Genomic DNA, 57,671 nt, shown 5'->3' with positions numbered 1-57,671 from the left:
GACCAGTAACTTTGGTCATCATAGGATGACCATTTTTTACGAGTAGGGTTTGATTTTTCTGATCCACAATAATATCGGTTTCTCCGGAGATACAAACGACCGAGCCGTATTGATTCACAAGATTACGGGCGGCCTGAACAGCATCCATGCTCGAAGCGGTACTGTCCACTCCTTTGGTTGCAGAGGCGTTAGATTTCGCAATGGCCAAAATTTCGGAAGCATTTCCCCGTATTACCGTGGGACGGTACTGCAATAATTTTTGGAGAATTTGATTTCGGTAAGGAGTTGCTCCCGCACCTACAGGGTCAAGTACCCAAGGTTTACGCAATGCATTGGCTGTTTTGGCAGCAATCAGCATAGCTTCGGACCAATATTCGTCCAATGTACCAATATTGATCAGTAAAACATCTGCGATAGTTGTCATGTCCTTGACTTCGGCTTTAGCGTGGGCCATTACAGGTGATGCGCCTATTGCCAATAAAGCGTTGGCTGTATTGTTCATCACGACATAATTGGTGATGTTATGTACCAAGGGGGACTGTTCTCTTACTGTCTGGATGTGTTTCCAGCATGTTTTTTCCATCAGACTTTATTTTAAGATAAAAAATAGCTTCAGGAAAAACCGAAAACAAAAAAGAGGCGACTTATACTAAAGAAGTCTTTATTGCTTTTCCCTACGTCGGTGTGAGCCGTATCAGGTTCAAAGGGACTCTCTCAACTCTTTTTCAGAATACCCCTAAAGCGTATACAAAGGTACAATATATTATTATATTATTAAAGATAACGTTCATACCTCGATCTGACCATCACGAGCCTCCCTTCCTCAAATACGAGATCCAAGCGTACAACCTGCTTTTCGTCTATAGAGAAATTAAATTGCCAAAGGTCGGATTTCTCCTGTAAGGGATCGTAATCTGTCTCTAGGTTTTTTTCGAACATCCCTATATAATCAAATAGTGAACGGAAACGTTTGTCATTATTTATTTTTATCAGCTTCGCATAAATGTCGGTTATGCGGTCGCCTACCTGCAAGGCGGATGGAGATCCTTGAGGCCACTTCGTCAGCTTTTTACCCTCGCGCTTGTAAATCGATTTAATGTTGTTGCCCTCGAAATAAATCTGTCCACCATTCTTAGAGCTAGGTCGCTGGTCGAAAATCAAAGAGCCATATAATGGGATGCGACCTTCTAAGTTCTCTATATGGTCATTAAGGAATCCTGTGATAGCTAAATATGGCTTTTGCTGTACCCCTTTAGCAAAAAAACGTAAATCAGCATAAACCTTTTCCGTTGGGTCACCTATTTTCACATTGTACATTTCCCCTTCTTGTATACTGTCTAATTTCACTTCGATAGGTTCCGGCGGTTCCACAATTATTTCGGGCTCGGTATTCATTTTACGGCAGGCACCTAGCAAGTAGAGGCATACAAAGAGAATGGTGATGTACTTCATGTTAATTTATAGTATAGTTAAAACTGTACTATAAACGAATTATAGAACCCGAATGCTACACGGTATAGCGGCTATCAAATTTATTGTGGAACTGACAAAGGTTATAAAAATGATTTGTAATCACGTTTACAACGCAGGCTTCAGAAAGCCAGCATACCAGTGTCCGGATGCTTTTACAATCCGCTGTTGTGTAGGAAAGTCGACATATACAAGGCCAAAGCGGGGGATATATCCTTCTGCCCACTCAAAATTATCAAGAAATGTCCATACAAAATAACCTTTAACATTCACGCCCTCTTGTTTAGCGCGTAATACCTGTTGAATTGCATCCTGTAAATATTGCTTTCTTTTCAGGTCATTTATTTGTCCGTTCACCATATCGTCTGGAAAAGCTGCTCCATTTTCGGTTATGATCAGCGGAGGAATGTTGGGGTATGTACTGAATTTTTTTAAGATATGATAAACCGATTCGGGATAAACTTCCCAATTCATTGATGTTGTTTCTACTGCACGTTTTTTAGCGCTGACGATTTCAGCCCGTAAATAGGGTACAAAGTAAGAATGCTTGATGATTTCTCTGGTATAGTTCTGCAAGCCTATAAAATCCATGTTAAATCTAAGATCCTGTTCGTCGTTCTGTTGCATGTATTTTTCAATCCCATTCAGTACTTTGATACCGTCTGTAGGATAGCCTAAGCCCAGCAATGGCTCGATAAACAGTCTGTTGAGCAGCAGATCTGCTTTTTTGGCAGCACGGATGTCTTTTTCTTTGGAAGAAAAAGGCTGTACATGCGAGCATGAAAACGTAGTGCCAACGTTGCTGTCTGTTTGTAACGATTTGATTATCCTTGCTCCATGTGCTTGGGCAAGTGCCGTGTGATGAGCGGCGGCAAGGAATGTATCCAGTCCCTTTTTTCCCGGAGCATGAATTCCGAAAAAATAACCAGCCGCACAAAAGACAGTAGGTTCATTCAGGACGATCCAGTCTTTTACGCGGTCACCAAAATGTTTTACGCAGGTTGCTACATATTCCCCAAACCACTCCTTTACATCCCGGTTTGTCCAGCCACCTTTTCTATCCAGCGCATACGGCATATCCCAGTGATATAGCGTGATCCAGGATTTTATTCCTAGTTCTAGTGAGCGATCGATCAGTTTATTATAGAAATCGACCCCTTGTTGGTTGATCTGGCCGTTTCCTTCAGGAAAGATTCGACTCCAGGCAATGGAAAACCGATGGTTATATATGTTCAGACTTTGCATTAATTCCAGATCCTCTGGATATCGGTGGTAAAAGTCGCAGGCTATATTACCATGTTGCCCTTGTAATATGCGTTTTTTCTTCTGTACGAAAACATCCCAGATAGAAGGACCTTTACCGTCTTTGTTGTGTGCTCCCTCAATTTGATAAGCAGCTGTAGAAACGCCCCAGATAAAATCATCGTCAAAGGCTTCTTTGTTTAGTAGAGCCATCTACTCCTAACCTTTATGAGATCTGAGGGGAGAATAGAAGGATCTAAACTGAGGAATCAGCATTTGGAACATAAAACGTTGAAAGAAGTTGAAGATAGCTCTCATAATATAATCGTTTTGCGTTAAAAACTAACTTAATATGTATAAAGCTACGGTAATGTTATGATTTAGAGGTTAATGTTATATTAAATTTTTACTAATCCCTAGTGATATTTTTGATCATACTAAAATCTGGATTTCTTGCGAAACAATAACCTTGACAGCTATAAAATTGAAGTTACTGTAACGAGATTTTATGAAGTGTTTTTACGATATGTTTTTTTTGATACCAATCGTTATATACAAGTTCGATCTCTTTTGCTTTAAAAGAACCAAAATCAGCATCTCTGTAGTTTTCCAGCCGTTCTACAAACATCTCGGGTGTCTTTATTTGCTCCCGGAATCGAACGGCCGTAATATGCGCGGTCGTTAACCTGTACCTTTGGTCGATCGTCTGCTGTAATGCTGAAACTTTAAAGTTCTCTCTTAACTGATCTCTTAATTGCTCAAGGCCTTCGTTTAAAGGGAATCCTTGGATCATCACTGCCTCGGGAGACGCAGACACACCTTGAAACTGCAGATCCATATCCGTTATATTGCTAGCACTTTCCTCCAAAAGACGGATATATTTTGAGGGATCTATCTGCCCAAGATCAAAATCGTCGTAACACGAAATAATGGATAGTACGGTTACGTGCATATCTGGGAGCGGTTGATAATACTGCTCTTGGTCGATAAGCATCAACTTGTGCTGAAAGCGAGCAATCGCTTCCTGAATGTTATCGTTAGGTCTGATCAAGACCGTTAAACCTCGTCTTTTATCATTTTTATCGTCTATCAGCCGATCAATTGTATTGTTCCCATTTCGGATGTCGTCAATCGATCTTTTATATAGATTATTGTAAAGTTCTGTCAAGTTCATGCAAATCAGTATTCCGTTAGCTAATATACTAAGCCAAAACAAAAAATCTCATGGTGTTTTCAAAAAGATGGGAATGTTGAAGAAGTTTTAATCGACCAACCCCTAAAACCGAAGACGTTTCACCTCAATTTGATACCGTTCACTATAGCCGATCCCAGATAAGTGTTAAGAACTTGGAGAAATGTTTACCACAACTTTATCGTTTAGGCGTCCGGCAGTTTTAGCTAAGTGACCATCCACCCAGATACATAATGCACTTTGATTTCCTTCTTTCTGCACATCCCAATCTTTATTCCAGATGATATCGATTGTTCTGCCGTGGTACGCAATATTCCCCAAGTAAAAATACGACCAAGTGTTTTCAGGCAGTAGCGGCTGCAAAATAAACTGGTCTTGGTGCAAAGCTTGAAATCCTAGTAGATCCGCTATGATAATATCAGGAAATGTTGAGTGGAAATAATCTTTCTCACCACCGAATGTCCCCTGTTCACTTGGAATGTACCATTCCCCTATATTGGGTTGTTCCCCATGCGTAGCAACTAATTTTTGTACGTAATCGAAAAGCAATTGCCTATCACGCTCTGTAACCTGCGTTTTATAATTTCTCAGATAGTTGGCATACGCCTTATACACGACCGAATTTTGAAACGGCCAACCACGCCCGTTCCAGGCATAAGCCTGCTCGTTATAATAGGGATGCTGCTGTTCGGCAGTTGTCATACCTCCTGTATTGTAAAAGCCTTTTTCGGAGGCGAACATCTGCCAAGCTCCTTCGTATTTTCCATTATCCGAAAATGGGATCATATTGAAATACCAAGGCGTATAACCCACTGATTCGCGAACGCGTGATTCAAAGTCCCGTGCACCAAATTTATTGTCCCCGGCGGTATAACTATAGAAAAACTGATCTTCTTCATTCCACAGCACGTCAAGAACTTTTCTTTGAATTTCCTCTGCTTTTATTTTATATTTCATTGCCTGTTTTTTGGTATCCAAGTCAGCAAAACTACTATTCGCTAAAGTGTATAGGTTAGATAACGAACGTAGATTGGCATAGGCATAAGCGTTTAGGGTAGGCCTTACCATGTAGAAATCAGGATACCCCCTCCGATAAGCCTTAGGATACTGTTTGGCATGCGTAGATTGAGTGGCATTATCGGTCGTTTCCCAGCCTAAATAATAGTTACGCCAATTGTCATCGGTATAAAGACTATAAGCACCATCACTTTCTATAAGTCCAAGTACCGTAGATAGACTAAATTCCATACCGTCGTTAAGATCAAGAAATTTATACATACCGGCTGTTTTTGCCTGTGGGTGTCTTACCGTAAACAGGGTATCCCAGACCTGTTGGTGCGTAGCCAAGTGAGGCAGGATGCCATGCAGCCAGTCATTGTCGGGATGGACTTTGAGAAAAGCCTCTATACCATCGACCATCCAACTAGAGAAATGGTGACTTTCTGGACGCGACGTATAGGTCAGGAAGTTCGCATTTTCCCGCTGATTTAGGCGCGAGGCTGATCCGCACATATAATAATCTGTGTAAGATTTTAAAAATTCCGGATTCCGAAGCCAGCGCACGTCGTAAAACTGATGCCCGGCGGGGCAGGGGATGGCACCACTGAGCGTAGCCCAAGGTTTATCGCCGAAGAACTCTGTAAATACCCAGTACGTCTGTTTATCATGGGGATCAGCATATGCTTTGAGATGTTTGGAAATCATCCACCAGCGGTAATTGTATACTTTTGTGATACTGCTGTCCGAACACAAAAACAGTGGGATATTATCGCGGAGAAACACTTTGTTATTCTGCTTGTTGATATGTCCATCAGAAGCAGGCCGATCAACATAACTATTAAACTCATCCACCTGCAAATCCAGCGTGCTGATTGCTAAAGTTTTATAACCTGTTAAGTCTGCATATGTTGATTTTCTAGCTGTCGAACAGGCAGACAGGTATAATACGAAGAGTAGTACAAAATAAGTTTTTATCCGTCTTGGTGCCTTAAAGGTTTTGCTCATGATGTATTCTTATAATTATAATCATAAGTTCCTTATTTTTTCGGTTGCCTTACTTGCGATTGCTCCCAGTAAGGCAATATACTGCGACGATGTTTCCGATACTCGTCCGGCATGTTTTCAAAAGATTCCATCACAATTGTAACGGGCTTATCTGCTGTCCAGATCCAATAATTTCCCTTCAAAACAGCATCGGATGAGCGAATGTTCCAGTCTGGAATATTTATCATTGAAAATTCGCCGGTAGCCGAAGCTTCAAAAGAAATTCCAGCATCAGCAAGTACCTTAGGGTCGGTGTAACGTCCTTTTAAAGTAGCATTCAATTGCTGGTCATTCTTGCTTAAAACAATATCTTCAATGATCAAATTCTCGGCGGTTTTCTTTCCGACATTCGTATGAAATTCGACTATTTGCTGTAATTCATGAGCTACTGTAAGGCTGTCGTCTGTTGTCATGATAATCGAAAAAAGGTCTTCCAGATGGACTTCCAAGGTTTTCTCGACCGGATTAATTGTAATGTTTGTTTTCTGTGCGACAATGCTCGTGTTATCCATGCCGATAATTGAAGCAAGTGCAAAAAAGTATATACTTATAGGATCCATATGAATGAAATGATTTAGGATACGGACTATCCAATAGAATGTAAGGATATCGATTTTTTTCCTTCATTCCAAGTTTTTTTGAAAAGAACAGGCTCTTTATATAGCGTTTACAGCTTCTTTTTGAGCTTGAATGATTTTCAAAACTTCTTCAATTCCGGATCGTTCTCTTTAAGTTTCCGTTTTTAAGTCATATAAAAAATCAAAGCCTGCAGATGCAGACTCCCGGATTTCGCGGTAACTGTGGTGAAAAAATCGGTAAACAAAAAATCCTGAAGCGGGGAGCCTCAGGACTTTTAACTAACTAACCAATTATAAACCTAAATTATGAAAAGTACTATTACATAGTCAACCTCCAGATCACAGTATGTTTTTTGACAGACCAGTTGCGAGCGAGCTTATCTATGAAGACATGAAATGCGTCTTTTTGCCAACAAGAAGAATCTTCCTGCCTTTTTGGGTGGTTTTTCCCTATCTATCTTTGTCGTCGTCAACAATTAATATACATATGAATTTAAAAAGATGTTTTAATGCCCTTTTAGGCTTAGGCGTTGTAGTGAGCTTTATTTCATGCCAGAGCAAGGGTACGCCCAACGAAAACATGACTACACGGGAGGTGTCTGTCCATCAAGTAGACATCGGCGAAGGAATTTCGACAAATACCTATTCGGCATCTATTGAGGGAACGACCAATGTGGAGATCCGCCCGCAGATATCAGGTTATCTGAGTAAGATTTTTGTAGATGAGGGTGCATATGTCAAAGCTGGGCAATCACTTTTTAAAATCGATGATAGCCCCTTTTTAGAACAATATAATACCGCGAAGGCAGCTGTAGAAGTGGCCGTGGCGAACTTGAAAAATATAAAAATAGATCTAGACAGAAAAGTAGAGCTCGTAGAAAATAAAATAGTGTCCGACCTTCAAGTGACACAGGCAACCGCTTCCTATGATGCGGCTCACGCCAGCCTTGCGCAAGCGCAAGCGGCTATGAATGCCGCAAAAATCAATCTTGATTTTTGTTTGATAAAGGCACCGGTATCTGGCTTTATAGGCCGTTTGCCGTATCGCTTAGGCAGTCTGGTGAGTCCGTCTACTGCAGAGCCATTGACTTTATTAACCGATATCAATGAGGTCTATGCTTATTTTAGTATGAGTGAGAGTGCCTTTGTAAACTTTCAGGAGCAGAGAAGTGCTAATACAGCTATGGACTCCGTTACCTTAATTCTATCCAACGGGAAAACCTATTATCATAAAGGTGTTATTGATGCCATTGCTGGGCAGTTTGATAAAAATACAGGTTCTATTGCTATCCGTGCAAAATTTAGCAACCCAGAAAGAAAATTACGAGCGGGTAATACAGGGCGAATAGAAATCGCCCAGAAAATAGAAGATGTACTGCTTGTACCTATAAAATCCACACTTGCTATACAAGACAAAATATATGTCTACAAGCTGAGTAACGAGAGCAAAGTAGAACAAGTAGAAGTTGAAGTAGTAGGTAAGACTACCGAAGATTACTATGTCCGCAGTGGCGTCCAAAAAGGAGAAACTGTCCTGAACGGTGGTCTGGGTTTCTTTAGGCCGGGCATGGTAGTAAATGCCAAACAACAGTAATCTCTCGTATTGCTGAAATAAAAAGTCATATTTTATTAGATAATTATGCTGAAAAAAATAATAAAACGGCCGGTATTGGCGACCGTTATATCTATCTTATTGGTTATTCTGGGCGTTGTTTCGATGACGTCACTACCAATTACAAAGTTTCCGGAAATTGCTCCGCCTACGGTAACCGTTATGGCTACCTACCCCGGTGCGAGCGCTGAAGTTATTGCAAAAGCGGTGGCTCCACCATTAGAAAACGCCATAAATGGTGTAGAAAACATGGATTACCTAACATCCACGTCTAGCAACGATGGTAGTCTGATGATCAATGTTATTTTCAAATTAGGGACCGATCCGGATCAGGCAGCCGTTAACGTACAGAACAGGGTATCACAAGCGACGAGCATGTTGCCTCCAGAGGTAAACCAAATAGGTGTCTCGACCATGAAGCGGCAAAACAGTATAGTCGCCATGGTGACATTATATGCGGAAGACTCCACAACGGATGAATTGTTTTTGGAAAATTATGCCAAGATTAATATCGTTCCCGAGTTGAAACGTATAACAGGTGTTGGGGACGCACAGGTATTTGGTAACAAAGACTATTCGATGCGTGTTTGGTTAGATCCCCAAAAAATGAGCGCTTATGATATAACGCCCTTAGAAATAACAGCAGCTATACAGTCGCAGAACAAAGATGCTGCTCCAGGGAAGTTTGGAGAGAGCTCTAAAGAAGCGATTGAGTATACAATTCGCTACGAAGGTAAATACACAGAACCCGAACAATATGAGAATATTATTTTAAGAGCAAATAGTGGAGGGTCTTCGCTGTTGTTAAAAGATGTTGCCCGGATCGAGTTTGGTTCTTATACAAATACCGTGACCACGAGTTACGACGACAAACCTGCTGTGATGGTTGCGTTGTTTCAAACAGCAGGCTCTAACGCGAATGCTGTAGAAATAGCAATGAACCAACGACTGGAAGAATTAGCGGCTTCTTTTCCTCCGGGTATGAAGTACACCGTTCCGTATAGTTCAAAAGAATCGTTAGATCAATCCATCGAGCAGGTAATAATGACGTTATTGGAGGCATTCGTACTCGTATTTATTGTGGTGTTCATCTTCCTGCAGGATTTTCGATCTACATTGATTCCGGCCATTGCTGTACCGGTCTCTATCATCGGAACTTTCTTTTTTATGCAGTTATTTGGTTTCTCTATTAACTTGCTAACATTATTTGCACTCGTTCTGGCCATTGGTATCGTAGTGGATGATGCTATTGTCGTCGTAGAGGCGGTACACGCGAAGATGGAGAAAAAGAAATTGAATGCCCGGGCGGCGACTATGTCTGCCATGAGTGAAATTACGGGGGCCATTATATCCATCACGTTGGTGATGTCTGCTGTGTTCCTTCCGGTGGCTTTTATGGACGGGCCTACGGGGGTTTTCTATCAGCAATTTGCACTCACGCTGGCGATGGCGATCTTGATTTCTGCTGTCAATGCCTTAACACTAAGTCCCGCACTTTGTGCGATTTTGTTAAAACAACATGATCATCATGAAGAAAAGAAAACAACATTCAAAGAACGCTTTTTTGCCGGGTTTAACGCAGGGTTTGATAAACTAACGAATCGTTATGCTAAATCCATTATCTTCCTGGTCAAGCGTAAAACAGTTGCTTTTGCCGGACTAGCACTATTCATCGGTTTATTTGTGTACGCCTTTAGTTCGACGCCTACCGGCTTTATCCCCGATGAAGATCAGAGTTTTTTAATGGTCATTGCAAACGATCCTCCAGGATCTTCATTAAACCGCACTAGTCAAAATCTGAAAAAAGCAGAAGATATGTTGGAAGTTCATCCGGCAATTGAAAGTATCATCAATATCTCGGGTTTAAATATGATGAGTTTCAGTACTTCGTCATCTGCCGGAGCATTGATGCTGCGTTTGAAGCCCCTCCATGAACGCGGAGAGGTACAGGATATCAATCAGTTGATCGGGCAGTTTCAGGGTATGCTGGCCTCCCGAGATGAAACAAGCTTTTTAGTCGCCGGAATGCCCACTGTTCCCGGTTTTGGTAATACCTCTGGTTTAGAGGTGGTTATACAAGATAGAGGAGCGGGTACGTTGGAAGCTTTTAGTAACGTCTCCAACAATTTTATCGGAAGTTTGATGGGACGCCCCGAGATTGCCTTTGCATTTACGACATTCAATGCGTCTTTCCCGCAATATGAACTAAAAGTAGATGAATCATTGGCCAAACAGCTTAACTTGGATGTTAGTGATGTATTAGATGCTATGCAGGCCTATTATGGTAGTATGCAGGCTTCTGATTTCAACCGTTTCGGCAAATACTACCGGGTAGTATTGCAGTCGGAACCCGTATTCCGTGCTGATCCGAAGTCTATTGAGACGATTAGTCTGAAAAATAAACTGGGGCAGATGGTTCCTATAAAAAGCGTGGTAACCTTAAAACCTGTTTCCGGTCCGGAAAATGTGGAACACTTTAACCTGTTCAATGCTATAAATCTGACGGTTATGCCGGCGCCGGGTTTCAGTTCCGGGCAAGCCATGGAGGCTATAGAGGAGATGAGTAAATCTTCTTTGCCCCAAGGCTATTCCATCGATTGGAAAGGTATGAGTAGAGAAGAGCGGGCGGCATCCGGTCAGACCATCATGATATTTGGACTGTGTATCATCTTTGTATATTTTCTGCTGGCTGCACAGTACGAGAGCTATATCCTTCCATTTGCAGTGCTACTAGCTGTTCCTGTAGGGCTTCTAGGTGTATTTTGGGGTATATCCATCGCAGACCTTTCCAGCAATATTTATGTACAGGTAGCATTGGTGATGTTAATTGGTCTGTTGGCAAAAAATGCGATCCTGATTGTCGAGTTTGCTTTGCAGCGACGCAGGAGTGGCAAGCCTTTGGCGGCAGCAGCTATTGAAGGTGCCAAAGCCCGACTTCGTCCGATTTTGATGACATCATTAGCTTTTATTGCGGGGCTGCTTCCTTTGCTTTTCGCCGTCGGTCCATCAGCTATCGGTAATCATTCGATTGGCTATGCAGCCGTTTTCGGTATGCTGCTGGGTACCGTACTTGGTGTATTCTTTACGCCTGTTTTATTTGTCGCCTGTCAATATATACAGGAACGTCTACGCGGAAAAACTATTGATCCAAAAGAATGGGAGTATGAAGAGTCGCAATATGTACATGAATAATAGATTGGTGTTATACAAAAAATCGAGAAGGAATAAACATATGATAAATTTAAGAAATATAGTTTCTTTGGGTTTCCTGTTTGGGCTATGCTTCATGACGGGGTGCCGATCATCTCAACAGCTTGCGAAGCAACAACCTGCAGAGGTGCCGGAAGAGTTTGTTTATAGTCATGGTCAGCTAGACATTGACACCACAGAGGCGCTGGCGACACTTTCATACCACGAGTTTTTTGCTGACGAACAGCTGATCGCATTGATTGATAGTGGGTTAGTTAGAAATAACAATATGCTTGTTGCTATTAAGCAAATCGAGTCGGCACAAGAAACAATGAAGCAGGCTAAATGGGGTAACCTCCCTTTCGTTGATCTTTCTGCTGGAGTAGCGTCTATTACGCGACCATCGGACAACAGTATGAATGGTATTATGGCAAGCCAATTTATGGGGCAGTCCTATATGGAGGATTATTCTTCCAAATTGACCATCTCCTGGGAAGCAGATATATGGGGCAAAATCAAAAGCCAGAAGGCAGCAACACTGGCAGGGTATTTAGAAACTCAGGAAGCGACCAATGCTGTTCGTACGAGCTTGATTGCGGGTATTGCGCAAAGTTACTATAACTTACTCTTGCTAGATCAGCAGAAAGTTATCAGTGAACAAAATTTAGCGATTGTTGACAGCACACTGGAGATAACAAAAGTACAGTTACGTCTGGGAATGACGACGTCGCTGGCGGTACAACAACTTGAAAACAGCCGTGATAACCTATTGAAAGCAATTAGGGTAATCGACGAGAACAGAGGCGTTCAGGAAAATGCGTTAAACGCGTTGGTAGGTGAAATGCCGCAACATTTAACTAAACGTGGGAATATTCGTGATTTACAGCTAAGGGATAATCTGGCAACCGGAGTGCCTGCGGCCTTGTTAAGCCGTCGTCCAGACGTCAAACAGGCGGAATATGCGTTTTTACGTTCGTCATCGGGTGTCAAAGTAGCCCGTGCAAATATGTATCCGGCCTTACGCATAACGGCGGAAGGTGGTTTGAACGCTTTCACTGCAAGTAACTGGTTCAATGTTCCAGGGTCTTTGTTTGGGGTGCTATCGGGTTCGCTTACGCAACCTTTACTCCAAGGACGGCGATTGAAAACAGCATATAACCAGGCTAATATCCAGGCAGAACAAGCAGAATTGCAATTTAAGGAAAGTGTCTTGCAAGCCGTTACGGAGGTCTCTACCATTCTCGAACAGATTTCATCTTTGCAGGACCAGCAGGTCTATAACAATCAACTGGTAAAGCGTAATCAAGAACTGATCGAGCAGGCAAAAATCTTATTTAAGAACGATATGGCTACTTATTTGGAGATTTTAACTGCACAGCAAACAAAATTACAAGCAGAGCTCGATCAGATGCAGGTGAAGAGTCAATTGTTATATGCAGAAGTGGCACTATATAAAGCCTTGGGCGGCGGAGTAATGTAATTGTTTGAATGATGGTTAAGGATACTACTTTTATTCCTATTACGTTGATAGCCGTTAAGGAGTTACTGGGAGAGGTCGGGTTTCACAAAATAAAACTCACCGACATCGTGCAAAGAGCGGGTATCAGTAAAAGTAGACTTTTTGAATATTTCGGCGGAATGTATGGCCTGTTGTCCCTGGTAATTTATAGTGAGCTTTCTTTATGTTATGCTTATATTTATCATAAAACAACAGGAGTACCGATACTGCAGCAGAAAATGGAAATGCTTGTGCATTATCGGGCCGTATTCATAGCATTTAATCCTGTTCTGCGTGCCTATTACCAGTACGAAGATAAACTATCGAAACGTTGCAACGCTTTAAAATCAGCGGTCGGTGAAATGGAAAAGAAGTTTGTCGAAGAGTATATAAATAAAAGTAAATGAGTTCGGAATCATTATCATAGCAAAAATATGGTAGAAGAGATAGCAAAAGTTTATTTTCAGGATGTGTTTCATCCTCAAGTCAAGAAACAAATTTTTGACGGATTATTGGTTTTTCAGTTAGGAAAAGATGACCTGGAGTCAAAGGTGAAAAAAAAGCCGATCCGCACGGATTATTTTGGATTATGTTTAATACGGAAAGGATCCGCCAGATTAATGATGAACTTCAAGGAATACCAAGTGCAGGATAACACTTTACTTTTTTTGTCGCCGATGTTAGCTTTGCAGCTTTTGGACTATAGTGATGATATAGAGATTCTCACTTTATTTACGGGTGGCGACTTTTTCCAGGAAATAGGATTACCACTCTACAAAACATATGCAACAGAAACATTAAGAAATGATTTTTGCAATTTCACTGTGTTGGAAGAGCAGGATGCAATGCGGTTTGAGGCCTATATCAAAAATATAGATCAGAAGAACACGCTTGAAAAATCATCTCTCTTCCAACGCGATATCATAAAAATGACGTTAATGTTGCTGTTTTATGAAATTTCAGATCTTATACATGGAGGTTCGGACTATTCATTCTCTGATAGTGAAGTGAAGAGCAAAATCGTAATGGATTTTTTTGGACTAGCTTCCAGGCAGTTTAAGAAAGAGCGATCCGTTCAATTTTATGCTGATCACCTGTATATTTCCCGAAAGCATCTCAGCAGGGTCGTTAAAGAAATAACCGGTTTTGGACCGAAGGCCATCTTGGATGAGTTTGTTGTCGCTGAAGCAGTGATGTTACTGCATATATCGAACAAGACTATAAAAGACGTCATGTACGAACTAAACTTCTTTGATTCCGGGACATTTAGCAAATTTTTTAAAAGCCGATTTGGTAAATCTCCACAAATTTATCGCTTGGAAATGCGGGCACATGGACAGTAGCATTTGCTGGTCATGGATACTTAATTCCAGATAAGGATTAAATGTGAGTATTAGGTGTTTATAATATAATATGCTGTGTATGGTTAGCAATGAATTATTTGATTTTCTGAAAATACAGGAAGATCGCGGTAGCGATTATAGGCATTCGCAGATTGAAAAACATCCCGAAGTTCATCAGCCATTAAAAGAAACTGCTTATAATTTTGGCAACGTCATTTCACAGTTCGATAAGGATATAGATCAAGATTTTTTAGATCCTTTTTTGCGCATTCAATCTTGCTTAGCGCCAAGGAATGATAGTAGACAGAGATTATCACAACCTTATTTTCTAATTACGGTCTGTAAAGACTCGATATGGGAAGAATCGGCAGGATATTATGTTCAAATATATGCCGATAGGTGCTATTTGGGAGGAGGAATCCACCTGCCCGGAAAAAACGCCCTTCGAAAAATAAGGTCGGAAATTTTAGCATCAGCCGGTCAGTGGCTACAGATTGTCAGCGGTTCAGACTTCGAACAATTATTTACAAAAGGGTTATGTACATCAAGGAGATTAAAAAAAATGCCATTAGGTTATAGTCAACGAGGGAAGGTAGCTTCCTATATAAAAATGAGCGATTTTTTTACGAACGAAGAATTTCCCAAAGAGGTGTTTCTGAACGCTCTGAATAATAATAAAATAGCAGGATTTCTTCAGGCAACTAAACCCTTGGTAGATTTTTTAAATAGAGGTTTGGAGCAAACGATATCCCAAAGAGCAAAATTGGATCTGTTGAGCATTATCGGATTTTAGGTATGATTTGGCGTCAGACAGAAATTTCCATTATTTCCTTCAGAACAACGATCTTTTGTTTTTCCTTAAATTTAAAATAGGAAGCGATCATAGCTTTTGCCAGTCGGTTTGTTGATATCGGTTCATAGCCCTTGAACAAACCGATGGCATTAAGTGCTTTTAAGAACTTGATCATGGCTTTTTCTCCCCTTCGGTTAGAATCAGGTCTTTCGATACCCCCCGGATGCAGAATCACCAATTGGATGAAATCCAGTTTTTTGATATTTTCTTCCAAGGTGCCCTTCATTTTGTTATAAAAGAAAGAAGACTTGGCATTGGCTCCGAAAGCCGATAGCAGCATAAAACTTTCCACGCCATTCGCTTTGGCAATAGATGCAAATTCCAATTGATAATCGTGATCTACCCGCCACTGTGCATTTTTACCACCTGCATCTTTCAAGGTGGTACCAAGGCAAGAGAAGGCAACATCTCCTTGAATGTGCGCTTTGTAATCGCTGAGTTTTTCAAAATCGAGAATGATCTCGGTCAATTTAGCGTGCTGACTAAAAAAAGGCCTGCGAACTAACACGGTTACGGTATCAAACCGATGGTCTTCCAAAAGTTGTGCTATCAGTTCCTTTCCCGTGGCTCCGGTACCTCCAATTACGATTGCTTTCATGTTCTTCTTCTATTAATCCTTTAAACTAAAGACTTCAGCCAATAATTCCAAACATCTTAACCGGTTTTCCAAATTATTACTGATGCATTGTACCATAATCTCCTTTGTATCAAAGGTATTTGCTATTTTCAATACGTCTTTTTGCATTGTTTCGGGTGTGCCGATCAGGTATTGCGGCGGCATAGTCGCGTCATATAACGCAGGTTGGGTTGGGATTTCACCCAATAATTCCACCGCAGCTTCTTCACTGACAACCGGACTGTTAATATTGCCCTGTCGCATCCGGTGCATCATCACAATCATCGGCGCCACCAGTTTTCCAGCATCTTCCACTGTATCGGCACAATAGATACTCAACGACAAGATCAACTTTGGTTTTTCTGCCCCTAAAGTATGTTTTCCCGGAGTAAAATTATCCCGATATTTTTGCGTAATGTCGTAGGCTTGCCCAGGGTTTATAAATCCCGCAAACACATAGTTTAGCCCCAAGCTCCCTGCCGTATAGGCACTCCATTGGCTGGAACCCAACAACCAGAATTCGGGCAAATTACGTGGGCCGAAGTGCGCTTTGATCTCACTAAAAACGCTTCTTTCTTCAAATCCATCCGTTAGCCAATTTACTAATTCTTTCAATTGCTCCTCCGAATCGTCGCTCCGTTGCTGTATGCTACGATTGCGTTGCAAAGCAAAGTCGGATACCGGTCCGGTAGTGGCCCGGCCAATCCCCATATCGATACGCCCCGGAAACATATCTGCCAACAAAGTAAACACCTCCGCCACTTTGAACGGGCTGTAGTGGTTGAGCAATACCGAACCGGAACCAACACGGATACGTGACGTATTCGCCGCTACCAATGGGATGGTCACTTCTGGGGCACGGCTGATGAAGTTTGCCGTATTATGGTGTTCGGCCAGCCAAATCCGGTGATAGCCCCATTCCTCCGCCTGCTGCGCGGTTGTGATAATATTTTTTACGGCATCAGCCCCGCTTTGTCCGCTTGCAGCGGCACCCAATTCGATCAATGATAATTTTATGGACATTATTCTATTTTTATTCGTTGTTATATTCTTCTAAATTCTTTCTAACATTCATCGCTGCTACACATCTGTATTTGCAAAGATACCCAAAAATGCTTTCTTTTGTATAGTACTTTCCCAAAGGATAGTGTAATAGATATACATAACAACAATGGATACAAAAAAATATGCCTCATGTATCGAAACAGTTAGACCGGTCAGGGATGCCCTTGATATACTCAGTGGAAAATGGAAATTGCCCATTATTATCTCTGTTTCTGTAGGCAATGAGCGATTTACCGATATTCAGGGCAGTATCCCGGGGATTACCCCCAAAGTACTCGCCAAAGAATTGAAGGAACTGGAGCAAAATAAATTGATAAGTAGAATGGTAACGGCAGACTATCCGGTTAAGATTACTTATAAGCCGGAACCATATGCAGATACGCTAACACCTATTATTTATGCTTTGAAAGAATGGGGTGAAAATCACCGGAAGAAAGTATTTGGAAATTCTTGATATACGCTATTTCAAAAGCTATGTTATCGGGTACAGCCTAATCGATACGTAGGCTACGTAGTTTGGCAAGGATCAAGAAGCTGATACCGATCAGGAAGAAGATCCACGAGAGGATAGGAATCCCCAAGATGCGGTACTGCTCGACGGATATGACCAGACATCCACTGACGAAGAATAGGCAGCCCAATGCAAGCGAACGGTTGGTAGATTGGTTTTTTCGGTATTGCCGTTGCAGGTGCTGCAGATCGGTATTGTCTACCTTGACGGTCAGATCACCCTGTTCGAGTCGTTGGGCAATGTTTTTGAGGGTGTATGGCGCTTGGCTCAGCAACTGGTAGCTATCCACCAGTTTCCGTTTGCTCTCTTTTTTTAGGTTTTCATAAGAGAGCCGTTTACGGATGATCTGTTCAATGTAAGGCTCAATCTTCTCCACAATATTCAGTCCGGGCATCAGTTCACGCCCTATGCCCTCCATCAGGACGACCCCCCGCACCAGCAGGTAAATATGTTCGGGCATGATGATGTTGTTCTGGTAGAGGATATTTGAAAACTTAGAGAAAAAAGCCTTGATGTCAATGTTTTCCAATGTGTTGGTACTAGCCATATCAAACAGCTCGAGGATTTCCCGTTTGATATTCTTCTCGTTTTCGATCTGTATATAGACAGCCATTTTCTTGATGATGTACAACAGGCTATCCGCATCTTTGTTGATAAAAGCACTGATAAAATCCTCGAGGACTATCTGGTCGGATAGCAGCATACGTCCCATAGCACCGAAGTCCAGAAAACTGAGTTTGCCCTCTGGCGTGACCAAGATATTGCCAGGATGGGGATCGGCGTGGAAAAAACCATGTTCCAATACTTGCGTGAGGAACAGTTCCAGCCCGTTGTCTACAATGTGCTCGAAGTTTAGGCCGTAGGTCAGTAGCCCATCCTTATCGGTGATCTTCACGCCATCGATCCACGACACGCAAAGCACCTCGTCGTTGCATAGCTCCTCATACGTATGTATGCAGTGGATCTTGTCCACTCCCCGAAAATTCTGTTCAAACTGGACGATGTTCTGTGCTTCATGGACGAAGGAAAGCTCTTCTACCAAGGTTTTTTGAAAGGTTGCTAAGATATACTTCAGGTTGATCTGCCGGATGGTGAGGGAATAGTCCGATAGAAAGTGGACGATATCCCGCAGGATCAGCAGGTCGGAGTTAATGGTCGTACGGATGTTTGGTCGCTTGATCTTTAGGATAACGGGTGTTCCGTCGGCCAGTACCGCCTTGTACACCTGTGCAATGGAAGCCGAAGCAATCGGCTCGGTCTTGATTTCCCGGAAAGATTCCGACGCGTTTATGCCCAACTGTTCCTCGATATAGGGTATGATATCGATTTCCTGAGGTGGCACGCGGTCCTGCAGTTTTTTGAGTTCGACGATCAGCAGAGCAGGCAACAGGTCCTCACGGGAAGAAAGCGTCTGTCCAAATTTTACAAACGTAGGCCCCAGCTCCTCGATAGCCAAACGGATACGTTCATATACTGTAGGGTCAGTGGGAGGGAGGGATACGCCCTCCATTGAAGGGCGTTTGGACTGTGATCCCAACAAATCCTGAAAACCATACTTTACCAATATCTGGGTCAGCTTGGCGGTTCTTCTAAGCTTTAGTACTTGGTTCTTAAAAGGGTTTTCCATGATACATCCATTTTATGGACTATCGCTGTGATTGTAATCCGCGCAATAGTTTCTCCAAGATACGAATTTATCAATTATTCCGCTATTCCTCTCCGAGGATCTCAGCAAGCTTCTTATCGAGTTCTTCGCCACGAAGATTACGCGCCACGATTTTGCCCTGTGGGTCGATCAAAAAGTTGCTGGGAATCGCGGATACACCATATTGAACGGCAGCTTCACTTTTAAACCCCTTTAATTCGGACACTTGTGTCCAAGGCAGGCCGTCGACCTTGATGGCATTCAACCATGCACGTCTGGTCGCTTGATCATCTAGCGATACACCTAGGATAGTAAAGTCTTTATCTTTGAATTTGTTATAAGCTTTTAACATCACTGGATTTTCAGCGCGGCAAGGTACGCACCAAGAGGCCCAAAAGTCCAACAGCACATAATGTCCACGAAAGTCAGACAGTTTCACCGAATTCCCTAAGGTGTCTTGCTGCACAAAATCGATCGCTGTGGCACCGATATTGGTGTTCTGGCCGATCTTGATTTTAGATTGCAACTTCTTGCCCATGGCCGAAGAACGCAACGATTCTGGAAAATGTGCAAATCGCGCAGCAGCTGTATCAGGGTTGAAATTGTAACCTAGTTCAATTTCGCTGAATGCCGCTAAAGCAATCTGTGAATAGGCATTCTGCGCGATAAATACGCGACTCACACTATCGTACCCTGCCTGTGTACGCTGCATCACGGCAGAAGCGCTTTTAATAAAAGAGCTGTCCTTACGTTCTTCAGGTGTCAGGCTGTGGTACACACGTACCAAAGAATCCGCAGATTGTTTGTAGGGTTTACGCATCGCTGTCAGGCGTTGATTGTCATCGTGGCTGGTCGAACCTTTAACAATAGCGCGCTTTAAAGAGTCTTTGGAATTAACCGTTATGTCCGAATTTTCTAGATAAAAATATAGGTATTCAGTGCTGGCCCTATCTTCACTTGCCGGCCCCTCATGACGTAACTGCAAGTTGGCAGCGACTGGTGTTTCCAGCTGCCCTTTGAACATAAACTTGCCCTTCTTCACCTGTACTGAATCCGTAACCTGCTGCCCATTTTCATAGTAGCTTAAGTAAATCATTGCTGGTGCATCTACCTTACCAACTTTTCCCTTGATGCTGTAGCTATCCTGAGCAAATAATCCCACCGTGGAGAGACAGCATACAGCTGCCAAAATTATACTTCTGATCATGTCGTTATTTTTTGTCGATTAGTGTCGTTAATGTTTCCGTCAATTTCTCTCCCCGTACGTTCGTCCCGATAATAATACCTTCTGGATTGATTAAGAAGTTTTGTGGCACGGAGGCGATACCATACAAGGTAGATACTTCATTCTTCCAACCTTGAAGATCGCTGACGTGGATCCAAGGAAGGTTATCCGTCTTCACCGCATTTTCCCATGCAGATTTATTCTGATCCAACGATACCCCGACGATCTCAAAATTTTTATCTTTTAGTGCTTCGTAAGCCTTGACAAGATTGGGATTTTCCTGACGGCAAGGCACGCACCAGCTTGCCCAGAAATCCACCAATACATATTTGCCGCGTAAAGACGATAACGTAAAGGGTTGGTCATTCAGGTCGTTTTGGGTGAAATCTACCGCTACTGAACCAGTTGTCATGCGTTTGCCGGTTTGTATTTTATCCCATGTTTTCTTGCCCAGCTCGGAATTGCGGAGATGTTCCGGAAAGCGCAGGAATAGGGGTTCTATCTCCTCTGGATCAAACTTGTTACCCAACACATTAAAATAATAAACATTTAGTGCGTAATAGGAATCTACATTGTCTTCAACAAAATTCCGATTGATAGTCTTGATCTCTCCAACCAAGCGTTGCATGGTTTCTCTTGCTTTAACAAGCTCTTCTGTCGGTTCGCCGTCCACGAAGAGTTCTTCTTTTGGACGATTGGCGTATTCGTCCTGGAGCTGTGTGATTTGCTTCGTTAACGGCCTAATCTCAGCGTCCAATTGACGCATTTGCTGGTCGGAAACCGAACCACTAACTTCAGCATGAACAAGCGAGTCAACGCCATTAATGTTGATCGCCGTATTCTCTATGAAAAAAGAAAGCTGATCCCGCTTCTTTTCGGTTCCAGATAAGCGACGTAGGTAAAGTACCGCATTTTGCGGTTCGCTGACCTTACCCCGTAGCTGGAAGTTACCGCTTTTCGCTTCCGTGGAATCAACATTTTCGTATTTTCCATCCTGAACAAGCGCTAAGTATACTATGGCTGCATCATCTAATCCGCTTATCTTACCAGATATCGTGAATCCTTCTTGTGCCTCGCCGATGAACGGCAAACATAGAGATAAACCTAAAAATAATAATGTTTTGTACATGTTTTATGGTGTTTCTATAATTTTAAAAAAATTGTCATTAATCCTTTATGATTATGGTTGAAGCGATATGCCGCTGATAAAAATTGCATCGTACGTAGCTGCATACTTAACAGCGGACAGCACTGTGAATCTTAAATAGCGCGATGTCGTGAGCGCCAATTCCAAGGTTTGCTTATTGTCTATGATGTTGCTATCAAAGACGCCGTGATCAACCCAACTAGCGCCATCCATACTAGTTTCAATTCGTATCGTGGACGGATAGCCTCCCTGAGTTGGATAATTTAGCAGTGCTGGAACAAAATAATTCACGCCGGTGAAAGTCACCTCACGATTAAAATTAATCGTGAGCCCCTGCGGCATCTGCTGCAAGATGTCACTTGTCCAATAGGTTGTGTTATCGTCATTATCGATTGCCAATGGTGGACGAAATGCGTTAAAGAAAGAGGAGTAGGTTTCGATAGTCCACCCTACGCGATTAATAGCAAACGGTTTACCTGTTTTAAAAACAAAATATAACACACGCTCGGAAGCAGGACCCTCGACGAGCCCGTCGACGGCCGAGATCACGACAGGCAGCACGTAGGTTGAATACTCAACGAGCGATCTTTGTTGTCCAATATTGATTTCCGCTTTGTCGGAAAGCGTCGTGCCAGCTGCAATGGATACATCCTTTTTGTACAATAGGTAGGATGTCTGCGGCAAGAGTAGTGCATCACCGAAGCGGTTACGGTAATCAACCATCTTTGTGGTATCCACCGCGAAGGTTACCTGATGATTTCGTAATGCTGGATTCCCAGAAAGCATCGCTTGTATTTCCAGGGTAACACTAGAGTCACGAAGGATGGATAGCGGCATTTCGAGGGTGTCGCTTTCGCCAAGCTGCGCAAAGGTGATGCTATCGTCAGGAAGAGGAGCATGTTCCACATCTTTGGAACATCCGACCGCCAAGGCAGCTAAAAGCAAGAAGATAAAATAATATAAACGCATAATAAAGTTTTTTTGATTATGGATTCTGTGGCATATTTGGGTTGTAATTCAAAACTTGCAAAGGTATCTGCAAGGTGTATCGTTCGCTATCTGGTTGCAAGGTCGCGATGACCTCTCCAATTGCATTGTAGCGATGTACAGCCGGCATACGGCCATCCGCTTTGAGACGACGCATATCAAACCAACGCAAGCCATTGAACGGCAACTCGTGCAAACGCTCTAACAGTACTTCCTGCAGAACGAGCTCCGGATCTGTCGATACGAAGGGCTCGTAATCGTCTTCAGGAAACCTGTTTCTGCGGATTTCGTCAAGATGCCGCAAAGCTAATTCCAGATTTCCACCTCGCGCAGCGCATTCGGCAACAATAAGCTTCATCTCGGGCAATGATGTGCCTGTATTTGTATTTCCAAGAACAGGAACTACGTCGCTAGGCATGAACCTTGTCGCATCGCGTGTGATAAACTGATAGCCGTCCCTACTAAAATAATAGGTCCGAATGCGGCGGTCGTTGCTTCGAAATGTATTCATAAAATCCAAAGTCGGCGTAGCCAGTCCGGGCACGGTACGGCCATAGATAACATCTGATCGTACACTGACCAGATTGGATGTTGGGAGTGGGCCATTCAAATTAATCATCGTGGCGCGGCCTTGGTCAATCGCTAATTGCGCATGCTTCTGCGCCTCCGGATAATTGCGGGCGTAAAAATATAACCGCGCCAGCACACTGTAGGCACTTGCCTTAGATCCTCGGAAGCGGTTGCGACTATTGTCATCGGGGAGATTTGGTAGCGCGGCTTCAATATCGCTCATGATGTAGCTGTAGATTTCAGCAACTGTACTACGAGGAGGAACGGTCTGGGTCACATCATTGGACGTGACAAAGGGTACCGCAAGCTCCGTACTTGCCGAAGCTGCATCATACGGCTGGGCGTATTCGTTGACCAGATAAAAATATTCAAACGCGCGACCTAACAATGCTTCAGCTTTAAGTGCCCGAATGCGACTCTGTGTGCCGCCCGTTGCGTTGTCGATCCCCACCAGTACCGTATTGTACAAATTGATCTTGGCATAGTGCTCACCCCAGAACATGGGGGCGACGTTAAGCATAGGCGAGAACTGTGGCTGCCAGAGATAAATCATCTCGCCCACCTGTGTTGCCGGATTGGTGATATTAACCAGATCATAATTATCACCCAGATAGTTGAGCGCACATAGCGGAGCACCGACCCCCGTGACGAGATCCTGGGCATTCAGCCACTGGTCATAATCTTCGACCGTGGTCAGCAACGTCGTGCCTTTTGGAGCGATCTCAAGATATTTGTCGCAACTCGAAAAGAGCATACAGCCTAGTATCAGTTGCAAAAAGTGGTATGTAGATTTTTTCATGCTATAGTCCATTTTAGAAATTCGTAAAAATTGCCAGTGTATACGTCGGCGTGACAAAAGACTTTGCATAACTCCGCGTAGCCATGCTATAGTTATATTTATTGAAACCAACTGTGTAAATATTTGAGGCTTGTGCTTTAATTTCAAAATTTCTGAAGCCTGCACGCCGGATAAAAGGAACGTGATCAATGCGATACGATACGGTCAAGTCACCCAAGGTCATGTAATCACCATTCACGACATACTTGTCGGAATAATTGTATGCATCGAGCGAGTTACGACCAGTAAAAGCAGGCAGCGACATGATCTCGGTATGGGTCTCATCGCCCGGTTGTCGCCAATAATTACCTGCACCTTCTAAAGGTCTGAAGCTAGCTGGATTTGGCCTCGGGACACGTATTTTGAAACCACCATAATAGTTGATCATCGCAAATACATAGAAACGGCCAAAATCCACGCGGTTGCTCAGCCCGATATTGACAGTCGGTAGAGACGTGCCCATATAGCGAACCAGACCAGAAGTATCACTCGCCATGGCGATAGCGGTCGGATTATTTGTGCTATTGTTATCGGTATGATAGGTATAGCCCGTTTCATTCTGAACCAAAGGATATCCCGCGCTGTCTAATCCTGCGTCACGAAACGCAAACAGCGCACCTACAGGGTAGCCTTCTACATAGCCGACCTCATTGAGGGTACTCGGGTTGAAATTAGTCCTTTGGTACACCTCCGTGACCTTACTCGTATTGTGGCCAACCACAATTCCAGTATTCCAGTTGAAGTTGGGCTGGGCAATCCAGTCGGCACGGATTCCGATCTCGAATCCTCTATTCGTGATCGATGCCGTATTAATCAGTGTCGGACTGACACCAATGGTCGGATCGATGTACGCCTGTCCCATCAGGTCGGTACTGTTCTTTTGGTAGTAATCGACATTACCCGTAATATTTCTAAAGATCCGATAATCTAATCCGACGTTGAAATTAGAAGTTTGTTCCCAACGCAAGCTGCTATTCGCATAAGATAGACGGCGAAGCGAAGGCAGATTTGGCGACGTCTCTAGGTTAAACTCGTTAGAGGCAATCACTTGCGGTAGCGACATCTTGGCGACGTTTCCATTGAATCCATATGCCAGACGAAGCTTTAGCTGATTGATCCAGGAGGCCTCTTGCATGAAATCTTCTTGATGCATATTCCAGGCAGCCCCTAAAGACCACAGGGGCTTGTATTTGTATTTAGGATTGGTGCCGAACAGATTGGATTGGTCAATACGCATACTTCCAGTCAAGGAATATTTGCTTTTATACGAATAAACCAAATTAGCATAGGCAGAGACAAAGCGATCTTCGACATACCGCTGATTAAACCAATTATTATATTGGCTGTGGAGGTTTCTGCCAAGACCAAAACCGGCGTCAACGTTACCTGTTGTGATACTGGAAAAATCCAAGGGCTGATGTAGTAAGGTCTCATCATTGTAACCAAAGAATGAAGTTAGGTTGCCCGCATTAATCAGGTTACGGACTTCGGCTCCCAAGATTCCATTGATGTTGTGGTCGGGCGCGACGGCTTTATTATAGTTCAACTGCGCGCGAAGCGTATAGCCGCTGACGTTGTCGTTATTTTGTCGGAGATATCCACCCTTAGGCACAAGATACTCCAGTGTTCCGTCAGCATTGGGTGCAACGTAACTGTTCACATAAGCACGTGCAGCAGACGAGTTTTCGGACGCATAGTACCTATTCTCGCTACGTGAGGTCTCATAGATACCCCCGAAGGCCAGATCAAAGCCTTGGCCCAGGTCGTAATTAAAGTTAGCTGTGATCCGGTTGTTGACATTACGTGTTCTGTCACTAACTGCTTGCTGATCGATTAAAGGGTAATACAGGTTGTCATCCAAGCCTTGTGCCATAAGGACATTGTTGTACCATGGTGAAATTCCCTGGCCAATGATAGGAGCCGGCCGTCCGTGCACATCCTGATACCTTTCATAAGGCGCAAAACTACTTGGTGTAGGTACAGGTGAACCGTTGCTGCGCTGCTCTTGGTAATCGGTTGTTAACTCTAAAGACAATCGATCGGCCAAGCGCAAGGTTGTCCTTGCGGACAACAGGAACCTGTTGTTGTCATTCCCTATATTTGAGGAGTTATTTTTCGTGTAATTGGCAGTGATATAATATAAGGCCTTGTGACTTCCCCCAGATACATTGAAATTGTACGTCTGGGCTACCGCAGTCCGAGTAAATAAACGTTGGTAATCCGCGAGATTATCGTACGACTTCATGGCATCGAAAGCACGCTCCGCCTGCTCATCGGTAATCATGTTAGCAGCTTGCTGGGCAAGAATATGAAACGCTTGAGAACGCCGAATTGTGCCCTGATTAGGGGTAGCCAACAATCCCCAAGAGGTACTGTTAACAGTATTGCTCGCCAGCGCACGTTCATAATCAGTCACGATAGCCGAGGCATCCTCCGCCCAACGGTAGCGGCTATAGTTTTCTTCAGGTGTGATTCCCACGGTAGCACGGAATGAAAACTTCGGCGAACCCAACTCGGCTTGCTTCCGCTCAATGACGATGACGCCATTTGACGCCCGCACTCCATAGACGGTCGCTGCGGCTGCATCTTTCAATAACGTAATGGACTCGATTTCATTGGGGTCAATCATATTCAGCGTCAGCTCGGTGGGGTAGCCATCGATAACAATAAGGGGCTGTTGATTGGCCGACATGGTTGAGATACCGCGCACATTGAACAACGGTCTGCTGGATATATTCCCGTTCGGATCGGTTGTCGTAAATTGTATATCGTTATTGATCATTAGGCCGGGCATTCGGTTGACCAAGCCATCCAAGAAATTGGTGCTGATACGCGACTCATACTCTTTCGTGCTCAATTGGGCGATCGCGCCGGTACTATGCTCGGGCCGTATACGCTGGTAACCGGTCGTGATGGGTTTAACAAATATTTCTTCGAGCTCCGCATCGCTGACCTCCATAACGACAAACCCGACATCCGCCTTCGAAGCAACCCGTGCGGTATGGTATCCGAGGTAAGAAACCTCCACCCACATGTCTTGCTCCCGATTGGTTACCGGTAGCGTGAACTTGCCAGCCCCATCTGTCTTGGTTTGTAACGCTGATCGGATACCATCCTTACCGATCAGACCAATAGATGCATCGGGTAGGGGCTGATTGTGGATATTAACGACTTGTCCGCGTATTACGTACATCGTACGGGCTGTATCCTGTTGCGTCATAGCGTTTATCCTTGTTGTTGCGTTCGGTGTGGCGATACGTTGTACACTGATGATCCGATCCTTGATGGTATAGCGCAAGGGCAAGTTGGAAAATAAGCGTGGAAGGACTTCCAAAAGTTCTTTGTTTTCCAACCGAAGGGTAATAGGTGGGATCTTTTCAAGGTCGCTATCCCGATAGACAAAAGCATAGCCAGATTGTCTCCTTAGTTCCTTCAGTACTTCCGCAAGGGGTTGCTCACGTATATTAAGGCTCACTGCCTGTCCATACACACTGGCGGATGCCTGAAAACTTAAGCCTAGGAGGAGTACGACTAAACGCACCATGAGGTTATCAACGGGGCGATTAACCTTCTGTTTAAAATTCATATTTATAGTGTTTAGGTTAAAAAATGAGTAAAATAATACTGGAATCTATCGGGAAGTTCTTAGGAATCTGCTTACTGTCCACCATTGTGACGATCTGGTGATTGTAAGGTAACCTCCAACCTCGATGTTTTAGCTTTTGACAAAGACCTTCCGTCCTTTGATTTCGAATTTAAATTTCAACTGCTCGCCGAGTACAGCAAGTACTGCGGAGAGACTGATGTCGCGTGGAATCTCACCAGACAAAGTCAATGAATGAGCCGGAAACGCATCGCGATCAAACTCGACGTCGTACCATCGCTCCAATTGTGGTATAATGGACAGTATATCTTGCCTGTCCAACACGATTACGCCATCTTTCCAAACGACGTAATGCTGCGCGTTTACCTCCTTGATGCTGATGCCTTGGTCGGAAGTCATCGCTTGCTGATTAGGGCGAAGCGTTTGAAAAGGCCCATCTTTCGAACCCAGTGCAATACGTCCATCTACTAGCGTGGTTATGCCTTGTTGTTGCTCGGGATAGGCTTTGACATTAAAGGCGGTACCTAAGACGCGGATCGTATGCTCGTCAAACTCCACCAAAAACGGCTGTGCCTTATTGGGTGAAACCTCAAAATACGCTTCACCTTCCAGTTTGACGACACGCTCCTTGGCCTTGAATGCCGTGGGGTAACTCAGCTTGGTATCCGCATTGAGCCATACTTTGGTGCCATCGGGCAGGGTTAACTGATATTGTCCACCGCGTGGTACATGCAGGGTGGCGTAGTTGACTTGATCCAGGTCGGATACTGTCGCACCATCCCGATACCGGATACCGTCTTCGCCGATAGCGATACCATCCTGATCGCTACGTAGGGCTATCGTGTTGCCGTTCGATAAAATAAGCGTTGCTTTATTTCCCCCTGGACCAATATCGTTTTGTACCTCTTGTTGTGACATCTCGGTATTATTTCTCTGCTCGAGGTACCAAGCGCTCATCGCTCCGATCGAGAGCAGTAGAGCTGCGGCATAAGGGAAGTACCGTTTTATCCGACGCCTAAGCGGGACTAACGTGGGCTTTTGTTGAAGTCGTCTTAAAGTAACTTCTGGTGGTGGTATGCTAATGCGGTTGTATAACCGAAGCTGCTCCTCCATAAAAGCAGAATCGTTCAAAGAATTGGCTAGGTCCTGATATCTCTCGGCTGACTGAAGCCATGTTTGCAATTGTTGACGCTCTTCAGTAGTGATATCACCTGACCGCTGCTTCAATAAGAGTTTTGCAATCTCCTTGGCATTGTTCTCCATGATCTAATTTGTACGTAATACAGGTATAAGACACGCGAATGCGCGATATCTATCATGCTATTTTAAAATAGTATTTTTACCCCATAAAGAACTTAAGAAAAGCCAGATAAATAGGGAACTCTTTATTTTTAAAGATCTTCTGCAATTTTTCGAGCGCTCTTTTCTTATTATTATATACAGCCTCGTGCTTTATTTGTAACAATTCCGCGATCTCCTCCGTGGTGCGGTCTTCAAAATAAGCCAACTTGAACACCGCTTGTTGCTTGGCAGGCAGCTTTTCGATTTCTTCGGTCACCAAGCCCATAAGTTCAGTCAATACCAGCTTATCAAAGAAATGATCTTTGGAAGAGGTCTCGTAGATACTTGACGCGATGTCCGCACCCTTGTCCTGTCGCACTTTATGATGTCGAATGTGATTGAGAGCTGCATGTCGAATCGTTGTAAAAAGAAATGCTTTAGCTTGCTCTATATCCGTGAACTGATCTTGACGATCATAATACTTCAAAAAAGTATCGGACAAGAGATCATGTACATCGGCTTCGTCCTCAATCATTTGCTTCGTATAAAAGAATAAAGATCGATAATAGGCATAATACACCTGTTCAAACGGTATATGCATCTTATCGGGTGTAGACGAAAGATCTGTATGCGGCCTATCCTTCATAATTACGACGAAACTTCGTGCTTTTTAATAATGTTATGCATGGCAAATATAGAATTTTGTACGAATTCAGCAGTATAATACATGAATTTGTTGTTTATAACTGAACTAAACACGATTGCGAGTTATTATAATGAAGAAGGCGGCAACTTGGAGTTGACCGCAGAAGAGCAAAGCCTTTTTGCGGAACATAAAGAACTCGTGAAGATGATCTGGATGTGTGGCGAATGAACATTATTATTCGCCGCATTTTTTGCGGCAAATAATCGCTACGTTCGTCAATATCTACTCGACTTAGAGAGCTCTGGTTTGGTAAACTCTGATCGTCATATAGATGGTGTAGTAGAAATGATGTTAGATGCTACAACAAAAAAGTCAAAGCCTGCATGTGCAGGCTTTGCTAACTAAACTAAACATCGGGAGATATCTCACGACATGTCCCATATTGAAACAAAAATCTAAAGTCTTTTACGGATAAGTCGTTTCCACCTTGCTCACCTTCCATCCGTCCTTGCCCTGATTCAGGGTAATATAATCTACGCGGGTAAAGTTATCGAATGCCATCGTTGCCTTGGCTACACACGCCTTTCCGTCCTGCGATAGGATCTCGTAGCTGCTCTCGCAGTCGTATTGTATACCTTTGTTGGCCTTTAGGAACTTAATGTATTCCTTTTTGCCCGCACGGTCGTTGTTGTTCACATTGCTGTACTGGAAATCATCTGCAAAAAGGAACTTGTTCAGATCGATGCTACCCACGGTAACAGCTTCCATATAGGAGTCAATTATCATGTCCGATTCCACGTTTTTCAAAGGATTGGCTTTTTCCGCAGCAAAGGAGCTTAGGGATGTTACCATGATCAATGCTGCTGCGATAGTTTTCAATGTCGTTTTCATATCTGTGGTTTTTAATGTTTTATATTTAATGTCTGTTATTTCTTATTTGATATCTCAAAGGTAGGGCGGTGTGCGGATTTACCGAATAACGATTAGACCAATCTCCCGCATTTCTCGGTAACTGCGGTAAAAAAATCGGTGAATGCGCTATACAGCTATCTATTTGTTTGTTCATGCCAAAAGGATTGCAAGCCAGTTGCCAAAATATTCAATATGCTGTTTTAAAGGTGTTTGTGTTTTTTAGGGGGATTTCCGGTTGTTCACTGGCGGACAGCTAGTGTCCGGTAATGAACAAAAAAATCCTGAAGCTACCCGCTTCAGGATTTTAACTAACTAACCAATTATTAACCTAAATTATGAATTGCTAAAATATTAGCAATTCTTGTGCCTTTCTCATGACATAACAGCATTTTAACATATCTTAACAAATTTCCCGTTCAGTAAAATAATAATTCCCTAATAACCGGCACATCCGCCTCCGCCCAGTCATAACCTTGTAATTCGTTGCTCGAACTTCAAAATAGCGATTGCTTCATAAATAAAGCATAAATTATGTAAAATTGCTTTTTAAGATTAACATAAATATAATATATTTGCTTTTTATAAAGAGCATATATGGAAGATCTATTATTAGAATTTCAATCAAAGATATCCCGGATCTCTGTAGATATACAACGTTACCTTGTACATCAAATAGATTTGAATAACCGACTGATTGCAATAAAAGGTGCAAGAGGTGCTGGAAAAACCACATTACTTTTGCAAGTGGCAAAGCTACATTTACCTATAAAATCCACGTTGTATGTGAGTTTAGACCACATTTATTTCTTTGGCAATAAACTTTATGAGTTAGCGAAGCAATTTTCACAATTTGGAGGTACCCATTTATTATTGGATGAGGTGCATAAATATCCGAACTGGTCTCGGGAGATAAAACTGATCTATGACAATTTTCCCGAACTCAACGTTATTTTCACTTCGTCTTCTATGCTTGAAATTTACAAGTCAGAGTCTGATTTGAGCAGAAGAGCCATTACGTACTACTTGAAAGAATTGTCCTTCAGAGAGTTTGTATTATTTGAAACGAAGAAGACTTTTTCTGCCTATTCGTTTGCCCAAATTTTGGATGATCATAATCGTATTGCAACCCAAATATTGGCTGAAATAAAACCCATACCTTTATTTGAAAAATACCTAAAAATAGGCGTTTATCCTTATTACCAAGAAAACGAAAATCTATACATCCAAAAATTACAAAATACCATTAATCTTATTATTGAGATAGACATCAATGCAGTTGAGGAGCTTCAATACGAGACGTTGGTAAAGCTAAAAAAACTCCTTATAACAATAGCATCAAGTGTTCCTTTTACGCCGAACATCACAAAATTGAGTGAAAAAATCGGGGTATCGCGAAATATGTTGGTGCAAAGCATAAAAATATTAGAGCGTGCTGGATTAGTAAATGAACTATACAAAGATAATTCCGGCATCGGCGTACTTACGAAACCCGAAAAGTTATACCTAAACAATAGCAACTTGATGTATGCCCTTGCAAAAGATAATACCAATATAGGGAATGTAAGAGAAACATTTTTCCTCAATCAGTTCAAGGGCTTGCACGAAATAAATCTTTCTGAAGCTGCCGATTTTGTGATTGACAAAAGTTATACATTTGAAATCGGAGGTAAAAACAAAACCAAAAAGCAAATTCTTAGTACAGAAAATGCGTTCGTAGCGAAAGACGGGATAGAAATAGGTTTTGGTAATATTATTCCCGTTTGGCTTTTTGGTTTTATGTATTAAATTGATACCTCAAAAAAAAGTCAAAGCCTGCATTCGCAGGCTTTGCTAACTAAACTAAACATCGGGAGATATCTCACGACATGTCCCCCTATAAACAAAAATCTAAAGTCTTTTACGGATAAGTTGTTTCCACCTTGCTCACCTTCCATCCGTCCTTGCCCTGATTCAGGGTAATATAATCTACGCGGGTAAAGTTATTGAATGCCATCGTTGCCTTGGCTACGCATACCTTTCCGTCCTGCGATAGGATCTGGTAGCTGCTCTTGCAGTCATATTGCATTCCCTTGTTGGCCTTCAGGTGTTTGATGTATTCCTTTTTGCCCGCACGGTCGTTGTTGTTCACGTTGTTATACTGGAAATCATCTGCAAAAAGGAACTTGTTCAGGTCGATGCTACCCACGGTCACAGCATCCACATAGGAGCCAATTATCATGTCTGATTCCACGTTTTTCAAAGGATTGGCTTTTTCCGCAGCAAAGGAGCTTAGGGATGTTACCATGATCAATGCTGCTGCGATAGTTCTCCATGTAGTTTTCAATGTCGTTTTCATGTCTGTCGTTTTTAATGTGCTGTATATATTATTTTTTCTATTTCTTATTTGATACTTCAAAGGTATAGCGTTGTGCAGATTTACCGAATAACGATTAGACCAAGCTCCGGCATTTCTCGGTAACTGCGGTGAAAAAATCGGTGAATGTGCTATACAGCTTTCTGTTTGTTTGTTCATGCCGAAAGGATTGCAAGCCCTTTGCCAAAATATTCAATATGTTGTTTTAAAGGTATTTATGTTTTTTAGGGGGATTTCCGGTTGTTCACCGCCGGACAGCTAGTGTTCGGTAATGAACAAAAAAAATCCTGAAGCGGGGAGCCTCAGGATTTTTAACTAACTAACCAATTATAAACCTAAATTATGAAGTACAAATATAACGACTAATGCACCCATTTCGTTTCTATTAAGTGTACATTTAACACATATTAACAAGTGCCTCGTCGTATATATCGTGTTTCCGTATCTTATTCTGATTTATTTTCCAGGTCAGGTAATAAAATGTCAGCCATGTTCCGTATATTGATTTTGAAATTGTCCTTACATGCGGATGAGGGTATGTTTAGAAAGATAACAAAAGGAAGCAACTTTTGTATAGAGGCCTTTACGAACCACGTCGAGCAAACTCTAAAACAGCCGGTAACAGCGATGTCGTTTTCATGGTGTTGGCTTCGGAATGCCTAATATATTATTTCTCGTGCCAGTTGCTCGATCAGGATATCCATCAAATTGCCAGGTATCAAAATCCCACATATGGGCATACAAAATGTTGGCAAAAAGTGCACTCCGGTCGGTTCGTAATTTTTGCCCCTTTAAGGTGGGGCTTAACGCGTTATTTCTTTTCTTAATGAGGCCTGCCAAGGTACAAACCTGTCGCGCAGCATATATCGATATAATTTCATTTTCCCTGAAGCTTTTACTGATCCCCAGTTCAATCGCTTCATCTGGAATGGCACCATTTTCGTATAGTTCTCTAACGAACTTCAAAGGAAGGTTACCTTTGGGCGTGAGCTTAAGGCTTTTTTCACGGGCAACTATTGCCAATACATACCTCCTCTCTTAAAATGCTAAACCTTGTTTTGATAATCCGTTTTATGAGTTCGTATCTCTCTAACACGAAAAAATCTGAGAATTCTTTTTTTATCGTTTCTAATACCAGCTCCTCTCTCTGAGGGCTGCGAAGGTCATCAATTATTTTTAAGTATTTACTATTCTTAAATTTCTTAAGAAGAAAAATTAAATCAAAATGATTTATGTTAAAACTATGAACAATAAATTCACTATTTTCCAGTTTGATCTTCACGTTTTTGTTACTCTACAGTGGACAGGTTTTTTGAATATATCCACTATTTTTATTGGATGAGATTATTATTCTTAACCTTAATCGGTGTATTTCTAACATCGTGTTCTTTTGCACAAAAAGACCCACAGGGCTGGCTTATGTATTTTGGCCAAACTAAAATAAAAGCGACTAAATTTGCGATCCATCATGAACTCCAGTTACGGGACCATCAGTTGATGGGGGATCACAACCAGACGCTTCTTCGTGTGGGACTGCAGTATCGAGTCAAACCCTACCTATTAACGACAATTGGCTACGGGTTTATATATAGCGAACTGCCTGGAAGCCCGAATGAACCTTTTCATGAAAACAGAATTTATCAGGAAGCGCTTTTTTCACATAATTTGATGCGCAGTAACATTAGACATCGGATTCGGCTGGAGGAACGTTTTGTAGAAAATAAGGACTTCTCAGGACGTTTTCGCTATTGCCTCTTTGCTGATATTCCATTTACACAGTATGGGATGGGGGCAAAGGGATGGTACGCTGCACTATACAATGAGATCTTCCTAAACCTATCGGACGATGGCACTATGGATTTTTTTGACAGAAACCGAGCATATCTTGGTATAGGTTATAGAATATCTGATGCTGTAGGAGTGCAGATGGGATATATGTACCAAAACATAGGAAAAGCAAGGGGAACGAATCACGCGATGTTGTCGGTGCATCACCAGCTCAAATGGAAATAAGGATCCCTGCGGACCAAATATATCCAGAAACCTCACTTCATCAAAATGGGCAAAGATGACAAAAGTTTCTGCCGATACGGCTCTGCGTGATAGTACAGATTTGGTCAATAAAGGTGTTTTATCTAAGAAAGATTAAGTGATAGAAGTACCAATTATGAGTTAAATTGGTAACGTCTTTCATTCGGGGGGCATCTCACCAGATGTTCCGTATTGAAACAAATTTCTTGACCTATGAAAAGTTATACTGCCGCAGAAATCGTTAATTTAGGATCGATCTTAGAATATGTAAACTATATGAACGATGCTTAAAATAAATGTAAAAACAGACTGTGGACATTCTCCGAAACGCATGTTTCTACGAGATTTTAATATAGCTTTCGGAAAGGGAGATACTAATTTTATTATTGCCCAAGTGACGGATGATATCGTTTGGGAGTTGATCGGTGAACGAATTATCGAAGGAAAAGCCAGCTTCTCCAAAGCGATCAACGAGATGAAAGAGAAAGAGGTTGCCGAAATAACCATCGAGAAAGTAGTAACACACGGCAAGGAAGGTGCCGTGAACGGTATCATGAAAATGAACGATGGCAAACAATATGCTTTTGCAGATTTTTATGAATTTAAAAATACGACGAGCACAACGATTAATACGATGACTTCATATGTGATCGAAATGTAATCGTTAGTACACATCTATGTTTTTTTCGACTTTCGACGAAAATTTATCACATTACTAACGAAATATGCACTTCCGGATGCAGCAAGTATAGAAATCCCGTATGGAATCGGGTTGGTTGGATTGACAATTAAAGTAATTATTATTGTAGCAACGGTTAGTAGAACTAAGAAAATAGCGAGCACCAAAGCCCAAGTTGTTTCGTAAACGGTTTTTTCTTGCTTAATATATTCTCCAGAAGAGTCAAATTCTGCATTTTTCCGCTCCACCATATTTTTAAATTCAGCAATGAATAGATAGAAATCATCATCATTTCTACCGTATAAAAAGCGTTGAAACGGATTACTTTGGTACAAATGGTATATATTGATGGCGGGTTTATTACGGATGATTATCTTAAACTTTTCGTAATTGTAATCGGGCTGTTGCAGGTATCCAATGATCTTGTTCCAAGGGATAAAAATATTATCCGAAGAACTTAAAAAGAATTTTTTTAGCCATTTTCTTTGTAGTCCGTCATCATCTAGTGTTATCTCCACGATTGCTGTTGCCAACTTGAAACCAAAATACATAGGAAAAATAACCGCTGCTATCATGAGCATAAAAAACAAGATAGCAGCCGTCCATGAGCTGCTGGAAAAAGGCACATTTTCTATTCCATAAAATAGGATGCAGAAAGCACTTATTAGAAACGAAATGGCATAGAAAAATCCGCGGAACGGTGAAATCTGCTGAATTACAAATTTTTTATATTTCTTTTCATTTATTGTTATTACCATGTTAAACACTTAAAACCTCGATAAAACTCTTTGGAAGGTAGTGCAAAATAAACATTATGTCACAGATCAAATAAAAAAAATTAATCAAAATAGGATCAAAATACAAGATCAAGTTTAAGGACGCAACCTTCCATTTCAAGCTTTTTTCATCCTGCAACTAAGATAAAATGATAAAAATGTTCGAAACTCAGTACACAAACTCCTGAATACATATTTCATTTGAACAAAAAGAAGGTACCAGCTTGATAGGTGAACGAATTATCGAAGGAAAAGCCAGCTTCGGTTTTAAGCGCATATTCGGAACCGAGGCGAACAAAGATTTATTGATCTCCCTTCTCAATGAACTGTTCCAGGGGCGGAAGCTTATCGAGGATCTCTATTACAACAAGAACGAACACGTAGGCGACACCGAAGAATTCGCCATTGCGGCATATATTAAGTTAAATAAGGAGGAACGCGATATGTACAATGCAAGTTTAAAGAATAAATGGGATGCGGAGTCGATCCGTCAGACGGCCATTTTGGAAAAGGAACAGGCGAGAACGAGGGGGCTTGAAGAGGGGAGGGAAGAAGGTCGTCAAGAAGGTCTGAAAGAAGGTGAGCACCAAAAAGCCGTTGCCATTGCCCGTGATATGAAAAAAGAGGGCATTGCCGTAGAACAGATAGCAAAATTCACAAAACTTACGGTAAAGGAAATAGACGAATTGCGATAATAACAAAAAATCCTGAAGCGGGGAGCCTCAGGATTTTTACTAACTAACCAATTATTAACCTAAATTATGAATAGCTAAAATATGATCAATTCTTGTGCCTTTCTCCTGATATAACAGCATTTTAACATATCTTAACAAGTTTCCCGTTCAGTAAAATAATAATTCCCTAACAACCGGCATATCCGCCTCCGCCCAATCATAATCTTTCAATTCGCTTTTATCTACCCAGATGGCCTGCGCGTGCTCGGCAATAGCTAACGAACCACCAGCCCATTTGCAGATGAAAGGGTAGAGACGGAGCGAAAATTCAGGATGGTGGTGATCTACCTCAGTAAGCGCCGATCCAACTTCGATCTCTAATCCCAGCTCTTCTTTAATCTCCCTTTTCAAGCATTCTTCTTTGGTTTCCCCATTTTCAACTTTACCGCCCGGAAACTCCCATTTTAGCGGAAGCTTCATGGAAGCAGAGCGTTGGCATACCAGTACTTTTCCTTGGTGCTCGATAATGGCGCAGGTAACGTGTAACATGGGTTAAAGATAAGCTTTCTTACGTTGAATGTCTCGACGTATGGGCTGATGCGGGACATATTTAAGCGACGCTACTTATAGGTGTATAAGATCATGACTAGATTTAGCTCGTGAATTACAAACTAAAAACCCAGAAACTATTCTGATATATCACTGCTACATTATTTCTGCGTAAGCTGACGGTACGGTGTACGAGAGGATGGCTATCGTAGGATATAAAAGCAAAAGACACGCCCTGGGACGCTGTTCTAATGGGTAGCGTGGCGTGTACTGTTGATACAAATATAGATCAATTATCTACACTATCAATAAAAGCTAAAATCTTTCGCCATTAAAGACGTTTCGATATCAGATTTCAGTGCGGTACTCGGACAGTATTATATATTAGCACAATCGCGTTGAACAAATCTTGAAAAAACGCTTAATGCACTGATTTGATGGTGCTTTTGTATAATCATAACATTTAACTATATTAATGTTTACGCAATAATCTGATACAGTTCATTTCCTTCTTTGGCATAATCAGGGTTATAATTCAGCTCATCATTAGCTTCCAGTGCAAATGTATCGGTGAGATACTCCAGTTCCTCAGCCAGGAAGGTCGTTAAGACGGATCGAATTTTACCTATTTCATAATCTTGAGGTTCAATCGAAGTAATTAGCTGTTTGTCTTCAATTTCAAAAAAGCGAAGATCCACTTCTTCACGTTTATTGTTCACCGTGTAAATTTCCAATCTATTTTTTTCAATATCTGTAATAAAATATAAATATCGCGTCTCGTAAAAGCTCCCTCCACCTTCTAGGTTTTTCAGCTTCGGGCTAACTCTAAATGCGAACTCATCCGGTAAATTTCTTTCAAATTCATAGATGTCATTTAAATATTCGTCATCTAGGGAAAAAACCAAATACGGAGAGCGTAGAACTTTCTTTATTTCCTTTTGAAGAGTATAGAAATCTTTATTATAAAATGGAGCAAAAGCAATCCTAAATTCTGATGGCTTATTGCAGACTTCATGAAAGGTATGAAGTTTATCCTGAAGAGATTTGTACATCGTGATTCGTAATTTAGTTCAAATATTTCAAATTTAGTTCCAACTTATCGTGAAGATCAGAAATGTAGTTTAAGATAATAATTTCTTTAGGAAAATAAAAATGCGGCCGCCCAACTACGCACTAAAATTGCCGCCTACATAAAAAATCCTGAAGCTCCCCGCTTCAGGATTTTTTATTTAAGGATTTGCAATAGGATACATAAATGATGTATCACTTAATCTTTTGATAATTCTTTTACCTCTATTATTTTGATACAAAAAAGAAACACCCCCGCTTATTCCGTAGAGATCAATTTTGTTGAGCAATTCTATTTTCAATCCAAGCCACATAGCATTAAATAAACTTAATGTATCGCCATGAGATACGATGATTATATTTTCTTCGTCATTAGCGATGATATCTTCATAAAACGGCAGTAATCTTTTCCAAACATCATATCTCGATTCCGCATCAGCGAAGCACTTATCATAGACCGTTAATTCTTCTTGTTCTATATTGTCCTTGAGCCATTGTACAGATTTGCCAATAGCCGCTCCAAGTCCCCGTTCTTTTAGCGGCGCTGCTAGTTTTGGAGACAATCCTAATTTTTTGCCTAAAATTTCAGCTGTTTGCACGGCTCTCTTAAGAGTAGAAGAATAGATAACGTATTTTTCATCTTGAATTGTTTGCTTCAAGTGACTAGAAATATTTTCCGCTAAGCGCTTTCCTTTTTCCGAGAGTTCCCAATCTGTCCATGAACCAACCATTCCATTGGTATGATGCACAGATTCGGGATGTTGAATAGTTATAATACTTTTTCTTTTTATTGCTGTAGTGTTTGATTGCATTTTACAATGATGTTTAAAACGACGAATCACAATGTAGTGAATTTTATACAATTTAGAATATAGATAAGAACTATAGCATTTGCATCTGAAAAAGCAGTTAATTATGTTTGGTTATTTATTACCACACATTGAACTATGGACATTAAAGAACTAGATCTTTCTAATATTGACAGTACTATTCGAGAAAAAATTATAGCATTATATCGGCAGCTAAGTCCCGGTAAAAAATATCAGGATCTTTCTCAAGTCTTGCGGGTGGACAATGGCGTTTATCTGATAGGAGGTTTTCAAGACGGGAATCTAGTTGGTATCGCGTCAATGGCCGTCTACTGTGTTATATCCGGACGTAAAGGCTGGATAGAAGATGTGGTTGTGGATGATGCATACCGAGGACAAGGTATCGGTAGGAAATTGATAGAATATCTGCTCAAGTATTCTAGAGAAATGAATTTGACGGAAGTGCTTTTATTTACGGAAAGCCACCGTATTGCAGCACGTAAGCTTTACGAAAATCTTGGATTTAGAATAAAGGACAGTTCTATTTATGTATTGAAGCATTAATACATAGTCTGCAGGAATTCCTGCTATTGTGGCGGGCAAGCAAAGCCTGCATCCGCAGGCTTTGTTAACTAAACTAAACGCCTATAAAAGCAAAAGACGCGGCCCAGGAGGTCGTCCTGATGGGGGCGACAACGAATAGCTAAAGTCTGGACTGGCGCAAATCCGAATATTGGATGGTCTTGCTCATTATTTTTATCCCTTATTTTGTAACCAAATAAGAAAGACGACAGCCTGATAAAGTCTCGTTTTTGTTTCATCAAGTTTTATTTAAATTATTTAATTATGAAAATCTTAGTAATCGGAGGAACTGGTCTTGTTGGCAAAAGAGTATGTGAAAAACTGAAAAGTATGGGTAGTGAGGTAATTGTAGGATCGCCCTCATCCGGCATCAATATCGTGACGGGGGAGGGATTGACAGAAGCCCTGGTGGGAACTGACATCGTACTCGATCTTTCCAATTCGCAATCGCCAGACGATCAAATCGCTTTGAATTTTTTCCGTACAGCAGCTAAAAACATAATTGGAGCTGAAAAGCAAGCACATATCAAGCATCATCTCGTGCTTTCGATTGTCGGCACAGATCGGGCACAGCACATAGGGTATCTGCAAGCAAAAAAACATCAGGAGGATGCTGTGATCGAATCTGGTACACCCTATACTGTCATCCGCTCGACTCAATTCCATGAGCATGTAAGCACAATTATTGATGTTCAGGCTGAAGGTAGGAACGTCCATGTGTCAGCAATTGATTATCAGCCCATAGCATTGACGGATGTTGTAGATTATATAGTAAAGTTTGCTTTGGAACAGCCGAAAAACAAGATAGTTGAAATTGCAGGACCTGATCTCGGATTGATGACCAACTTCGTAGAAAACTATTTGAAGGTCAAAGGCGAAGATAAAATAGTGGTACCTAATCAAGATGACAAATACATGTTCCATAACATGCCAAAATCCGGATTAGTTCCGACAGGCGAATTCTATCCAGGTAAGATACGGTTCGACGATTGGATAAGAAATTCATAATACCTAAATCTTCAGTAAAAGTTGTATCAGAATATTGGGAAGGTCGTCTATCGGGATTTTTTCAGTGTATGTGCAAAAGATTGCATTTCATTTGTATTCAGTGAGGCAAAACCAAGCCTCATTCCATTGGTGTCATCCTTATATTTGTAGATACTACCATCATTTAAGTATATGCCCTGAGCAGCAAGCCTTTCTGATAGTTGGGGTATAGAATATCCAGGGTCAAATAAGGTCCAGACGGCCATACCACCATTAGGAACATTGAATTTGGCATGATCTCCTAACGAAGAATTTAATATTTCGCAGAACTCATCTCGTCTGCTTTTGTATAGCTTAACAGATCTTCTCAAATGTCTTTGCATTTCGCCGCTATTAAAAAGATGACCAACAGATTCTTCGAATAATACATCACCCCGAATATCCAGAACTTGCTTTAACTTTGATGCTTGCCATATAAAATCTTCAGCACCAATCAGGTATCCCAGTCGGACAGTTGGAGATAAAGTTTTAGAAATTGAGCCAATGTAAAGAACAAAATTGTCGTGTTCCGCACTGGCCAAAGGTAATATTGGAGCATTCTCATAGTGAAAGTCATAATCGTAGTCATCTTCGATTACGGGAAGGCGATAACGGCGGATAATATCCAGAAGTTTGTTTCGCCTTTCAGCGCTGAGCGTAACAGTTGTCGGATGATGGTGGTGTGGAACGATATAGAGGAGGCTTGGCACGGATTGTTTGCAAATGTTCTCAATTTCGTCGATATCGATGCCGTTATGATCAACCTTCACCTTTATAAGCTTCGCACCTTGCTGTTCAAAAAGCCTATCAGCCAACGGATAGTTAAGATCGCCCACCACTACGGTGCTTCCAGGCTGGAGTATCATGCTGGCTGCTATAGATATTGCCGATTGTGCACCGTGGGTAATCAAGACCTGCTCAGGTGTAATGTCAAGCGCTCTTGTCTTGGACAAAAAGTGAGCAAGTTCAGTTCGCAGTAAATTACTTCCCTTCGAGCCATCAGCTAAAAGTCTATTGTGGACGTTCGTTCTTCCTGATAAAAATTTGTAACGATCAACTATCAAATCTAAAGGAGCAATTCGGGCATCAGGGTAACCATCATTGATCATCATTTGGTAAGGTTTTAACTGCCTCGTTAATGGTTGCGGTACGGCAATCTGCCGATAAAATATTTTCTGATCCAGCGATAGTAATCTTTCTTGTGTACTCGCTTCAAATGATTTGGGGCTCGTTACCGGTAAATGTTGCGCAACGAAGTTACCTTTTCGTTTTATTACTTCAAGCCAGCCTTGTGCCTGCATCTCTTCATAAGCAGCGACAATCGTTGTGCGATTCAACTTTAGCATTGACGCCATATCCCTAGTTGCTGGCAATTGATAGCCAGGTTTTATTTTTCCTTTTCTTATCAGTTTTATCAAACTATTGGCGATCTGTCTGAAAATGGGAATTGCCGACTGTCTGTCGACAGCAATGAGGGTACCAAAAGGTAATGTTTGAACTGCCATATAAAAACCTAGCACTCGACGTGTAAACTAATGCGGTATAATTTACGAGAAATTTTGCTTATTTCATAAGCAGAAAGATGAACTTCACGAGATTAAGAAAGAAATGTCTAGCGCTGTTTTCAATACAGAGTTGAACCGTCTATGGTGTTTGGCACTTGGCCATGCCAGTAAGCTTGGACTGGCAGTGGAGTACAAAAGCTTCGAACAGAGGCAACGATTCAAAGAACGTTACCTAGCGACTAAAGCCCTTTACTATAATGAACAGCCAGATTTCGATGTGATGTCGAATGGCTCATATCCGCTTCCCGGAAAGTTTTCACTAACTTGCGTCGATCTCACCAAAGATAACCATATCTGGGCAGCTTTGCAATTCACGGATAACGAAGTTCGATACCTTTGACCTTTAGATAGCTTATAAGCTTGTAAAGATGGCAGGGATTAAAAAATGGATCGAAATTTGGTCTTAAGTGATTCGTGTTAATAAATTTATTCGATCGATGGTACTACAAAAACTGAAATATTTGGGAAAAGCGTTGGCGCTTTTCAAGATTTTCAAAACATATAGTCTTACTAATAAAGATATAGCCGATGCCGATAATTTAGCGGAACATCTTTCCGAAAGAAAAGCAGAATTTAAACTTATTTTAGCGATGGCTAACGATTCGATTAAAGGCCGTTACAAAATAGGCAAGCTAAATCTTGGGATTATCGTAGCGACTGTTGTGTATGTTATCTCTCCGCTTGATGCTATTCCTGATGTCGTACCGGTTTTAGGATGGGTGGATGATGTTGCCATTATCGGCTACGCGCTCAGCAGGCTGAAGTCTGAAGTAATCAAGTATCAAAAATGGGTCGCAGGCAAGAAAATAGGAATAGATCGTTCTATCAACCGTGTTCGCTAGATAATATTGACTTTAATTACATAAGTACGATAGCCATGATTTTTAGGATTTTAATACTTATTGGGGGATGTAAATGTTATATCCGCAATGCGTTGTTCAGCTTTTTATTTTTGCTGTCTTTCCACTTTACTGGCGTTTCCTATGCCGGATCTTTCGAGTATGGACCGGGTTTCAATGCACAGGAATGCGATGCAATCTTGCAACTTAATCTTGCTTTTCTCGATACCGCGTTGGATAGCAAATTTGAGGACATGGTTGAAGGATATGCTATATATCATCGCACACCCAGTCTTGGTTTAGACAACCGTGCCGATATTTGGATTAGGAAGGATTCTACTGTTGTAATTACACTTCGGGGCACGACGTCCGATAGAGGGTCTATCTTGCAAGACTTTTATTGTGCGATGGTTCCAGCTAAAGGCGTTGTTAAGACAGCTAAGGATCGTTCCTTTGAATATGTTTTGGCATCTGATGATCGTTCAGCTGTCCATGCTGGGTTCTTGATTGGATTTGCTTATCTGGGTGAGTACCTTACCCCAAAGATCAGACAGCTATATAATAGTGGATATCGAAAGTTTATCATAGGAGGGCATTCGCAAGGAGGGGCATTGTGTTACTATTTCAGTGCCTGGCTTATGCAAATGAAGAAACAGTCAGTTTATCCAGACATTTTTGTAAAAACATACGCAAGTGCTGCCCCTAAGATGGGCAATATGTATTTTGCTTACGATTATGATAATGCCAATTTATCCCAGTGGAGCTTTAGTATCGTAAATACGGCAGACCCTGTTCCCGAAATGCCCTTTACCACACAGCAGGTCGATATTGACATGAATGAGCCCAATCCTATTCTTAACTTGATGAAGCGGTTTGATGAGTTGCCTTTTCTTAAAAGAATAATGCTCAAGAGCGCTTTCAATAGGATGAAAAAGCGCGCTAAAAAATCGTCAGACGCTTATCAAAAATATCTTGGCAACTATTTGGGGAAATTTATTCATAATATTCTTCCTGAATTGCAATTACCAGAGGCTGTTGGTAGCACGTACTTTGTGCGTCCAGGAGTGCCCATAATATTGGCCGTCAATGAAAAATATTGGAACTATTATAAGGACGGGCCAAAATATTTTCATCACGGTATAGAACCTTATAGATTCCTTTTGAGAGAGTATTTTTTACACGCCATCAAATAAAATGGATAATTTTCCTTCACCTCTATAATTTCAAAAAGAAAGCTATAAGCAAAGAAAGATTATTCGTTGGCCTATCCGTTGAAGAAATAGAAGTACTGGAATGATAATAAAAATCCTAAAGCGGGGAACTTCTATTCATGGAATTCCTTCGGATATTCAACTATTCCACTAACTCCAGCAAGTCCATTTTTGGTCAATTCGATTGCCATACAATTCTCTTTTGGTACATCAAATGGTAATTCAATTCCAAAATAATCAGCTTGTTTGTAACCAAATTTCGGATAGTATTTTTCGTGTCCGAGTAAAACTATGGAATGGTGTCCTAGTGTTCGCGCTTTTGTGTGCGCCTCTTTAATCAGCAAGCCACCAATTCCCTTGCCTTGGTATGCTGGAACCACAGAAACCGGTGCAAGCGCTAACGAATCAAATTCATGTTGATCATTTTTTATCTTCAGTTTCGTCAATAAAATATGTCCGACAATTCTGTGATCAACTTCCGCAACTATAGACAGTTCAGGAATAAAGGCTTTTGATTTTCGCAAACGGTCGACTAAAAACTGTTCATTATGGTCACTATATTGGATGGGTTCGAAAGCTTCTTCTATCACTTTGAATACGATCTTGAAATCTTTTGGTTTTTCTTGTCTTATCGTTATTTTCATTTGAGTTTATATAATCCATCGACTATACGTGGCACAACACGTTGAGGAGAGCGTTCTATATTACAATAATACTATTTTCCTTTTATAAACCATAAAATCTGCTTGGGACTGTTGAATTAACTGCTGCGGTAAAAAAAACCAAAGCCTGCGGATGCAGGCTTTGCTAACTAAACTAAACATCAGGAGATATCTCACGACATGTCCCCCTATTGAAACAAAAATCTAAAGTCTTTTACGGATAAGTTGTTTCCACTTTGCTTACTTTCCAGCCGTCTTTGCCCTGGTTCAGCGTGATGTAATCTACGCGGGTGAAGTTATCAAATGCCATTGTTGCTTTGGCTACGCATACCTTTCCGTCCTGCGATAGGATCTCGTAGCTGCTCCGGCAGTCATATTTGTTACCCTTGTTGGCTTTCAGGAACTTAATGTATTCCTTTTTGCCCGCACGGTCGTTGTTGTTCACGTTGCTATACTGGAAATCATCTGCAAAAAGGAACTTGTTCAGGTCGATGCTACCCACGGTAACCGCTTCTAGGTATGTATTCAGAATCATGCTTGATTCCACGTTTTTTAAAGGATTGGCTTTTTCGTTTTTTTTCTATTTCTTATTTGATATCTCAAAAGTAGGGTGGATCGCAGATTTACCGAATAACGATTAGACCAAGCTCCGGCATTTCTCGGTAACTGCGGTGAAAAAATCGGTGAATGCGCTATACATATATCTCTTTGTTTGTTCATGCCAAAAGAATGGCAAGCCAGCTGCCAAAGTGTTCAATACGCTGTCTTAAAGGTATTTGTGTTTTTTAGGGAGATTTCAGGCTGTTCACCGGCGGACAGCTGGTGTCCGGTACTGAACAAAAAAATCCTGAAGCGGGGAGCCTCAGGATTTTTAACTAATTACTATAGTTTAAAGAATATCTTTTTTTGGTACAACCAATAGCAAAGAAACCACTGTAGTATTAGCGCGGTAAGGGAAACAGCCATCGCTATCAATGTCGGTTGAGTTCCTGCTATTTCAAGGCCCCCACCTATAAATATACCTACTGTAGCGTTAAACCATTGTTTACCTATCGTTTCGAAAAATAGATAAATGAAAATAGGGTTCATCCCTATGACAACAAAAATCCACGCAAATCGATCGTATCCACGAATGTCTATCATCCAACGTAGCAAGGCCATGAATAAGATAATATAGCCTCCCGAAACCAGCACAAAAGAAGAAGTGCTTATTCTTTTGATTATCGGAGTTATATCAGTCCAATCAAGTAGGTAACCGGCCAATAAGCCGGCAATACCAGCGAATAGCATTTTTCGGATTTGTATTGTAGATTGTTCTCCGTTCACTAACAATTTACCTGCTAACACTCCCCATATCGTATGTGCTGCCGTCGGAACGAAATTGAATGCAACCCAGCCACCACTGTTATCTTTACCCATAATGAGCATGTCGAAGTATGTACCGAAGTTATGCCCAATTAAAAAAGGTTGGTCATATCCAGCGATGTTTATCGTTCTGTACAGGAGCTCCGTAAGAAGTAATAAGCCTAAACTAAACAAAAGCTGTTGGATGGATGTCCAGCGTATTATAAGGTAGGCAATTAATGTAGCGACAGAGAGTTGTGTAAGCACATTCCATAGTTCCCATACAAGGCGTCCTGCATAAACACAATGTAGAGCCGCACCAAATAAAAAAAGTTTTAGGGACCGCGATGCCACACTCTTCAGATTTTCTGACCAACTGATACCACGTTCAAATTTGCGAGTAGTGGAAATGTAGAGTGAAGACCCCGCCATTAGCATAAATCCGGGCTGTACAAGGTCCCACGCAAGGAGGCCATGCCATTCATGATGAAAGAATTGTGCAACGATAGCATGGCCTAAACCAGTGGGGAAGGCCTCAGCTAGTGCATTATATAGACCGCAGGCTTCCGCAGCCAGTAAGATCATGATTAACCCTCGCATTAGATCCAAAGAGAGTACACGCTGGGAGCCAGACGTTTTGGTTGTCATATTGCTGTTTTTAGTTACTCGTCCATATTAATAAGATAAGCCGCTTGTCCATCACCAGGGGCACGCCCCAGCTGGCTAGACCAGTCGCCTTTCGTAATCGTAATGCCAACACGCATTGCGCTACCGGTCAAAAATTTCAGCTTCCCGCGTTCAATACGCATCTCGAAGCGCGTGTTATTACCCGAGTTCTCGACTTTACCAACTCTGAAGTAACTCGATATAGATTGTTCACTGAAGGAGAAAGCAGCCTGATCACCTTCGTGGTAAAAAACAGCAAGTTCTTGGTTTAATACCGGTCCTTCCAAAAGCACGTCGTATCCACCTTCAGGAAAAGCGCCACTTAGATAACCAGTTCCGGCATTATTGTCCGTATCTAGATAGAAGTCAAATATATCGCCGGCATTCCGGGCTACATTAAGATCCATGTAAACATACACGTAGTTACCATCGTAATCGAATTTAACTTCATTTACGACACCACTTGTTGATTCACCAGTGAGTACATGCTGCTTGATTTCATCCCAATCAGTCAAGCTGTTATCGTCTGTACGAATAGGGGAAGACTTCGCTATATTAATAACTGTTGATCCCTCATAAGTTGCACCGTTAGCCAGTGTTGCGTACAACGTTGCCACATACTTTCCCTTGCCGGGGTACTGGTGCTCCGGGTTTGGATCGGTAGATTCTTTTCCATCCCCAAAATCCCAGCGGAAGTTACTTGCACCTTCGGTATTGTTTTTGAAGCGAACATCATTACCATTTACCTCCAGTTCGAAAATTACATCAATTTCAGGAATTACACTCTCTTGAAACTTTGTGCATCCTGCGATGGCTACCAGCGCGAATACTACAATCAGATATTTAAGTTGTTTCATTATTTCTTCGATTACGGATTGGGTGTTACTAACTCATTGCTAATAATTTCATCAATAGGGATATGGTAGATATTGCGAGGACTCTGCCAATCGACACGAATATTAGAATATCCTGTAGGTTTAGCAGAGAGATTTATGTCGGACTCCTTAAGACCTATAAGGTGATAACCCCAATAGTCCCGTACCAGATCCTGCTTGTTGCGGGATAAGTCAAACGAACGATGTCCTTCAAATGCTAACTCTATACGACGCTCATTCCACACTGCTTGGAGAACGCTTAATCCTGCTGGAGTTTTTCCCTCATATAGTTCTCCAGAAAGACCTCGGTTCGTGCGGATGATGTCAATGTCGTCCAGTGCTTCTTTCGGCCGGTTACTTTTAGCTTTTGCTTCAGCTCTATTCAGATACAGCTCCGCTAGGCGGAACATGATAGGCGAACTCAAGTTAGGGTTTCCATCTTGGTAGGAAAATTTTTTGATGTAATAAATCGGTATCCCGTTTAGCCTTCTTGTGTTTCCACCACCATCTTTAGCTTCTTCAATGTACTTCCAACGCACATCTTCCGGATGTTCTTCCATTAGATCGCGTAACGACTGAGAAGCAAATTCCTCTCCCCATCCCGAGTTCCCGTCAGTATAAAGCATCGATGCTATAGATCCTCTGCCATAATCGTCAACATTGGTAAAAGCAATACAAAGTATTGTTTCTGGAGATGTTACAGCATTGGGGAATAAATTTTGATACGTGCTGGTCGAGGATAGAGAAAACCGACCAGAGTTAATCACTTTGTCGGCATATTCAATTGTTTTGTCATGGTTTTCCATATACAGATGTGCTCTCGACAGGAGTGCCCAAGCAGCTTCCTTAGAAGCATATTGTGAGCCTCTTGTTGCATTCATAAGCGAGGCCGCACGTTCAGCATCATTTACGATCGACTCAAAAACTTCACGGACCGTGGCACGTGCCTTTGCTGAAGGTTCGTCTGTGGCTAATCGTAATATGACACCTGCGGCTTCTGGGTCGTGTGTATAAGGTTTTGCAAACAAACGAACAAGATTAAAATGCGCAAAAGAACGGAGAAAGTAACACTCTCCCAATAGCTGTTCAGAATTTGGATCATTGGCTCCTTCTTTTTCAATAGCCTCAATAACAGTGTTGGCTGTATTGATAATTTTATACGAGATATACCAAAAAAATCTTGTGTTTGCCTGCGTAGGCGTATGATCTCGTGTAAAGCTGTACCAAAGAGGATCTGTCGTTACCTGTCCATTAACGATATCATCTCCTGCGAAATCCGTTAATTGATAGTATTGGCGGAGGTACATGTTGTTCGAGCTAACGACGCCATTAAACTCTACACGGTCTTTGAACAAAGAGTAAGCACCATTTAATGCATTCTGTAACCCGTCACTGGTATTAACTAGATTGCCCGTAGTTAGCGAATCAGATGGATCTACCACCAGATCACAACTATTAAACAGCATGGCACCTAGTGCTATTATGGATAAAGTTTTGATTTTCATTTTCTTAATTATTAAAATCTACAATTGATGCTAAACAGAAATTGACGGTTGTTAGGATATTTGAAATCTGCAACACCGGGCATCGTAAAGCTTTCAGATACGATTGTTGTCTGAGGATCCTGTCCCAAGAATTTGGTGAAAGTAAACACGTTGTCTACGTTGAATGCTAATGTCAGTCCAGAAAGCTTAACCTTCTGCAACAAGCTTGGAGCAAAATCATAAGCGAGCGATATGTTGCGTATACGGAAATAAGATGCATCTTTCAGGAATCTTGTTGAAGGTTCAGATGCATTTGCGGCATTCTGCGGACTCGGTTCCGTTGCAATATCGCCTGGCTTCGACCATACAACTGTTCCTTCTGGACGACGAACCTGATTATAATAGGGTTCGTTACCATCGTTGAAAACATATCTCAAATCATTACTGAACACCTTATTGCCTTGAGAGAACGCTGTACTAACTTGAAAAGAAATATTTTTGTACCGCACGGTATTGTTGAAGCCACCCTGATATCTCGCTAATGCAGATCCAGCCTCTTGATGAGTAGCCTCTGCGTAGTTGGACGTAGTTGTCCGATTCACTACATCACCATTTTCGGCATGCTCGAGTTTCTCCCAAAGTGGAGCTCCTGTTTCAGTATCTACGCCTGCCCAAACAGGCATATAAAACTCGTAAAGTCTCCCACCGTTGCGGTATATCTGCGAGACGCTTCTAGAGGTGGTTCGCACAATTTCGCTAGGTAGATCTGAAATCTTATTGTCATTGTAGCTGAAAGCTAAACCTGTTGTCCAGTTCCAATTATCGGATTTAACCGCCTCAGCGTCCAGTCCTATTTCTAAACCTGTATTGGTCACGTTACCAGCATTTTCCCAACGAACTTCAAATCCAATGGATGGAGGTTGGGATGCTTGTATTAATAAATCTTTGGTTAGATTTCTATATGCATCAACCGTTAGGTTCAATCTTCTGAAAAGAGACAGATCCATCCCAATATTATATTGGTGTTTGCTCTCCCAAGTAAGACCTGGGTTCGCTAATTGGTAAGGAATAGCTCCAACCGCAGAGTTGTATTGACTAGATAGCGCAAATAGACCTAGAAAACGTGTATTTCCTATATCTTGTGTACCTGTTACGCCGTAACTCGCCCGAAGTTTCATGGAACTAATTACAGGATTGTTCTGTAAAAAAGACTCGTTACTGATAAACCACGCTCCGGAAATCGCCGGGAATTTTGCATATTGATTGCCTGAGGGAAAAGCGGAAGAGCCGTCAATACGATAAGATGCTGTTAGATAATAACGACTATCATAGTTGTAGTTCACTTGGGAAATTATAGACTGAACAATGTTTCTATTAAAATATCCATTAACCTGTTGGTTATTGGACACTACGTTCAGTACGCGGAGTCCTTCAGGAAGTCCACGGCCGGAGGCGCCGGAGAATTCACTACGACCACCTTCAATAGCTACACCTGCAAGACCGTTGATACGGTGCTTGTCAAAAGAATGTTCAAAACGTAGTAAATTGTTGGAGATACCACCATAAAAGAGCGAATGCGATTCTTCTAGAAAACCTGTACCATTGTGTTCGCCAGCAACAGTAGGAGAGAAGTAATTAGTTCCCTTATTATAGCTAGCAGATAATCGACTGGACGAGGAGAATGTCAACCAGGGAGTAATTACGAAATCTAGTGAAAAATCGTAGTTGGCATCGAAACCTTTAGAGGGATGGTCTGAGTTTTCCACTGTGTGGATCGGATTTACTTTATCTCTAGACCACCAAGGAAATGGTGAATTTCCGTCTACATAGCGTACCGTCCCATTTTCGTCATAGGGATTATCCCATGGCAAATTCAGAAAAGTGTAGTACATCTCCATGTAATTGTAGCTGCGACCCATACTTGCACTTAAGTTAAGGTTGTTTCTAACGTTCAGGCGCTCTGAAAAATTATATTGGCTGTTCGCTCTTATATTGGCTCTTTTGTAATCAGTATTTAGGAAGCTCCCTCCTTCATCGTAGTAAGAGAGTGCAGCATAGTAGCTGTTTTTTTCAGACTTTCCTCGTACAGATAAATACGCGTTTGTAGTTGGTGCGGCGCGGAAAGATTCCTTCATCCAGTCGTAATTTTGATCACGTAGCGATAACGGACGCTCGTTATAGAATTTAACTAGATCGACTTTGTAAGAATTTTCCGTAGAACCTACGATATAATCGCGATAGAATTGCTTGTGATGTTCGTATAATTCGGCTCCATTCATCATCTTCATATTGCCGAAGTCGGCAGTTTTGAAACCCGAAGTAAGACGGGCCTCAAACATATTCTCATTCTTTTTCGCAGTTTTTGTTGTAATGATCAGCACACCACCATTGGCTTGTGAACCGTACATTGCCGTAGCACCCGCGTCTTTTAGAACCGTGATAGATTCTACATCGTTGGGATCATAATTTCCGCCGATAATACCATCTACGACTACCAATGGTTGTTGTGATGCGTTTATCGAAGATACACCACGTAGACGTATTTCGGGAGTAGCTCCAGGTTGACCAGAACTATTTATTACCTGAAGCCCCGTCACTTTTCCTTGGAGCATTGTACCGACGTTATTTGCTGTAACATCAATTAGTTCCTCTGAATTGATTACACTGACAGCACTGGTCAACTCGTCTGGTTTAACTTTACTATATCCAACGCTTACCACTACTTCTTCCAATACAGATTCTTCATCTTGTAGTATTATCTTGAGTGGCGATTGGTCGGCTGAAATCTCTTGAGGAATATAGCCGATCGACTGAAAGACCAGTACTGCTGTTTTAGATCCTACACGAAGCGAAAACGTGCCGTTTTCGTTAGTAGATGTTCCATTTGAGGTTCCCTTTTCCTGAATACTCACACCAATCAATGGTTCCCCGAGCGTATTTTGTACGGATCCTGTCACCGTAGACTGCGTTTGTTGCAGCATACTTGGTGTTGTTTCTCTAGTTGTCGTCTCTAAGAACTCATTGGTGATACGGATAGGGATTGTAGTGGCGAACGTCTCATTCGCCATCGAAAGGTTTAAGCATAGAACCAGTATGGTGCTCAGCTTTGTCGTCATGAAAATGCATGATGTTAGGTTGTTAAAAATCATATTTCTACCATTATTTACCATTAAGGTTGTTTAAAATTGCTAATCAGAAGATTCTTGAGATACATGCTTATTTCATATATATCGAATTAAGTTTGTTAGTCAAATTCTACTTAAGTTTCCTATGAGGCGTTATAGGAGTCAATGATAAGGAAAGAATTTTTTAATGACAAGTTAACATGAAACACAAACGATTGCTCAATTTTTATGATGCCATACTGTCGACTTTAAATTGACAAAAAGTTTCCTATCGGCATAAGACACATTCCTTTTTGCCTGCGCGGTCGTTGTTGTTCACTGATATCTCAAAAGTAGGGTGGATCGCAGATTTACCGAATAATGATTAGACCAAGCTCCGACATTTCTCGGTAACCGCGGTAAAAAAATCGGTGAATGCGCTATGCCGATATCTACTTGTCTGTTCATGCCAAAAGGATTGCAAGTCAGCTGCCAAAGTGTTCAATATGTTGTTTTAAAGGTATTTGTGTTTTTTAGGAAGACTTCCTGTTGTTCGCCGACGAACAGCAGGTGTCCGGTAATGAACAAAAGATCTGTAATCCTTTTAATTATTTCGGTGATATCGATAATGGTATTTAGTATGTCTTTGGATATGCTTAAACAGTAAGAGAATCATAGTTCGGATATTTCACTAACAATCGGTAAATCCGCCTCCGCCCAATCGTAATCTTGCAATTCGCTTTTATCTACCCAGATAGCTTGCGCGTGTTCGGCAATAGCTAGTAAACCGCCAGTCCACTTACAAAGGAAAGGATAGAGGTGGAGCGAAAATTCCCATTTCAGCGGAAGTTTCATGGAATCAGTATACCTATTTCGGATAGTGCATTGGCAGAATATAGAATATATTTTGAGACACGGGCTGTGCAGTAACAATCACGTTTTAAAAGATCCCCAATATATCAATATAGGTCATCCTCAGCTTATAGCAGACAGGCACGAGTATCCGATTCCTTTGGTGGGATACGGCAATTTGGGAGAATACATTCCTTTTTATTTTTGGGGACATTCTCCTATGTTATATTTAATCATGCATGGTTTCAAGGGTGTGACCCAGTTTCCACAAGAGGATATTGTCTATCTCGTAATTGATAGTAAACAGATTATCGAGGCCGACTTCCAATATGTGTTTACGGATAGACATGCCAAAGTAAAACTGGCTAAATTTATGGAAAATTGTATTATTGATATGATTTACTTTTTGCAAGGTGATTTACTGCAGTCCAGCGCTCAAGCGCTGGTTAATACAGTCAATACCGTTGGCGTAATGGGAAAAGGTATTGCCTTACAATTTAAGCAACGATTCCCGTATAACTATAAGGTTTATAAAGAAGCATGTAAAAATGGAACCTTACAAGTCGGGGAGATGTTGGTCGTGAAAGAGCCAGATCTTGTCGGAGAACGATATATCATTAATTTTCCAACCAAGGCCCACTGGAAGTCGCCCTCAAAGATTGAATATATCGAAAATGGCCTTCAAGCGCTTAAGGGCAGCCTACAAGAATACCATATAGAAAGCGTCGCACTTCCACCATTAGGCTGCGGTAATGGAGGGCTGGACTGGAATATGGTAAAGCCCATGATTACGGAAGCACTCGAGGGATTAGACATCGATATTTATGTTTATGAGCCAAACAGTGAAATAAAAAGTTTACTTCAGGCAGAAGATGGCAAAAAGAAAGAACAGAAATTGACACCTGCTAAAGCTATGCTGCTTTATCTGATGTTCCACTATGAGTCAGTGGGCGATATTAGTAGTTTGTTTGCCGCAAATAAGTTGGCTTACTTTCTACAAGAGAGTGGTGAGAATTTACGGTTGCGTTTTACTGCTCACCATTATGGACCGTATGCAGTGCAATTAAACCATGTGTTGTATAGCTTAAATGGCGCCTATCTCCAAGGGTTAGAGCAAAACCAAGCAAAGGCATTTGAACCTCTTCGGCTTAACTATGAACGGTACGACGAAGTCGAGCGTTTTGTGAAGACGCAGCTGAACCCTACCCAGCTCGATCGCGTTGAGTCTGTCCTGGGGCTTATCCGTGGATTCGAATCTACATATGCATTAGAACTTTTAGCATCTGTCGATTATGCTGCCAAACAACCAGGTGTGGCATCTGTTGAGGATATACAGAAACACATCCAACAATGGAATCAACGGAAGGCAAATCTTTTTAAACCGGAACATATTGCGCTGGCTAGTCAACATTTAGATAACTATCGTACTGCGCTAGTGTAGTTGTTTTGCAGTCTTTCTATTACTTTGAAGGAACAAAAAAAGCAAAGCCTGCATGTGCAGGATTTGCTAACTAAACTAAACATTGGGAGATATCTCACGACATGTCCCACTATTGAAACTACCATGTTCGATTCCACGTTTTTCAAAGGATTGGCTTTTTCGTTTTTTTTCTATTTCTTATTTGATACTTCAAAGGTAGGGTAGTGGGCATATTTACCGAATAACGATTAGACCAACCTCTTATATTTCTCGGTAACTGCGGTGAAAAAATCGGTGAACAGTTCATGCCCCGATAATCCATAGCCGTTTTTAAACGTTTATAAACGACTATAAGCGTTTGTTTACCGGCTTTTAGGGGTGCTACTGCCTAAGTTTGCTTCGCAATTATCAGAATTATGTACATCAAAATTTACTTATTATGAAGCAACAGGCAACACCTGTATTTATCGATCCGACGACCGACTTCGGTTTTAAGCGTATATTCGGAACCGAGACGAACAAGGATCTATTGATCTCCTTTCTCAACGAGCTGTTCCGGGGACGGAAGCTTATCGAGAACCTCTATTACAACAAGAATGAACACGTAGGGGACATCGAAGAAGTCGGTACGGTCATTTTTGACCTGACGTGCACGGCAAGCGACGGTGAACAGTTCATTATCGAGGTACAGCGGACCCCGCAGACGAATCTAAAAAAACGTATGCTTTACTACGGCAGCAAACTGATTGCAGATCAGGCACCCAAAGGAAACAGGAGGGGATGGGGTTATACGATCAGCGAGGTATATGTGATCGTGCTGTTGGATGGCTTTCCCATGCCTGATGGCAACAGTAGCACGGAATATCTCCATGACATCTGTCTGTGCAACAGAGATTCCGGCGAAGTTTTTTACGACCATCTTGGGTTTATTTACATAGAATTGGTTAATTTTACCAAAGGCGAACAGGAACTGACGGTTGATCTGGACAGGTGGCTGCATGTTTTGAAAAACATGTCCAAAATGGATAAGCTGCCTACCTATCTCCGAAAGCCAGTTTTTGAGAAGCTGTTCGCCATTGCGGCATATACTAAGTTAAATAAGGAGGAACGCGATATGTACAATGCAAGTTTAAAGAATAAGTGGGATGCGGAGTCGATCCGCCAGACGGCTATTTTAGAACAGGAAAAGGCGAGAGCAAAGGGCCTTGAAGAAGGTCGTGAAGAAGGTCTTGAAGAGGGTCGTCAAGAGGGTCGTCAAGAGGGTTTGAAAGAAGGTGAGCACCAGAAAGCCCTTGCTATTGCTCTAAAACTGAAAAACATGGATATGGCTGTGGAAGATATCGTCCAAGCTACCGGTTTATCGGCTGAAGAAATAGAAGAACTAAAATAATAACAAAAAATCCTGAAGCGGGGAGCTTCAGGATTTTTAACTAACTAACCAATTATAAACCTAAATTATGAAGTACAAATATAACGACAATTAACGTACCATTTGCATTACCTAGTGTAGGTTTAACACATGTTAACAAATGGGTGGCTTTTAAACCTCCGTACTCACCGCTAACGACATATCTTTTACATAAATCTCGCCCATATTGCCATCCCAGCCCTCACGACTCCGCATCACTACCACAAAAACGCAGATGGCTGTATGCTCTTTTGACAGTAAATTCCGTATGGCACGAAAGAAGCATCTTTTTCCGATTCAGTTTACATTACTGGTCGTTACCCTATCAGTAACCTTTATGGGATCGCCCCGGTATACGTAAGAAAAGAAATGATACCCATTCAATGCATTTAAGTGTCGATTAGAGGATAATTTTATATAGGCGTTATCCAATTGCTGGAAAGAAGAGATCGTGGGGTCAACTATTCGCCAACCAAACTCAGGGAGAAAGACTTCTGCCCAGTTATGCTGTGCCATAGAAATATTTTCAGTCTTATAACCCTCTACTACACGCGCTGGTATCTTATTCGCCCGGCAAAGCGCCACGAAAAGATCCGCAAATTCTGTACAATCACCATTTAAGTTTTGCAAAGCGGCAACAGCTCCTACATCTTTTGGATTGTATCCGCTATATTTTAGATTTTTGTGTACAAAAGCGTGTATGTTTCGGATAGTCTTGAGATCCGATTTATGATTCTTGAGTTTTACTGCCTGTTGGACGATGAGGTCGTTGTCACATTCAATATATTTTTCTGCTGATAGAAAGGCGTCTAGGCTGTCGTGCACAGTTACACTTTTAGGAGCAGAAAAATCATTGCACCACAGGTCTATCGCTGCTGAAATTTGAATAGAAATACTTTCCGAGATTGAATCGAGCTCAAATTCAGCAAACCGATCTCCATGTTCTTCAAAAAACCGTGTTGGAACCCTTGAATAAACTATGGTATCTACATGCTGAATTATGATACTCCCTATTTGCTGGACAACTTTTTACTAAACTAAGATATAATTACGATACATTTTTAATTTCCTGATAGAACTTTTCATCGGGTGTTATTCGTCCTAATGACTTGTGTCTTCTCTCGGTGTTGTAGAAGTGCACATAATCCTTCACCTGTTTGTACAGGTCAACCCCTCCATTGGGTGGATTGAGATAGATCTTCTCTCTTTTAAGTGATCCCCAGAACCTTTCAATGTAGATATTGTCCAGCGCCCTACCTTTACCATCCATTGATATTTTCACCTCATTTTCTTGAAGTACCCTCACAAAAACCTCAGATGTAAACTGAGACCCCTGATCGGTATTGAATATCTCGGGCTTACCATACCTTTGGATCGTATCTACCAGTACATCCCTGCACCATTCAGCATTCATTGTATTGGATATGTCCCAGCCCATTATCTTTCGGCTGTATACATCGATGATAGCAAACATATACATGAAGCCCTTGAACATGGGGATGTAAGTGATATCCGCCTGCCATACCTGAGCGGGCCTTTCGATCTTAAGATTCCTGAGCAGGTAAGGAAATTTATAGTCTGCCTTGTTTGCTTTGCTCAGATTCTTTTTTGGATGTATGGTTTTCAG

52 protein-coding genes and 1 riboswitch (1 of these 53 running past the window's edge) are annotated in these 57,671 nt (G+C 41.7%); of the genes, 19 read left to right on the top strand and 33 right to left on the bottom strand.

The window, feature by feature from the left end:
• From thiM to FXV77_RS20405, 6 genes are all read right to left on the bottom strand, one after another.
• A protein-coding gene (thiM, locus tag FXV77_RS20430) for a hydroxyethylthiazole kinase (protein ID WP_148921099.1) crosses the window boundary here: on the bottom strand, window positions 1–583 show its 5' portion. The gene continues 218 nt to the left of window position 1, outside the view; only the first 583 of its 801 coding nucleotides appear in the window; the start codon lies at window positions 581–583; its stop codon lies beyond the left edge, outside the window.
• Between the two features lie 71 nt (window positions 584–654).
• A riboswitch (TPP riboswitch) is annotated at window positions 655–748 on the bottom strand.
• Window positions 749–774: 26 nt separating this feature from the next.
• Window positions 775–1,452 carry a hypothetical protein gene (locus FXV77_RS20425; protein WP_148921098.1) on the bottom strand — a complete coding sequence of 226 codons (678 nt, stop codon included), beginning with the start codon at window positions 1,450–1,452 and terminating at the stop codon, window positions 775–777.
• A gap of 126 nt (window positions 1,453–1,578) precedes the next feature.
• Window positions 1,579–2,925: a GH1 family beta-glucosidase gene (locus FXV77_RS20420; protein ID WP_148921097.1), complete on the bottom strand. Its 1,347-nt coding sequence runs from the start codon at window positions 2,923–2,925 to the stop codon at window positions 1,579–1,581.
• 277 nt (window positions 2,926–3,202) lie between these two features.
• Entirely contained in the window at window positions 3,203–3,886 is a 684-nt protein-coding gene (locus FXV77_RS20415) for a 2'-5' RNA ligase family protein (protein WP_148921096.1), read from the bottom strand.
• 165 nt (window positions 3,887–4,051) lie between these two features.
• A complete protein-coding gene (locus FXV77_RS20410) occupies window positions 4,052–5,908 on the bottom strand; it encodes an MGH1-like glycoside hydrolase domain-containing protein (protein WP_148921095.1) in 1,857 nt (618 codons plus the stop codon).
• A 32-nt stretch (window positions 5,909–5,940) separates the two neighbouring features.
• The gene (locus tag FXV77_RS20405) at window positions 5,941–6,507 is read right to left on the bottom strand and encodes a hypothetical protein (protein WP_148921094.1); all 567 of its coding nucleotides are present in this window, start codon (window positions 6,505–6,507) and stop codon (window positions 5,941–5,943) included.
• A 505-nt stretch (window positions 6,508–7,012) separates the two neighbouring features.
• Between FXV77_RS20405 and FXV77_RS20400 the strand changes: the two genes are divergently transcribed.
• The 6 genes from FXV77_RS20400 to FXV77_RS20375 all read left to right on the top strand — a co-directional run bounded on the left by FXV77_RS20400 (window position 7,013) and on the right by FXV77_RS20375 (window position 14,960).
• Window positions 7,013–8,119, top strand: coding sequence for an efflux RND transporter periplasmic adaptor subunit (locus tag FXV77_RS20400; protein WP_187444200.1), 1,107 nt, complete (start codon window positions 7,013–7,015; stop codon window positions 8,117–8,119).
• A 45-nt stretch (window positions 8,120–8,164) separates the two neighbouring features.
• On the top strand, window positions 8,165–11,329 hold the full coding sequence (locus FXV77_RS20395; protein ID WP_148921092.1) for an efflux RND transporter permease subunit: 3,165 nt from the start codon (window positions 8,165–8,167) through the stop codon (window positions 11,327–11,329).
• A gap of 40 nt (window positions 11,330–11,369) precedes the next feature.
• A complete protein-coding gene (locus FXV77_RS20390; protein ID WP_148921091.1) occupies window positions 11,370–12,806 on the top strand; it encodes an efflux transporter outer membrane subunit in 1,437 nt (478 codons plus the stop codon).
• A gap of 8 nt (window positions 12,807–12,814) precedes the next feature.
• Window positions 12,815–13,231, top strand: coding sequence for a TetR/AcrR family transcriptional regulator (locus FXV77_RS20385; RefSeq protein ID WP_148921090.1), 417 nt, complete (start codon window positions 12,815–12,817; stop codon window positions 13,229–13,231).
• A 27-nt stretch (window positions 13,232–13,258) separates the two neighbouring features.
• Window positions 13,259–14,167, top strand: a complete 909-nt coding sequence (locus tag FXV77_RS20380) for a helix-turn-helix domain-containing protein (RefSeq protein ID WP_148921089.1) — start codon at window positions 13,259–13,261, stop codon at window positions 14,165–14,167.
• A gap of 79 nt (window positions 14,168–14,246) precedes the next feature.
• Window positions 14,247–14,960, top strand: a complete 714-nt coding sequence (locus FXV77_RS20375; protein WP_187444199.1) for a DUF2461 family protein — start codon at window positions 14,247–14,249, stop codon at window positions 14,958–14,960.
• Between the two features lie 13 nt (window positions 14,961–14,973).
• Here the strand turns inward: FXV77_RS20375 and FXV77_RS20370 are convergent, their stop codons facing one another.
• Window positions 14,974–15,618, bottom strand: coding sequence for an NAD(P)H-binding protein (locus FXV77_RS20370; RefSeq protein ID WP_148921087.1), 645 nt, complete (start codon window positions 15,616–15,618; stop codon window positions 14,974–14,976).
• 12 nt (window positions 15,619–15,630) lie between these two features.
• Window positions 15,631–16,659, bottom strand: a complete 1,029-nt coding sequence (locus tag FXV77_RS20365; protein ID WP_148921086.1) for an MsnO8 family LLM class oxidoreductase — start codon at window positions 16,657–16,659, stop codon at window positions 15,631–15,633.
• A 148-nt stretch (window positions 16,660–16,807) separates the two neighbouring features.
• Here FXV77_RS20365 and FXV77_RS20360 point away from each other — a divergent pair, with 148 nt between their 5' ends.
• Window positions 16,808–17,155: a winged helix-turn-helix transcriptional regulator gene (locus FXV77_RS20360; RefSeq protein WP_148921085.1), complete on the top strand. Its 348-nt coding sequence runs from the start codon at window positions 16,808–16,810 to the stop codon at window positions 17,153–17,155.
• Window positions 17,156–17,192: 37 nt separating this feature from the next.
• On the opposite strand, the gene FXV77_RS20355 is transcribed toward FXV77_RS20360, so the two are convergent.
• From FXV77_RS20355 to FXV77_RS20320, 8 genes are all read right to left on the bottom strand, one after another.
• Window positions 17,193–18,839: an ABC1 kinase family protein gene (locus FXV77_RS20355; RefSeq protein ID WP_148921084.1), complete on the bottom strand. Its 1,647-nt coding sequence runs from the start codon at window positions 18,837–18,839 to the stop codon at window positions 17,193–17,195.
• 82 nt (window positions 18,840–18,921) lie between these two features.
• Window positions 18,922–20,064, bottom strand: a complete 1,143-nt coding sequence (locus FXV77_RS20350; RefSeq protein ID WP_148921083.1) for a TlpA disulfide reductase family protein — start codon at window positions 20,062–20,064, stop codon at window positions 18,922–18,924.
• A gap of 4 nt (window positions 20,065–20,068) precedes the next feature.
• Window positions 20,069–21,211, bottom strand: a complete 1,143-nt coding sequence (locus FXV77_RS20345; protein ID WP_148921082.1) for a TlpA disulfide reductase family protein — start codon at window positions 21,209–21,211, stop codon at window positions 20,069–20,071.
• A 51-nt stretch (window positions 21,212–21,262) separates the two neighbouring features.
• Entirely contained in the window at window positions 21,263–22,198 is a 936-nt protein-coding gene (locus FXV77_RS20340; protein WP_148921081.1) for a BT_3987 domain-containing protein, read from the bottom strand.
• 16 nt (window positions 22,199–22,214) lie between these two features.
• Window positions 22,215–23,540, bottom strand: a complete 1,326-nt coding sequence (locus FXV77_RS20335) for a RagB/SusD family nutrient uptake outer membrane protein (RefSeq protein WP_246162544.1) — start codon at window positions 23,538–23,540, stop codon at window positions 22,215–22,217.
• A gap of 58 nt (window positions 23,541–23,598) precedes the next feature.
• Window positions 23,599–27,210, bottom strand: a complete 3,612-nt coding sequence (locus FXV77_RS20330) for a SusC/RagA family TonB-linked outer membrane protein (RefSeq protein ID WP_148921079.1) — start codon at window positions 27,208–27,210, stop codon at window positions 23,599–23,601.
• 129 nt (window positions 27,211–27,339) lie between these two features.
• Complete coding sequence (locus tag FXV77_RS20325) at window positions 27,340–28,491, bottom strand: FecR family protein (RefSeq protein ID WP_148921078.1); 1,152 nt, start codon at window positions 28,489–28,491, stop codon at window positions 27,340–27,342.
• A 76-nt stretch (window positions 28,492–28,567) separates the two neighbouring features.
• Window positions 28,568–29,155: an RNA polymerase sigma factor gene (locus tag FXV77_RS20320; RefSeq protein WP_148921077.1), complete on the bottom strand. Its 588-nt coding sequence runs from the start codon at window positions 29,153–29,155 to the stop codon at window positions 28,568–28,570.
• Window positions 29,156–29,236: 81 nt separating this feature from the next.
• Between FXV77_RS20320 and FXV77_RS22215 the strand changes: the two genes are divergently transcribed.
• The gene (locus FXV77_RS22215) at window positions 29,237–29,383 is read left to right on the top strand and encodes a hypothetical protein (RefSeq protein ID WP_187444198.1); all 147 of its coding nucleotides are present in this window, start codon (window positions 29,237–29,239) and stop codon (window positions 29,381–29,383) included.
• Window positions 29,384–29,620: 237 nt separating this feature from the next.
• On the opposite strand, the gene FXV77_RS20315 is transcribed toward FXV77_RS22215, so the two are convergent.
• The gene (locus FXV77_RS20315) at window positions 29,621–30,046 is read right to left on the bottom strand and encodes a hypothetical protein (protein ID WP_148921076.1); all 426 of its coding nucleotides are present in this window, start codon (window positions 30,044–30,046) and stop codon (window positions 29,621–29,623) included.
• A 615-nt stretch (window positions 30,047–30,661) separates the two neighbouring features.
• Between FXV77_RS20315 and FXV77_RS20310 the strand changes: the two genes are divergently transcribed.
• Entirely contained in the window at window positions 30,662–31,852 is a 1,191-nt protein-coding gene (locus FXV77_RS20310; RefSeq protein WP_148921075.1) for an ATP-binding protein, read from the top strand.
• A 112-nt stretch (window positions 31,853–31,964) separates the two neighbouring features.
• Here FXV77_RS20310 and FXV77_RS20305 read toward each other — a convergent pair whose 3' ends face one another.
• Entirely contained in the window at window positions 31,965–32,579 is a 615-nt protein-coding gene (locus FXV77_RS20305; protein WP_246162542.1) for a hypothetical protein, read from the bottom strand.
• Between the two features lie 477 nt (window positions 32,580–33,056).
• Window positions 33,057–33,386, bottom strand: coding sequence for a hypothetical protein (locus tag FXV77_RS20300; RefSeq protein ID WP_148921074.1), 330 nt, complete (start codon window positions 33,384–33,386; stop codon window positions 33,057–33,059).
• 372 nt (window positions 33,387–33,758) lie between these two features.
• Here FXV77_RS20300 and FXV77_RS20295 point away from each other — a divergent pair, with 372 nt between their 5' ends.
• Window positions 33,759–34,433: a DUF2490 domain-containing protein gene (locus tag FXV77_RS20295; protein WP_148921073.1), complete on the top strand. Its 675-nt coding sequence runs from the start codon at window positions 33,759–33,761 to the stop codon at window positions 34,431–34,433.
• Between the two features lie 301 nt (window positions 34,434–34,734).
• Window positions 34,735–35,112 carry a nuclear transport factor 2 family protein gene (locus tag FXV77_RS20290; protein ID WP_148921072.1) on the top strand — a complete coding sequence of 126 codons (378 nt, stop codon included), beginning with the start codon at window positions 34,735–34,737 and terminating at the stop codon, window positions 35,110–35,112.
• A 14-nt stretch (window positions 35,113–35,126) separates the two neighbouring features.
• Here the strand turns inward: FXV77_RS20290 and FXV77_RS20285 are convergent, their stop codons facing one another.
• Window positions 35,127–35,888, bottom strand: coding sequence for a hypothetical protein (locus tag FXV77_RS20285; protein WP_148921071.1), 762 nt, complete (start codon window positions 35,886–35,888; stop codon window positions 35,127–35,129).
• Between the two features lie 242 nt (window positions 35,889–36,130).
• On the opposite strand from FXV77_RS20285, the gene FXV77_RS20280 reads away from it, so the two are divergent.
• Window positions 36,131–36,601, top strand: coding sequence for a PD-(D/E)XK nuclease family transposase (locus tag FXV77_RS20280; protein ID WP_148921070.1), 471 nt, complete (start codon window positions 36,131–36,133; stop codon window positions 36,599–36,601).
• A 147-nt stretch (window positions 36,602–36,748) separates the two neighbouring features.
• On the opposite strand, the gene FXV77_RS20275 is transcribed toward FXV77_RS20280, so the two are convergent.
• The 3 genes from FXV77_RS20275 to FXV77_RS20265 all read right to left on the bottom strand — a co-directional run bounded on the left by FXV77_RS20275 (window position 36,749) and on the right by FXV77_RS20265 (window position 39,009).
• Window positions 36,749–37,129, bottom strand: coding sequence for a (deoxy)nucleoside triphosphate pyrophosphohydrolase (locus tag FXV77_RS20275; protein WP_148921069.1), 381 nt, complete (start codon window positions 37,127–37,129; stop codon window positions 36,749–36,751).
• Between the two features lie 479 nt (window positions 37,130–37,608).
• A complete protein-coding gene (locus FXV77_RS20270) occupies window positions 37,609–38,181 on the bottom strand; it encodes a hypothetical protein (protein WP_148921068.1) in 573 nt (190 codons plus the stop codon).
• 177 nt (window positions 38,182–38,358) lie between these two features.
• Entirely contained in the window at window positions 38,359–39,009 is a 651-nt protein-coding gene (locus tag FXV77_RS20265) for a histidine phosphatase family protein (RefSeq protein WP_148921067.1), read from the bottom strand.
• A 135-nt stretch (window positions 39,010–39,144) separates the two neighbouring features.
• Between FXV77_RS20265 and FXV77_RS20260 the strand changes: the two genes are divergently transcribed.
• Together FXV77_RS20260 and FXV77_RS20255 are read left to right on the top strand one after the other, a co-directional pair.
• Window positions 39,145–39,570, top strand: coding sequence for a GNAT family N-acetyltransferase (locus tag FXV77_RS20260; protein WP_148921066.1), 426 nt, complete (start codon window positions 39,145–39,147; stop codon window positions 39,568–39,570).
• Window positions 39,571–39,852: 282 nt separating this feature from the next.
• On the top strand, window positions 39,853–40,596 hold the full coding sequence (locus FXV77_RS20255; protein ID WP_148921065.1) for an SDR family oxidoreductase: 744 nt from the start codon (window positions 39,853–39,855) through the stop codon (window positions 40,594–40,596).
• Window positions 40,597–40,643: 47 nt separating this feature from the next.
• On the opposite strand, the gene FXV77_RS20250 is transcribed toward FXV77_RS20255, so the two are convergent.
• On the bottom strand, window positions 40,644–42,119 hold the full coding sequence (locus tag FXV77_RS20250; RefSeq protein WP_148921064.1) for an aminotransferase-like domain-containing protein: 1,476 nt from the start codon (window positions 42,117–42,119) through the stop codon (window positions 40,644–40,646).
• A gap of 103 nt (window positions 42,120–42,222) precedes the next feature.
• Between FXV77_RS20250 and FXV77_RS20245 the strand changes: the two genes are divergently transcribed.
• The 3 genes from FXV77_RS20245 to FXV77_RS20235 all read left to right on the top strand — a co-directional run bounded on the left by FXV77_RS20245 (window position 42,223) and on the right by FXV77_RS20235 (window position 44,211).
• Window positions 42,223–42,519, top strand: a complete 297-nt coding sequence (locus FXV77_RS20245) for a hypothetical protein (protein ID WP_148921063.1) — start codon at window positions 42,223–42,225, stop codon at window positions 42,517–42,519.
• A 97-nt stretch (window positions 42,520–42,616) separates the two neighbouring features.
• Window positions 42,617–43,021, top strand: coding sequence for a YkvA family protein (locus FXV77_RS20240; protein ID WP_148921062.1), 405 nt, complete (start codon window positions 42,617–42,619; stop codon window positions 43,019–43,021).
• A 35-nt stretch (window positions 43,022–43,056) separates the two neighbouring features.
• Entirely contained in the window at window positions 43,057–44,211 is a 1,155-nt protein-coding gene (locus tag FXV77_RS20235) for a lipase family protein (protein WP_187444197.1), read from the top strand.
• A gap of 131 nt (window positions 44,212–44,342) precedes the next feature.
• Here FXV77_RS20235 and FXV77_RS20230 read toward each other — a convergent pair whose 3' ends face one another.
• From FXV77_RS20230 to FXV77_RS20200, 7 genes are all read right to left on the bottom strand, one after another.
• Window positions 44,343–44,873, bottom strand: coding sequence for a GNAT family N-acetyltransferase (locus FXV77_RS20230; RefSeq protein WP_148921060.1), 531 nt, complete (start codon window positions 44,871–44,873; stop codon window positions 44,343–44,345).
• A 232-nt stretch (window positions 44,874–45,105) separates the two neighbouring features.
• On the bottom strand, window positions 45,106–45,426 hold the full coding sequence (locus FXV77_RS20225; RefSeq protein WP_148921059.1) for a nuclear transport factor 2 family protein: 321 nt from the start codon (window positions 45,424–45,426) through the stop codon (window positions 45,106–45,108).
• A 347-nt stretch (window positions 45,427–45,773) separates the two neighbouring features.
• Window positions 45,774–46,883 carry an acyltransferase family protein gene (locus FXV77_RS20220; RefSeq protein ID WP_148921058.1) on the bottom strand — a complete coding sequence of 370 codons (1,110 nt, stop codon included), beginning with the start codon at window positions 46,881–46,883 and terminating at the stop codon, window positions 45,774–45,776.
• A gap of 14 nt (window positions 46,884–46,897) precedes the next feature.
• Window positions 46,898–47,758 (bottom strand): PKD domain-containing protein, encoded by an 861-nt coding sequence (locus tag FXV77_RS20215; protein WP_148921057.1) that lies wholly within the window; start codon window positions 47,756–47,758, stop codon window positions 46,898–46,900.
• An 11-nt stretch (window positions 47,759–47,769) separates the two neighbouring features.
• The gene (locus tag FXV77_RS20210) at window positions 47,770–49,281 is read right to left on the bottom strand and encodes a RagB/SusD family nutrient uptake outer membrane protein (protein ID WP_148921056.1); all 1,512 of its coding nucleotides are present in this window, start codon (window positions 49,279–49,281) and stop codon (window positions 47,770–47,772) included.
• Window positions 49,282–49,292: 11 nt separating this feature from the next.
• Window positions 49,293–52,376: a SusC/RagA family TonB-linked outer membrane protein gene (locus FXV77_RS20205; protein WP_246162541.1), complete on the bottom strand. Its 3,084-nt coding sequence runs from the start codon at window positions 52,374–52,376 to the stop codon at window positions 49,293–49,295.
• Window positions 52,377–53,036: 660 nt separating this feature from the next.
• Window positions 53,037–53,219, bottom strand: coding sequence for an NUDIX hydrolase (locus FXV77_RS20200; RefSeq protein ID WP_148921055.1), 183 nt, complete (start codon window positions 53,217–53,219; stop codon window positions 53,037–53,039).
• On the opposite strand from FXV77_RS20200, the gene darG reads away from it, so the two are divergent.
• Together darG and FXV77_RS20190 are read left to right on the top strand one after the other, a co-directional pair.
• A complete protein-coding gene (gene darG, locus FXV77_RS20195) occupies window positions 53,218–54,657 on the top strand; it encodes a type II toxin-antitoxin system antitoxin DNA ADP-ribosyl glycohydrolase DarG (protein WP_148921054.1) in 1,440 nt (479 codons plus the stop codon). The genes FXV77_RS20200 and darG overlap by 2 nt on opposite strands.
• A gap of 418 nt (window positions 54,658–55,075) precedes the next feature.
• The gene (locus FXV77_RS20190) at window positions 55,076–56,026 is read left to right on the top strand and encodes an Rpn family recombination-promoting nuclease/putative transposase (protein WP_148921053.1); all 951 of its coding nucleotides are present in this window, start codon (window positions 55,076–55,078) and stop codon (window positions 56,024–56,026) included.
• A gap of 315 nt (window positions 56,027–56,341) precedes the next feature.
• On the opposite strand, the gene FXV77_RS20185 is transcribed toward FXV77_RS20190, so the two are convergent.
• Both FXV77_RS20185 and FXV77_RS20180 read right to left on the bottom strand, forming a co-directional pair.
• Window positions 56,342–56,869: a transglutaminase-like domain-containing protein gene (locus FXV77_RS20185; protein WP_187444196.1), complete on the bottom strand. Its 528-nt coding sequence runs from the start codon at window positions 56,867–56,869 to the stop codon at window positions 56,342–56,344.
• Between the two features lie 223 nt (window positions 56,870–57,092).
• Window positions 57,093–57,671 (bottom strand): IS3 family transposase (locus FXV77_RS20180; RefSeq protein ID WP_187444195.1); only part of this gene is annotated, 579 nt, incomplete at its 5' end.

Origin of the sequence: Sphingobacterium phlebotomi (assembly GCF_008180195.1) — a bacterium.
GTDB classification, from domain to species: Bacteria; Bacteroidota; Bacteroidia; order Sphingobacteriales; family Sphingobacteriaceae; genus Sphingobacterium; species Sphingobacterium phlebotomi.
Note: the sequence above shows the minus strand (reverse complement) of the source record. Positions and strands in the feature narration are given on the sequence as shown.

Bases quoted from the DNA above. Each gene is read 5' to 3' on its own strand.
- FXV77_RS20425 (WP_148921098.1), bottom strand. From the start codon at position 1,452: ATGAAGTACATCACCATTCTCTTTGTATGCCTCTACTTGCTAGGTGCC.
- FXV77_RS20420 (WP_148921097.1), bottom strand. From the start codon at position 2,925: ATGGCTCTACTAAACAAAGAAGCCTTTGACGATGATTTTATCTGGGGC.
- FXV77_RS20415 (WP_148921096.1), bottom strand. From the start codon at position 3,886: ATGAACTTGACAGAACTTTACAATAATCTATATAAAAGATCGATTGAC.
- FXV77_RS20410 (WP_148921095.1), bottom strand. From the start codon at position 5,908: ATGAGCAAAACCTTTAAGGCACCAAGACGGATAAAAACTTATTTTGTA.
- FXV77_RS20405 (WP_148921094.1), bottom strand. From the start codon at position 6,507: ATGGATCCTATAAGTATATACTTTTTTGCACTTGCTTCAATTATCGGC.
- FXV77_RS20400 (WP_187444200.1), top strand. From the start codon at position 7,013: ATGAATTTAAAAAGATGTTTTAATGCCCTTTTAGGCTTAGGCGTTGTA.
- FXV77_RS20395 (WP_148921092.1), top strand. From the start codon at position 8,165: ATGCTGAAAAAAATAATAAAACGGCCGGTATTGGCGACCGTTATATCT.
- FXV77_RS20390 (WP_148921091.1), top strand. From the start codon at position 11,370: ATGATAAATTTAAGAAATATAGTTTCTTTGGGTTTCCTGTTTGGGCTA.
- FXV77_RS20385 (WP_148921090.1), top strand. From the start codon at position 12,815: ATGATGGTTAAGGATACTACTTTTATTCCTATTACGTTGATAGCCGTT.
- FXV77_RS20380 (WP_148921089.1), top strand. From the start codon at position 13,259: ATGGTAGAAGAGATAGCAAAAGTTTATTTTCAGGATGTGTTTCATCCT.
- FXV77_RS20375 (WP_187444199.1), top strand. From the start codon at position 14,247: ATGGTTAGCAATGAATTATTTGATTTTCTGAAAATACAGGAAGATCGC.
- FXV77_RS20370 (WP_148921087.1), bottom strand. From the start codon at position 15,618: ATGAAAGCAATCGTAATTGGAGGTACCGGAGCCACGGGAAAGGAACTG.
- FXV77_RS20365 (WP_148921086.1), bottom strand. From the start codon at position 16,659: ATGTCCATAAAATTATCATTGATCGAATTGGGTGCCGCTGCAAGCGGA.
- FXV77_RS20360 (WP_148921085.1), top strand. From the start codon at position 16,808: ATGGATACAAAAAAATATGCCTCATGTATCGAAACAGTTAGACCGGTC.
- FXV77_RS20355 (WP_148921084.1), bottom strand. From the start codon at position 18,839: ATGGAAAACCCTTTTAAGAACCAAGTACTAAAGCTTAGAAGAACCGCC.
- FXV77_RS20350 (WP_148921083.1), bottom strand. From the start codon at position 20,064: ATGATCAGAAGTATAATTTTGGCAGCTGTATGCTGTCTCTCCACGGTG.
- FXV77_RS20345 (WP_148921082.1), bottom strand. From the start codon at position 21,211: ATGTACAAAACATTATTATTTTTAGGTTTATCTCTATGTTTGCCGTTC.
- FXV77_RS20340 (WP_148921081.1), bottom strand. From the start codon at position 22,198: ATGCGTTTATATTATTTTATCTTCTTGCTTTTAGCTGCCTTGGCGGTC.
- FXV77_RS20335 (WP_246162544.1), bottom strand. From the start codon at position 23,540: ATGCTCTTTTCGAGTTGCGACAAATATCTTGAGATCGCTCCAAAAGGC.
- FXV77_RS20330 (WP_148921079.1), bottom strand. From the start codon at position 27,210: ATGAATTTTAAACAGAAGGTTAATCGCCCCGTTGATAACCTCATGGTG.
- FXV77_RS20325 (WP_148921078.1), bottom strand. From the start codon at position 28,491: ATGGAGAACAATGCCAAGGAGATTGCAAAACTCTTATTGAAGCAGCGG.
- FXV77_RS20320 (WP_148921077.1), bottom strand. From the start codon at position 29,155: ATGAAGGATAGGCCGCATACAGATCTTTCGTCTACACCCGATAAGATG.
- FXV77_RS22215 (WP_187444198.1), top strand. From the start codon at position 29,237: ATGAATTTGTTGTTTATAACTGAACTAAACACGATTGCGAGTTATTAT.
- FXV77_RS20315 (WP_148921076.1), bottom strand. From the start codon at position 30,046: ATGAAAACGACATTGAAAACTATCGCAGCAGCATTGATCATGGTAACA.
- FXV77_RS20310 (WP_148921075.1), top strand. From the start codon at position 30,662: ATGGAAGATCTATTATTAGAATTTCAATCAAAGATATCCCGGATCTCT.
- FXV77_RS20305 (WP_246162542.1), bottom strand. From the start codon at position 32,579: ATGAACAAACAAACAGAAAGCTGTATAGCACATTCACCGATTTTTTCA.
- FXV77_RS20295 (WP_148921073.1), top strand. From the start codon at position 33,759: ATGAGATTATTATTCTTAACCTTAATCGGTGTATTTCTAACATCGTGT.
- FXV77_RS20290 (WP_148921072.1), top strand. From the start codon at position 34,735: ATGCTTAAAATAAATGTAAAAACAGACTGTGGACATTCTCCGAAACGC.
- FXV77_RS20285 (WP_148921071.1), bottom strand. From the start codon at position 35,888: ATGGTAATAACAATAAATGAAAAGAAATATAAAAAATTTGTAATTCAG.
- FXV77_RS20275 (WP_148921069.1), bottom strand. From the start codon at position 37,129: ATGTTACACGTTACCTGCGCCATTATCGAGCACCAAGGAAAAGTACTG.
- FXV77_RS20270 (WP_148921068.1), bottom strand. From the start codon at position 38,181: ATGTACAAATCTCTTCAGGATAAACTTCATACCTTTCATGAAGTCTGC.
- FXV77_RS20265 (WP_148921067.1), bottom strand. From the start codon at position 39,009: ATGCAATCAAACACTACAGCAATAAAAAGAAAAAGTATTATAACTATT.
- FXV77_RS20260 (WP_148921066.1), top strand. From the start codon at position 39,145: ATGGACATTAAAGAACTAGATCTTTCTAATATTGACAGTACTATTCGA.
- FXV77_RS20255 (WP_148921065.1), top strand. From the start codon at position 39,853: ATGAAAATCTTAGTAATCGGAGGAACTGGTCTTGTTGGCAAAAGAGTA.
- FXV77_RS20250 (WP_148921064.1), bottom strand. From the start codon at position 42,119: ATGGCAGTTCAAACATTACCTTTTGGTACCCTCATTGCTGTCGACAGA.
- FXV77_RS20245 (WP_148921063.1), top strand. From the start codon at position 42,223: ATGTCTAGCGCTGTTTTCAATACAGAGTTGAACCGTCTATGGTGTTTG.
- FXV77_RS20240 (WP_148921062.1), top strand. From the start codon at position 42,617: ATGGTACTACAAAAACTGAAATATTTGGGAAAAGCGTTGGCGCTTTTC.
- FXV77_RS20235 (WP_187444197.1), top strand. From the start codon at position 43,057: ATGATTTTTAGGATTTTAATACTTATTGGGGGATGTAAATGTTATATC.
- FXV77_RS20230 (WP_148921060.1), bottom strand. From the start codon at position 44,873: ATGAAAATAACGATAAGACAAGAAAAACCAAAAGATTTCAAGATCGTA.
- FXV77_RS20225 (WP_148921059.1), bottom strand. From the start codon at position 45,426: ATGATTCTGAATACATACCTAGAAGCGGTTACCGTGGGTAGCATCGAC.
- FXV77_RS20220 (WP_148921058.1), bottom strand. From the start codon at position 46,883: ATGACAACCAAAACGTCTGGCTCCCAGCGTGTACTCTCTTTGGATCTA.
- FXV77_RS20215 (WP_148921057.1), bottom strand. From the start codon at position 47,758: ATGAAACAACTTAAATATCTGATTGTAGTATTCGCGCTGGTAGCCATC.
- FXV77_RS20210 (WP_148921056.1), bottom strand. From the start codon at position 49,281: ATGAAAATCAAAACTTTATCCATAATAGCACTAGGTGCCATGCTGTTT.
- FXV77_RS20205 (WP_246162541.1), bottom strand. From the start codon at position 52,376: ATGACGACAAAGCTGAGCACCATACTGGTTCTATGCTTAAACCTTTCG.
- darG (WP_148921054.1), top strand. From the start codon at position 53,218: ATGGAATCAGTATACCTATTTCGGATAGTGCATTGGCAGAATATAGAA.
- FXV77_RS20200 (WP_148921055.1), bottom strand. From the start codon at position 53,219: ATGAAACTTCCGCTGAAATGGGAATTTTCGCTCCACCTCTATCCTTTC.
- FXV77_RS20190 (WP_148921053.1), top strand. From the start codon at position 55,076: ATGAAGCAACAGGCAACACCTGTATTTATCGATCCGACGACCGACTTC.